This window comes from Pseudomonas sp. S2_H01 (assembly GCF_054668305.1).
This window is the reverse complement of sequence record NZ_CP162756.1, coordinates 5,172,904-5,229,317: the sequence shown is the minus strand read 5'-3', so window position 1 is coordinate 5,229,317 and position 56,414 is coordinate 5,172,904. Positions and strand designations below refer to the sequence as shown.

Annotated in this window: 52 protein-coding genes and 2 pseudogenes (1 of these 54 running past the window's edge); 23 read left to right on the top strand and 31 right to left on the bottom strand. The window is 61.6% G+C overall.

The annotated features are described in order from the left end of the window. Positions 1 to 230 precede the first annotated feature (230 nt). The 4 genes from AB4N84_RS23270 to AB4N84_RS23255 all read right to left on the bottom strand — a co-directional run bounded on the left by AB4N84_RS23270 (position 231) and on the right by AB4N84_RS23255 (position 2,605). A complete protein-coding gene (locus AB4N84_RS23270; protein ID WP_074749936.1) occupies positions 231 to 509 on the bottom strand; it encodes a helix-turn-helix domain-containing protein in 279 nt (92 codons plus the stop codon). A 1-nt stretch (position 510) separates the two neighbouring features. Next, entirely contained in the window at positions 511 to 819 is a 309-nt protein-coding gene (locus AB4N84_RS23265) for an antibiotic biosynthesis monooxygenase (protein WP_460043362.1), read from the bottom strand. A gap of 559 nt (positions 820 to 1,378) precedes the next feature. Beyond that, positions 1,379 to 1,786 (bottom strand): SRPBCC family protein, encoded by a 408-nt coding sequence (locus AB4N84_RS23260; RefSeq protein WP_074749932.1) that lies wholly within the window; start codon positions 1,784 to 1,786, stop codon positions 1,379 to 1,381. Between the two features lie 21 nt (positions 1,787 to 1,807). Beyond that, on the bottom strand, positions 1,808 to 2,605 hold the full coding sequence (locus tag AB4N84_RS23255; protein ID WP_460043361.1) for an SDR family NAD(P)-dependent oxidoreductase: 798 nt from the start codon (positions 2,603 to 2,605) through the stop codon (positions 1,808 to 1,810). Between the two features lie 371 nt (positions 2,606 to 2,976). Here AB4N84_RS23255 and AB4N84_RS23250 point away from each other — a divergent pair, with 371 nt between their 5' ends. After that, on the top strand, positions 2,977 to 3,840 hold the full coding sequence (locus AB4N84_RS23250; RefSeq protein WP_460043360.1) for a hypothetical protein: 864 nt from the start codon (positions 2,977 to 2,979) through the stop codon (positions 3,838 to 3,840). A gap of 150 nt (positions 3,841 to 3,990) precedes the next feature. On the opposite strand, the gene ycaC is transcribed toward AB4N84_RS23250, so the two are convergent. From ycaC to AB4N84_RS23215, 7 genes are all read right to left on the bottom strand, one after another. Continuing rightward, on the bottom strand, positions 3,991 to 4,614 hold the full coding sequence (ycaC, locus tag AB4N84_RS23245) for an isochorismate family cysteine hydrolase YcaC (RefSeq protein WP_460043359.1): 624 nt from the start codon (positions 4,612 to 4,614) through the stop codon (positions 3,991 to 3,993). Positions 4,615 to 4,729: 115 nt separating this feature from the next. Further along, positions 4,730 to 6,568: an amidohydrolase gene (locus AB4N84_RS23240; protein WP_460047109.1), complete on the bottom strand. Its 1,839-nt coding sequence runs from the start codon at positions 6,566 to 6,568 to the stop codon at positions 4,730 to 4,732. A 148-nt stretch (positions 6,569 to 6,716) separates the two neighbouring features. Further along, the gene (locus tag AB4N84_RS23235) at positions 6,717 to 7,349 is read right to left on the bottom strand and encodes an antibiotic biosynthesis monooxygenase (protein WP_074749924.1); all 633 of its coding nucleotides are present in this window, start codon (positions 7,347 to 7,349) and stop codon (positions 6,717 to 6,719) included. Then, positions 7,342 to 7,758, bottom strand: coding sequence for a DoxX family protein (locus AB4N84_RS23230; protein WP_074749922.1), 417 nt, complete (start codon positions 7,756 to 7,758; stop codon positions 7,342 to 7,344). Before AB4N84_RS23230 ends, AB4N84_RS23235 begins: the two co-directional genes overlap by 8 nt. Before the next feature lie 636 nt (positions 7,759 to 8,394). Beyond that, positions 8,395 to 9,057, bottom strand: a complete 663-nt coding sequence (locus AB4N84_RS23225; protein ID WP_460043358.1) for a hypothetical protein — start codon at positions 9,055 to 9,057, stop codon at positions 8,395 to 8,397. 74 nt (positions 9,058 to 9,131) lie between these two features. Continuing rightward, complete coding sequence (locus tag AB4N84_RS23220) at positions 9,132 to 10,406, bottom strand: glucarate dehydratase family protein (protein ID WP_460043357.1); 1,275 nt, start codon at positions 10,404 to 10,406, stop codon at positions 9,132 to 9,134. Positions 10,407 to 10,460: 54 nt separating this feature from the next. After that, entirely contained in the window at positions 10,461 to 11,849 is a 1,389-nt protein-coding gene (locus AB4N84_RS23215; protein ID WP_460043356.1) for an MFS transporter, read from the bottom strand. Between the two features lie 88 nt (positions 11,850 to 11,937). Here AB4N84_RS23215 and AB4N84_RS23210 point away from each other — a divergent pair, with 88 nt between their 5' ends. Further along, on the top strand, positions 11,938 to 12,837 hold the full coding sequence (locus AB4N84_RS23210) for a LysR family transcriptional regulator (protein WP_460043355.1): 900 nt from the start codon (positions 11,938 to 11,940) through the stop codon (positions 12,835 to 12,837). 36 nt (positions 12,838 to 12,873) lie between these two features. Here the strand turns inward: AB4N84_RS23210 and AB4N84_RS23205 are convergent, their stop codons facing one another. Next, on the bottom strand, positions 12,874 to 14,163 hold the full coding sequence (locus tag AB4N84_RS23205; RefSeq protein WP_460043354.1) for an MFS transporter: 1,290 nt from the start codon (positions 14,161 to 14,163) through the stop codon (positions 12,874 to 12,876). Between the two features lie 394 nt (positions 14,164 to 14,557). Here AB4N84_RS23205 and uxuA point away from each other — a divergent pair, with 394 nt between their 5' ends. Continuing rightward, a complete protein-coding gene (uxuA, locus tag AB4N84_RS23200) occupies positions 14,558 to 15,610 on the top strand; it encodes a mannonate dehydratase (protein ID WP_460043353.1) in 1,053 nt (350 codons plus the stop codon). 226 nt (positions 15,611 to 15,836) lie between these two features. Here the strand turns inward: uxuA and AB4N84_RS23195 are convergent, their stop codons facing one another. The 5 genes and pseudogenes from AB4N84_RS23195 to AB4N84_RS23175 form a co-directional block, all read right to left on the bottom strand. Beyond that, the gene (locus AB4N84_RS23195) at positions 15,837 to 16,544 is read right to left on the bottom strand and encodes a FadR/GntR family transcriptional regulator (RefSeq protein ID WP_074749909.1); all 708 of its coding nucleotides are present in this window, start codon (positions 16,542 to 16,544) and stop codon (positions 15,837 to 15,839) included. 535 nt (positions 16,545 to 17,079) lie between these two features. Further along, positions 17,080 to 17,784, bottom strand: coding sequence for a methyl-accepting chemotaxis protein (locus tag AB4N84_RS23190; protein ID WP_460047108.1), 705 nt, complete (start codon positions 17,782 to 17,784; stop codon positions 17,080 to 17,082). Positions 17,785 to 18,012: 228 nt separating this feature from the next. After that, positions 18,013 to 18,123 (bottom strand): annotated as a pseudogene (locus AB4N84_RS23185) (hypothetical protein); the annotation flags it as partial. A gap of 854 nt (positions 18,124 to 18,977) precedes the next feature. Next, a complete protein-coding gene (locus AB4N84_RS23180; protein WP_460043352.1) occupies positions 18,978 to 19,916 on the bottom strand; it encodes a LysR family transcriptional regulator in 939 nt (312 codons plus the stop codon). A 74-nt stretch (positions 19,917 to 19,990) separates the two neighbouring features. Further along, the gene (locus AB4N84_RS23175; RefSeq protein ID WP_074749905.1) at positions 19,991 to 20,848 is read right to left on the bottom strand and encodes an IclR family transcriptional regulator; all 858 of its coding nucleotides are present in this window, start codon (positions 20,846 to 20,848) and stop codon (positions 19,991 to 19,993) included. A 258-nt stretch (positions 20,849 to 21,106) separates the two neighbouring features. On the opposite strand from AB4N84_RS23175, the gene AB4N84_RS23170 reads away from it, so the two are divergent. The 8 genes from AB4N84_RS23170 (at position 21,107) to AB4N84_RS23135 (ending at position 29,583) form a co-directional block, all read left to right on the top strand. Continuing rightward, positions 21,107 to 22,135 (top strand): ABC transporter ATP-binding protein, encoded by a 1,029-nt coding sequence (locus AB4N84_RS23170; RefSeq protein ID WP_074749903.1) that lies wholly within the window; start codon positions 21,107 to 21,109, stop codon positions 22,133 to 22,135. Next, on the top strand, positions 22,132 to 23,004 hold the full coding sequence (locus AB4N84_RS23165) for an ABC transporter permease (RefSeq protein ID WP_074749901.1): 873 nt from the start codon (positions 22,132 to 22,134) through the stop codon (positions 23,002 to 23,004). Before AB4N84_RS23170 ends, AB4N84_RS23165 begins: the two co-directional genes overlap by 4 nt. A gap of 3 nt (positions 23,005 to 23,007) precedes the next feature. Further along, a complete protein-coding gene (locus AB4N84_RS23160) occupies positions 23,008 to 23,802 on the top strand; it encodes an ABC transporter permease (protein ID WP_074749899.1) in 795 nt (264 codons plus the stop codon). A 61-nt stretch (positions 23,803 to 23,863) separates the two neighbouring features. Then, positions 23,864 to 24,154, top strand: a complete 291-nt coding sequence (locus AB4N84_RS23155; RefSeq protein WP_074749897.1) for a (2Fe-2S)-binding protein — start codon at positions 23,864 to 23,866, stop codon at positions 24,152 to 24,154. Continuing rightward, a complete protein-coding gene (locus tag AB4N84_RS23150) occupies positions 24,151 to 25,512 on the top strand; it encodes an FAD/NAD(P)-dependent oxidoreductase (protein ID WP_460043351.1) in 1,362 nt (453 codons plus the stop codon). The genes AB4N84_RS23155 and AB4N84_RS23150 overlap by 4 nt, the downstream gene beginning before the upstream one ends. A gap of 14 nt (positions 25,513 to 25,526) precedes the next feature. Next, positions 25,527 to 26,717, top strand: a complete 1,191-nt coding sequence (locus AB4N84_RS23145; RefSeq protein WP_460047107.1) for an NAD(P)/FAD-dependent oxidoreductase — start codon at positions 25,527 to 25,529, stop codon at positions 26,715 to 26,717. Between the two features lie 5 nt (positions 26,718 to 26,722). After that, on the top strand, positions 26,723 to 27,775 hold the full coding sequence (locus AB4N84_RS23140; RefSeq protein WP_074750250.1) for an ABC transporter substrate-binding protein: 1,053 nt from the start codon (positions 26,723 to 26,725) through the stop codon (positions 27,773 to 27,775). A 458-nt stretch (positions 27,776 to 28,233) separates the two neighbouring features. Continuing rightward, positions 28,234 to 29,583, top strand: coding sequence for a cation:proton antiporter (locus AB4N84_RS23135; protein WP_460043350.1), 1,350 nt, complete (start codon positions 28,234 to 28,236; stop codon positions 29,581 to 29,583). A gap of 3 nt (positions 29,584 to 29,586) precedes the next feature. Here the strand turns inward: AB4N84_RS23135 and AB4N84_RS23130 are convergent, their stop codons facing one another. Then, positions 29,587 to 31,296: a response regulator gene (locus tag AB4N84_RS23130; RefSeq protein ID WP_460043349.1), complete on the bottom strand. Its 1,710-nt coding sequence runs from the start codon at positions 31,294 to 31,296 to the stop codon at positions 29,587 to 29,589. Positions 31,297 to 31,768: 472 nt separating this feature from the next. On the opposite strand from AB4N84_RS23130, the gene AB4N84_RS23125 reads away from it, so the two are divergent. Together AB4N84_RS23125 and moaA are read left to right on the top strand one after the other, a co-directional pair. Next, positions 31,769 to 32,596 (top strand): formate/nitrite transporter family protein, encoded by an 828-nt coding sequence (locus tag AB4N84_RS23125; RefSeq protein WP_074749887.1) that lies wholly within the window; start codon positions 31,769 to 31,771, stop codon positions 32,594 to 32,596. A 76-nt stretch (positions 32,597 to 32,672) separates the two neighbouring features. Beyond that, positions 32,673 to 33,671 carry a GTP 3',8-cyclase MoaA gene (moaA, locus tag AB4N84_RS23120; protein WP_460043348.1) on the top strand — a complete coding sequence of 333 codons (999 nt, stop codon included), beginning with the start codon at positions 32,673 to 32,675 and terminating at the stop codon, positions 33,669 to 33,671. A 48-nt stretch (positions 33,672 to 33,719) separates the two neighbouring features. Here moaA and AB4N84_RS23115 read toward each other — a convergent pair whose 3' ends face one another. The 8 genes from AB4N84_RS23115 to pedF all read right to left on the bottom strand — a co-directional run bounded on the left by AB4N84_RS23115 (position 33,720) and on the right by pedF (position 42,090). Further along, complete coding sequence (locus AB4N84_RS23115) at positions 33,720 to 35,456, bottom strand: PAS domain-containing hybrid sensor histidine kinase/response regulator (protein WP_460043347.1); 1,737 nt, start codon at positions 35,454 to 35,456, stop codon at positions 33,720 to 33,722. After that, the gene (ercA, locus tag AB4N84_RS23110) at positions 35,440 to 36,603 is read right to left on the bottom strand and encodes an alcohol dehydrogenase-like regulatory protein ErcA (protein ID WP_074749881.1); all 1,164 of its coding nucleotides are present in this window, start codon (positions 36,601 to 36,603) and stop codon (positions 35,440 to 35,442) included. Before ercA ends, AB4N84_RS23115 begins: the two co-directional genes overlap by 17 nt. 156 nt (positions 36,604 to 36,759) lie before the next feature. Continuing rightward, the gene (gene pqqA, locus AB4N84_RS23105) at positions 36,760 to 36,831 is read right to left on the bottom strand and encodes a pyrroloquinoline quinone precursor peptide PqqA (protein ID WP_020289857.1); all 72 of its coding nucleotides are present in this window, start codon (positions 36,829 to 36,831) and stop codon (positions 36,760 to 36,762) included. Between the two features lie 254 nt (positions 36,832 to 37,085). Beyond that, complete coding sequence (locus AB4N84_RS23100) at positions 37,086 to 38,861, bottom strand: PQQ-dependent methanol/ethanol family dehydrogenase (protein ID WP_460043346.1); 1,776 nt, start codon at positions 38,859 to 38,861, stop codon at positions 37,086 to 37,088. Between the two features lie 154 nt (positions 38,862 to 39,015). Continuing rightward, positions 39,016 to 39,963 carry a quinoprotein relay system zinc metallohydrolase 1 gene (locus tag AB4N84_RS23095; RefSeq protein WP_460043345.1) on the bottom strand — a complete coding sequence of 316 codons (948 nt, stop codon included), beginning with the start codon at positions 39,961 to 39,963 and terminating at the stop codon, positions 39,016 to 39,018. Continuing rightward, complete coding sequence (locus AB4N84_RS23090) at positions 39,960 to 40,688, bottom strand: quinoprotein dehydrogenase-associated SoxYZ-like carrier (protein ID WP_460047106.1); 729 nt, start codon at positions 40,686 to 40,688, stop codon at positions 39,960 to 39,962. The genes AB4N84_RS23095 and AB4N84_RS23090 overlap by 4 nt, the downstream gene beginning before the upstream one ends. Before the next feature lie 32 nt (positions 40,689 to 40,720). Then, a complete protein-coding gene (locus AB4N84_RS23085) occupies positions 40,721 to 41,608 on the bottom strand; it encodes a substrate-binding periplasmic protein (RefSeq protein WP_460043343.1) in 888 nt (295 codons plus the stop codon). Between the two features lie 5 nt (positions 41,609 to 41,613). After that, a complete protein-coding gene (gene pedF, locus AB4N84_RS23080) occupies positions 41,614 to 42,090 on the bottom strand; it encodes a cytochrome c-550 PedF (RefSeq protein ID WP_074749873.1) in 477 nt (158 codons plus the stop codon). 180 nt (positions 42,091 to 42,270) lie between these two features. Here pedF and AB4N84_RS23075 point away from each other — a divergent pair. From AB4N84_RS23075 to AB4N84_RS23050, 6 genes and pseudogenes are all read left to right on the top strand, one after another. Further along, a pseudogene (locus tag AB4N84_RS23075) lies at positions 42,271 to 43,437 on the top strand (ABC transporter substrate-binding protein); the annotation flags it as partial. Positions 43,438 to 43,499: 62 nt separating this feature from the next. Continuing rightward, on the top strand, positions 43,500 to 44,459 hold the full coding sequence (locus tag AB4N84_RS23070) for a YVTN family beta-propeller repeat protein (protein ID WP_460043342.1): 960 nt from the start codon (positions 43,500 to 43,502) through the stop codon (positions 44,457 to 44,459). After that, positions 44,456 to 45,193, top strand: coding sequence for an ABC transporter ATP-binding protein (locus AB4N84_RS23065; RefSeq protein WP_460043340.1), 738 nt, complete (start codon positions 44,456 to 44,458; stop codon positions 45,191 to 45,193). Before AB4N84_RS23070 ends, AB4N84_RS23065 begins: the two co-directional genes overlap by 4 nt. After that, a complete protein-coding gene (locus tag AB4N84_RS23060) occupies positions 45,190 to 45,981 on the top strand; it encodes an ABC transporter permease (RefSeq protein ID WP_074749865.1) in 792 nt (263 codons plus the stop codon). Before AB4N84_RS23065 ends, AB4N84_RS23060 begins: the two co-directional genes overlap by 4 nt. Positions 45,982 to 46,087: 106 nt before the next feature. After that, positions 46,088 to 46,648, top strand: coding sequence for a PQQ-dependent catabolism-associated CXXCW motif protein (locus AB4N84_RS23055; protein ID WP_460043339.1), 561 nt, complete (start codon positions 46,088 to 46,090; stop codon positions 46,646 to 46,648). A gap of 31 nt (positions 46,649 to 46,679) precedes the next feature. Continuing rightward, positions 46,680 to 47,345 (top strand): response regulator transcription factor, encoded by a 666-nt coding sequence (locus tag AB4N84_RS23050; protein ID WP_074749861.1) that lies wholly within the window; start codon positions 46,680 to 46,682, stop codon positions 47,343 to 47,345. A 159-nt stretch (positions 47,346 to 47,504) separates the two neighbouring features. Here AB4N84_RS23050 and AB4N84_RS23045 read toward each other — a convergent pair whose 3' ends face one another. After that, complete coding sequence (locus AB4N84_RS23045) at positions 47,505 to 47,834, bottom strand: thioredoxin family protein (protein WP_460043338.1); 330 nt, start codon at positions 47,832 to 47,834, stop codon at positions 47,505 to 47,507. A gap of 160 nt (positions 47,835 to 47,994) precedes the next feature. Between AB4N84_RS23045 and AB4N84_RS23040 the strand changes: the two genes are divergently transcribed. From AB4N84_RS23040 to AB4N84_RS23025, 4 genes are read left to right on the top strand one after another with little or no spacing between them, the layout of a single operon-like run. After that, positions 47,995 to 48,537 (top strand): winged helix-turn-helix transcriptional regulator, encoded by a 543-nt coding sequence (locus AB4N84_RS23040; RefSeq protein WP_074749857.1) that lies wholly within the window; start codon positions 47,995 to 47,997, stop codon positions 48,535 to 48,537. A gap of 6 nt (positions 48,538 to 48,543) precedes the next feature. Continuing rightward, positions 48,544 to 49,680 carry an HlyD family secretion protein gene (locus tag AB4N84_RS23035; RefSeq protein ID WP_460043337.1) on the top strand — a complete coding sequence of 379 codons (1,137 nt, stop codon included), beginning with the start codon at positions 48,544 to 48,546 and terminating at the stop codon, positions 49,678 to 49,680. Continuing rightward, on the top strand, positions 49,677 to 51,290 hold the full coding sequence (locus tag AB4N84_RS23030) for a DHA2 family efflux MFS transporter permease subunit (protein WP_460043336.1): 1,614 nt from the start codon (positions 49,677 to 49,679) through the stop codon (positions 51,288 to 51,290). The genes AB4N84_RS23035 and AB4N84_RS23030 overlap by 4 nt, the downstream gene beginning before the upstream one ends. Positions 51,291 to 51,345: 55 nt before the next feature. Next, entirely contained in the window at positions 51,346 to 52,827 is a 1,482-nt protein-coding gene (locus AB4N84_RS23025) for an efflux transporter outer membrane subunit (protein WP_460043335.1), read from the top strand. Positions 52,828 to 52,960: 133 nt separating this feature from the next. On the opposite strand, the gene AB4N84_RS23020 is transcribed toward AB4N84_RS23025, so the two are convergent. From AB4N84_RS23020 to AB4N84_RS23005, 4 genes are all read right to left on the bottom strand, one after another. Continuing rightward, entirely contained in the window at positions 52,961 to 53,782 is an 822-nt protein-coding gene (locus tag AB4N84_RS23020; RefSeq protein ID WP_460043334.1) for an alpha/beta fold hydrolase, read from the bottom strand. A gap of 226 nt (positions 53,783 to 54,008) precedes the next feature. Then, positions 54,009 to 54,758 carry a phosphonate metabolism protein PhnP gene (gene phnP / locus AB4N84_RS23015; RefSeq protein WP_460043333.1) on the bottom strand — a complete coding sequence of 250 codons (750 nt, stop codon included), beginning with the start codon at positions 54,756 to 54,758 and terminating at the stop codon, positions 54,009 to 54,011. After that, positions 54,749 to 55,315, bottom strand: coding sequence for a phosphonate metabolism protein/1,5-bisphosphokinase (PRPP-forming) PhnN (phnN, locus tag AB4N84_RS23010; RefSeq protein ID WP_460043331.1), 567 nt, complete (start codon positions 55,313 to 55,315; stop codon positions 54,749 to 54,751). Before phnN ends, phnP begins: the two co-directional genes overlap by 10 nt. Then, positions 55,315 to 56,414, bottom strand: the 3' portion of a protein-coding gene (locus AB4N84_RS23005; RefSeq protein ID WP_074749845.1) for an alpha-D-ribose 1-methylphosphonate 5-triphosphate diphosphatase. It continues 64 nt past the right edge of the window; only the last 1,100 of its 1,164 coding nucleotides appear in the window; its start codon lies beyond the right edge, outside the window — the gene reads right to left on this strand; the stop codon is at positions 55,315 to 55,317. The genes phnN and AB4N84_RS23005 overlap by 1 nt, the downstream gene beginning before the upstream one ends.

Genomic DNA, 56,414 nt, shown 5'->3' with positions numbered 1-56,414 from the left:
GCATTACCTTTTGAATTTTTGTATCCAATCATCCACGGATACACAAAAGCAAAAGCAGTGCCAGCTCGATGAATCGTGCGGCAACTCGATGAACCTGTTACGAATTTTCAGCATTACGGTGCGCTAAGCCGTCACCGTGGACTGCTACCGATTGGATCAGGCGTGGGAATGAACGCACCACCATCAAGCACAGGTGTGCGTTTGGGAAACGCGGAAATGACAGCGAATCGTTACGGGTGACGGATCACTGATTCGATCTGCAGCATGGCCGGCAGCAATGCGTCGGCTATTGCCTGGGCCTTTGGCGTGGGCTGCATCTTGCGATTACGCCGCAGAAACAAGGGGTCGCCGAAACACTGGCGTAACCGCACAAGCGATCCACTGACCGCAGGCTGAGTCACACGAAGATGACGGGCCGCTTCACTGACGCTGCGTTCGCGAAAGACCACCAGAAAAGTCAGCAGCAGATTCAGGTCAATGCCTAGCAGAATGTCTTCATTCAGGGACATGTCAGGTCACCTCATTCGCATCGACGACGAAGCTGTTGAACTGGATATGACTGATGGCCCCGCTCCACAGCAATTCCATAAAGCCGGTCAGTTCAGGGTGAGAGAAATGCGCTTGCATCTGAGTCTCGGACTGCCAGTAACCGCTGACGATCCATGACGCGTCGTCATGTTTGCTGGCGGTAAAGGTGTAGGCGACACACGGGGTCGTGCTGTTCAAAACGTCAAGCATACGGGGCAAACGCGTACCGACCTCGTTTGAACGACCTTGGTTGGCGTGTATCTCTACGGTATTGATGGCCGAAACAAGCATCATCCTCTCCTGCGATAAACGATCGGGCAAGTCTGACGACCGGAGGCTTGCGGATAAACCACAGGTTTGGAGTTTCAGCGCTGCGGATTAAGTGACAATTAAGCAGAGCTGGCTGAACAGAGGACCCTTATGGCAGGCCGCAGACTTTACCTGTGGGAGTCAGCTTGCTGACGAATGCGGCGTGTCATTCAGCGGTGATGTCACTGACCCACCCCATTCGCCACTGTCGTAACCTCCAGCAGCTCCCACAGGGTGCGCGGCAGGCACGGGGTCTCGGGTTATCCGGGCTCCTGCTATTTTATGCGTAATACGGAGCATGGTTCCTACAAGGAGCGTGCGCGATGGTCGCCGAGAAACCTGACCTTGTGTCCATTTTTTTTTTGCGCCTGCCGCCTCGCCACCAACGACGCGTCATCTGTAGGAGCTGCCGGAGGTTACGACGGTGGCGAATGCGGTGTGCCATTCATCATGGATGCCGCTGATCCACCGCAGTCGTCGAAATGCCGCCCAGACCAAGCTCGCTCCCACAAGTCATATGGCGTTCAACCGGGATGCCCGATCAGAAGTTACCTTTCAAGGCTTCAAGACCGCCGTCGTAGACGCCCTGAAACAACGCTTCGGCCTCGGCGTCGGAAATCCCGTTCGGGGTAAAAATACCGGACCATTCGACCAAGGCCTCGTTGTCGCCCTTGGGACTGACTTTAAGCGTCGCCAGATAGCCCGTTACCGGGAACGGGCCTTCAGTGATCGAGTAGCTGTACGTGCGCGCCTGATTGTCGTAAGACTGAAGACGTTCGCTGATTTTCTCGCCGTCCTGGGTCGTGAGGTCGCGAACGCGGCCACCTTCGGCGGACTCGCTTTTGGCGATGAACGGCAGCCAGTCGGGCAGCGAAAGAAAACCGCCCACGAGTTCCCAGACCTTGTCCGCTGAAACCGGGATGTGAACGGATGCAGATGCTGTAGCCATGATGATTCTCCAGAAAATTGTTCAGATAGCCAGGCTGTCGACGACACCGCCATCGACACGCAAGGCAGCCCCGGTGGTCGCCGAGGACAGTGGCGATGCGAGGTACGCAACCAGATTGGCCACCTCGTCCACTTCCGCAGCGCGCTGGATGATAGACGAAGGCCGTGCACGACGGACAAAATGATCGGCTTCTTCACGGGCGCTGCGCCCGGATTCGGCGATAGCGTCCTTGAGCATTTCCTCGACACCGTCGGTGAACGTCGGCCCCGGCAGAATGGCGTTGACGGTCACGCCGGTCCCCGCCAGGCGCTTGGCCAGCCCGTGGGAAACCGCCAGATTCGCCGCTTTGGTGGTGCCATAGTTGATCATGTTGGCGGGGATCGCGACGCCGGACTCGGACGAGACAAAGATCACCCGGCCCCACTTGTTGGCCACCATGTCATTGACGTAGTGCCGCGACAGGCGAACCCCGGAAATCACGTTCACCTCGTAGAAGCGCGTCCACTCCTCGTCGGGTGTGTCGAAGAAATCCACTTCGTTGAAGATGCCCAGGTTGTTCACCAGAATGTCCGCGCGGGGTTCGGCCTCGAACAGACGTTGTGCACCGTCGGCGGTGCCCAGATCTGCCACCACACCGCGCAGCTGCGCATCCGGCACGTCTCGCTTGATCGCGGCAATGGCTTCGCCGACCTTCGCGGCCGCACGGCCGATGATCACAACGGTTGCACCGGACAGCGCCAGCGCCTTGCCGATACCCAGACCAATGCCCGCCGTTGAGCCGCTGACAATCGCAAGCTTTCCACTTAAATCAATTTTCATCGTACACCTCAGAAATGTGGGTTTGGCCGGGGCCGCTGGAGCGGCACACAGTGGCCGGTCACCTGCGCGATGACGTTAAACCGAAGCGTAAGACGATCAACAAAGACCGTCCAAGACGTGGGTTAGATGAGTTGAGTCTCCGAACGTCTTACCCATCGAGTCTGTGTCCATCCGAACACAAATAACCTCGTCTTTCCCTTCAGTCGCGTAGGACTCTGCCGATAACGTTGTCAGAACTGATACAAATACGGACGAATGCCGTCCAACAAAACAAACAATAGAGACGTCCCGGCCCGACAGAGCGCCGGGTTCAAGCCTTTAGCTTGACTCAGGCGCGTGCCCACGTTGCCGCCGCTGCCAAGGAAGCCGAGATGATCGTCAATACTGCTTCAAGCGCTGCACTTGCAGCCTACTCCAGCGCTGCCACCCGCAAAGCCTCGACTGACACCAGCACGGTGCGCACCGACAGCGACCCGGTCGACAGCAACAGCCAGACGGGCAGCACCGACTCGGTGAGCCTGTCAAAAACGTCCACAAACTATAGCCAGTCAATCGCCAACTACTCAGCCTTCTTCCCGGTACGTTCAGGCATGGCCGCCGATGCGCTGGTGCTGGGTGTGTCTCAGCCTGGCGCGACGTCCAGCTCCAGGGACAAGGCGTTCGCCGACGTCGCGACCGACGCCCGCAAGCGCATGGATGACAAGTACGCGCTGATGAAAGCCAGCGGCAAAGCCTACGACGGCAGTGACACGGACCGAAACTCGCTGATGGGTGATCTGGACCGGCGTTCGCTGTACGCCGTGGCCACCAACCAGGGCGGTCAGTTCAGTGCCGAAGAGCAAACCGCAGCCAAGGGCTTGATGCGCCAGCAAGAGCGTCTGGCCACCGGTTATTACAGTGGGCCGGCGGATCAGGAAAAGAACTTCACCGACCCCTACGCCAACGACCCGGTGGGTCGTGCAAAGGCGGCGCTGGCCTTCCTCGACAACATGGGGCCGGAAGAAAAAGCCGATCCGCAGTGGCTGATCCAGCACCAGACCCTGAGCGATGCGCTGGCACAGACCGGCACCGACGACTCAACCACGAAGAAAGACCCAGGCCATTTCCATAATCTGTCGGAGATTCTGGCAGGCATCGACACCGACGGCTCAGACAGCAAAAAGCCCGGCAGCGATGAGAACTCCGCCAGCTATGTGTTCGAGCAGGTTCAGGCCGCGTTGCGGGCGACGCAGTAATTCAAAAGCGCTGCCATCGACAACCAACACATCAACCTGCGGGAGCGCATTCATTCGCGATGGGGTGACCTAGCCGATAGACGCCTATCGGCTGTACCGCCCTCTCGCGACTGAATCCGCCCCCACAGGCGGGTTGCGGGTGACGGATCCTTACTTGGCCGTAAACGCCGTATAGCTGTTCATCAGGTTACGGTAGTTCGGGATGCGCTGGGACAACAGGTTGGCCAGGCCTTCCATGTCGTTGCGCCAGTCGCGTTGCAGCTCGCACGCCACCGAGAACCAGTTCATCAACTGCGCACCGGCAGCCGTCATGCGCGCCCAGGCGGCTTTCTGTACCACGTCGTTGAAGGTGCCCGACGCATCGGTGACCACGAACACATCAAAACCCTCTTCCAGCGCGCACAGCGTCGGGAACGCCACGCACACATCAGTCACCACGCCCGCAATGATCAGTTGCTTGCGTCCGGTGGCCTTGATCGCCTTGACGAAGTCTTCGTTGTCCCAGGCGTTGATCTGACCTGGACGGGCAATGTAAGGCGCATCCGGGAACATTTCTTTCAGCTCAGGCACCAGCGGGCCGTTCGGGCCGGATTCGAAGCTGGTGGTCAGGATGGTTGGCAGTTTGAAGAACTTGGCGCAATCGGCCAGAGCCAGCACGTTGTTCTTGAATTCGTTCGGCGAGAAGTCCTGCACCAGCGAGATCAGGCCCGTCTGGTGATCGACCAGCAGCACGACGGCATCGTTGATATCCAGACGCTTGTAGGGAACGGTCATGGTTGACTCCAGTTATGTAGGTGACAGGTGTGTGCGAGTGCCAGCGGACTGCGCCGGCGGATAGCCTCGCCGGTGAGTCCCGGCGAGGTGTTTCATGCTCTTTCAGGCCGTGTCGTCAGAACGCGAAGCACGAGCAGCCAAACGCGCCCCAGAACCCCTGGAAGTCGCTGACCGGCACTTTCGATTGACGGGCCTTGTCATGGCTGTGGGCATGCACGGTGCACGGGCCGCTGCACTGGTGAACGGCCGCCGCCATCGGCGCACCCGGACGCCAGTGCCCAGGCACCTTCGCCACCGGCGACCAGTCCGGCAGCACCGGCACGCTTGGCGGGGACAACTGATCAAACTCCTGGGTGCCGTAGACCACCTTGCCGTCGACGACCGTCAGCACCGACTCGATCCACTTGATCGACTCTTCCGGTACGCTGAAGAAATCCTGCGACAGGGCGACGACGTCCGCCAGTTGACCCACTTTGATCTGACCCTTCTTGCCCTGCTCGGACGAGAACCAGGCGCTGCCACGGGTGTACAGCTCGAGCGCGGTGTCCCGCGAAAGCCCTTCGGGGTACAGCTCCAGACCGCCCACGGTACGACCGCTGACCATCCAGTACAGCGAGGTCCATGGGTTGTAGCTGGACACGCGCGTCGCGTCAGTGCCCGCACCGACCGGCACGCCTTCGGCCAGCATCCGCTTGATCGGCGGCGTGTGCTCGCCGGCTTTGGCGCCGTAACGCTCGACGAAGTATTCGCCCTGGAACGCCATGCGGTCCTGAATCGCAATACCGCCGCCCAGCGCTTTCACGCGTTCGATGTTTTTCGGGGTGATGGTTTCGCAGTGATCGAAGAACCAGGGAATGCCGTTGAACGGGATCTCGCGGTTGACCTTCTCGAACACGTCGAGCATGCGCGAGATCGACTCGTCATACGTGGCGTGCAGACGGAACGGCCAGCGGTGCTCGACCAGATGACGCACCACCGGTTCCAGGTCCTGCTCCATGCCGGCCGGCAGGTCCGGACGAGGTTCGAGGAAGTCTTCAAAGTCCGCCGCCGAGAACGTCAACATCTCGCCCGCGCCGTTGTGACGCAGGAAGTCATCGCCCTGATGCAATGTGACCGAGCGGGTCCAGTTCTTGAAGTCGTTGAGCTCTTCTTTCGGCTTCTGGGTAAACAGGTTGTAGGCGATGCGCACGGTCAACTGCTTGGCTTCAGCCAGTTGCGTGATGACGGCGTAGTCATCCGGGTAGTTCTGGAAACCACCGCCGGCGTCGATCGCACTGGTCACGCCCAGGCGGTTCAACTCGCGCATGAACTGGCGGGTCGAGTTGACCTGGTATTCAAGCGGCAGTTTTGGCCCTTTCGCCAGCGTCGAGTACAGAATCATCGCGTTCGGTTTGGCCACCAGCATGCCGGTCGGGTCACCGTTGCTGTCGCGCACGATCTCACCGCCCGGCGGGTTTGGCGTGTCACGGGTATACCCGGCGACGCGCAGCGCAGCACGGTTGAGCAACGCGCGGTCATACAGGTGCAGGACGAACACCGGGGTATCGGGCGCTGCCTGGTTGAGCTCTTCCAGGGTGGGCATGCGCTTTTCGGCGAACTGGAATTCGTTCCAGCCACCCACCACCCTCACCCACTGCGGGGTCGGTGTGCGGTCGGCTTGCGCCTTGAGCATGCGCAAGGCGTCGGCCAGCGACGGCACGCCTTCCCAGCGCAATTCGAGGTTGTAGTTCAGGCCGCCACGAATCAGATGCAAGTGCGAGTCGTTAAGGCCCGGGATCACCGTGCGCTTGTGCATGTCGATGACCTGGGTCGCACTGCCGCGCAACGACATGATTTCAGCGTCGGTGCCGACCGCGACGAACTTGCCGTCGCCGATCGCGACCGCGCTGGCCTTGGGTTTTTCCTGATCAACGGTGTGAAAGTTGCCGTTGTAAAGAATCAGATCGACGTTCATGGGGCCTCCGGCGGCTGAAGAGTGAGAAGCACCGACGGCGAAGCCGGTGACAGGCATTGAAGAGAAAATGGCGGCCGCAGCGCTGAGCAATGAGCCTTTGGCGACGAAGCTGCGACGCTCGCTGCTGGCCGGGGCTTCATCGCCCGGATCATCCTTCATGATCAGCTCCGGGCATGGGTTCAGGCTTGGCGTTGAGCCATGGCGCAAACAACCGGGTCGCCTGAGGCATCAGCAGGTAGACCACCAGCAGCACGATGGTGATGGTCACCAGTGCCGTGCTGATGACGTAATTGCCCAACGGTGGAAAGGCACGGAACACCGGGCCCCATAGGAGCGGGATCAACAGGGTCAGCGGGCAGATCACGAAAAAGGTGACGACCGCCTGCTTCCATCGTGGCGGCGGTGAACTGTCGCTGGCCGGCACAAACCAGAATTCGTTGTGTCGGTTGACCTCGGTGAAATCGCCGTCAGCGAGCATCGGCGCCGCTTCAGCGACCAGTTCCCGGCGTTGCGCCGAGTCCAGCCAGCTTTGCATGACCTCGGTTGAGCAGAACCGCAGCACGCAGGTGAACATGTGCAGACCGTCGGTCTTGCCACGAATCACGTCCACGCCCAGATGTCCCGGATAAGTGGCCGCAATCGCCACGGTGCGCCGCAGCCAGGCTTCGTATTGCGCCTCCATGCCCGCCTTGACACGGTGCTTGATCACCAGCGTGACGATCTCGTCGGGCGACAGTTTCGAGGTCGGCGTGACCTCGGCAGACAAGGCGGAATCAGGCATAGCGAAGCGCTCCGGGCAAACGAATATTGAGCGCCAGACGGCCAGGACCGGCGATCAGCACACTGGTAAAAATGATGATCAGCAACCAGCCGAACTGACCTTGATCAACGCTCCAGTCGCTGTGCACCACGACCAGTGCCACCAGCAGCAGGAAGAGAATAGGCAGGCAAGCGATTCGCGCCAGTACGCCCGTCAGAATCAGCAGCGGGCACAGCACCTCGGCGAAGATCGCCATGCTCAGGGTCAGGGGTGCGCCCAAATGGAAAGGGTCTTCGATCAGGGATAACTGCGCCTTGAAGTTCAGCAGCTTGGGCAGCCCGTGCACGAACAGCAGGAACAACGCGCCACTGGCCCGCAGAAACAAAAGCCCCAGGTCCTGCGCACGGTCGTCGACAGTTGAATAGCTCATCGCACACCCACGAATTCAGCGATACCCGTCTAGCCGAATCAACGTGGACGGGAGGTGAAGCCATAGTGTCGTGGTGGGATATTCGGGTCTTGAACAGACGTGCTGTGAATGGACGGTTTGTGCGTGGGGAAAAGTTACCGCTTGTTTCCGGACCATCCCGAATGACGCAGAGCGTCATTGAATGTGTCAACACGCGGAGCGCGGGAACAATCATCAGCGCAAAGCGCGCTGTGGCTTTTGATCTTCATACCGCAGCAGGCCAGACACCACAAAACGCGACTTGGGTGCAGGCCAAACGCAGACGGCGCGCAGTGGGTCGAGCGGCATGGATGCCGCGAGAGCGCCGTCAGGACATGGATGTCCGTTCGGCGCGGGCCCACGGAGCGTCGTCGGAGTGCGGGTACCCGACGAAGTCGGGCCTAACCGGGCGCCAGGACCCTTGGTGACTTGGGGATGGTCCGGCATTCCGGTTTTCAGGTAACCCGCCGAAGGCGGAACAGTTTGGCCGTTAGGACAAACCAAACCATCAGCGTCACCTCAAATAACGGAAATTCACACCCTACATGTGAGCTTGGTCTGGGCCTGGAGGTGGACCACCGTCAGTGGCCACTACTGATTTCAACGATACTCCCGACTTCAGTTGGCTTCCTGAATCTGCCCCTTGCGCTCCATGATCATCCGCTCGCCGCTCTGCTGACGCTGCTGTTGCAGGGAGTCGGAGGTGCCGCCTGAAGAAGATGAGCCTGAGGTCGCGCCGGGCCGCAATGCAGGGTTGGTCGTGCCGACACCGTTGTTGTTCACGCCGCTGTTGTTCATGCCGTTCTCGTTGCTGGTGTTCTTAACACCGTTGGTGCCCGTCGCAGTGGTGTTATTGCTGTTGCTGCCATTGGTGTGGGTGGCATCGGTCCCGTTGGCGTTCGTGCCATTGGTGCCCGTCGCGTTGGTGTTGCCGCTGTTACTGCCGTTGGTGTGGGTGGCGTCGGTGCCGTTGGCATTAGTGCCGTTCGTCCCCGTCGCATTCGTGTTGCCGCTGTTCGTACCGTTGGTTCCGGTGGCGTTGGTGTTACTGCTGTTGGTGCCGTTAGTCCCGGTGGCGTTGGTGTTACTGCTGTTGGAACCGTTTGTGCCGGTCGCGCCGGTACCCGAGGCGCCGCCGCCCGCTGCACCACCGCCACCAATGCCCGAAGCGGCGAGCATCAACGGCAACGAAGCCGGCGGCTGCGCCATGGCACCACTCGACACGGCGGTTGTGGCTGCAAACAACAAACACATCAAGGTCTTGTGCGAGCTGATCATCATTGTCTCTCCGAAATTCCCGCAAGGGTCTCTTCGTTCGAGGACAGACGATCATCAGCGTTCGCTTTTTTTACGCCTCAATACCTCGGCTTGAGCGCTTTCCAGTCCGGCTTGTACTTCTGCATCTGCTTCACGTCGTCCCGTGAACGGATGCCGCAGGTCAGGTACTGGTCGTTGAGTTTGCCCAACTGGTCATAGTCCAGCTCAAGCCCCAGGCCTGGCTCGCGGGTGATTTTCACGCATCCGTCGACGATCGGCAGCTTGCCGCCCTTGATCACTTCTTCGTCCGGCTCCTGCCATGGGTAGTGGGTGTCGCAGGCGAAATCCAGATTCGGCACCGCCGCGGCCACATGCGTCATCGCCATCAGGCTGATGCCCAGGTGCGAGTTGGAGTGCATCGACACCCCCAGGCCGAACGTCTCGCACATCTTCGCCAGCGCCTGGGTGTCGCGCAGGCCGCCCCAATAGTGGTGATCGGCGAGGACGATCTGCACGCTGTTCTGCGCCACGCTGCGACGGAACTCGTCAAAATCGGTGACCACCATGTTCGTCGCCAGCGGCAAGCCCGTGCGTTTGTGCAACTCGGCCATGCCGTCCAGGCCCGGCGTCGGGTCTTCGTAGTACTGCAAATCGTCGCCCAGCCGTTCGGCCATGCGCAGGGACGTTTCCAGCGACCAGTTGCCGTTCGGGTCGATGCGCAACGGGTAACCGGGGAAAGCTTCCTTCAGGGCCTTGATGCACGACACTTCATGTTCCGGATCGAGGGCGCCGGCCTTGAGTTTGATGCTCTTGAAGCCGTAGGCCTCGATCATCCGCCGCGCCTGGGCGACGATCTGCTCCTCGCTCAGTGCCTCACCCCAACTGTCCGGCGCATAAGGCGCGTCGGCGTGCTGCGCGTATTTGAAAAACAGGTACGCGCTGAACGGCACCTGATCGCGCACAGCACCGCCGAGCAGGTCCACCAGCGGCAGGTTCATCGAACGCGCCTGCAGGTCGAGGAAGGCGACTTCGAACGCCGAATAGGCGTTGCTCACGGCTTTGCTCGCATGCGAGCCCGGTGCCAGTTCGGCGCGAGCAATGCTCGCCGGTTTGTGGGCCGCGACCGTGGCTTTGACCACGGCTTTGAGCTGCGCAAGGTTGAACGGGTCCATGCCGATCAACTGGCTCTGCACCTGTTGCTGGATCGCCAGCGCCGGGGCGTCGCCGTAGCTTTCGCCCAGACCGATATACCCGTTGTCGCTCTCGATTTCGATGATCGAGCGCAGCGCGAAGGGTTCGTGGATTCCGCTGGCGTTGAGCAACGGCGGGTCACGGAACGCAATCGGAGTGACAGTAACGCGTGTGATTTTCAAAAGATGTCTCCCGGTCAATCTGGGTTTGAGGCTCGGCTCGAAACGGGTCTGGGGTCACTTGGCAGCGCGCAGCGCCACCGGCTTCTCAATCGAGGGGGCGAGCGCGACGTCTCGCGGCTTTCCCGGTTGTTCACCGTTGGGCGTGGTGCGGGCAAAGAAGATCACCACCGCAGCCACCAACGAGGTGATCGCCAGGCCGTAAAGGCCGCCCTGAATCGAGCCGGTGGTTTGTTCGAGGAAACCAAAAGCGGTCGGCGCGACGAATCCGCCAAGGTTGCCGATGGAGTTGATCAGCGCAATCACCGCCGCGGCGATGCGAGCGTCCAGATAGCCTTGAGGAATCGGCCAGAACAGGGCCGAAGCCGCCTTGAAACCAATCGCCGCGAAGCAGATGGCGACGAAGGCAAAGACCGGCCCGCCGATGGTCGACATGAACATCCCGCAGGCGGCAATCACCAGCGTCACGGCGACCCACGCCTGTTGGTGCTTGAAGCGCGCGGCCAGTGCAGCAAAGCCATACATCGCGACAATGGAAATGATCCACGGAATCGAGTTGAACAGGCCGACCTCGAAGTCACTCATGCTGCCCATCTTCCTGATCATGCTCGGGAGCCAGAATGTCGCGCCGTAAATCGTCAGCGCCACCGAGAAGTAGATGAAGCAGAACAGCAGGATCTGCCGGTCCGCCAGCAACTTGAAGATCGACGGCTTGATCACCTGTGCCGCTTCACGGGCACGCTGCTCTTCTTCGATCGCACGGATGAGTGCGCCCTTCTCTTCCTCGCTCAGCCACTTGGCTTCGCGGGGATGGGACTGCAACCAGAACCAGACAAAACCGCACAAGGCAATGGAGGCAAAGCCCTCGATGATGAACATCCACTGCCAGCCGTGCAGGCTCAGACCGCTGATGCCCAACAACGCACCGGACACAGGACCGGAAATCACCGATGCAATGGCCGAGCCGCTGAGGAAGATCGCCATTGCCTTGCCACGCTCGGTCGAGGGCAGCCATTGGGTGAAGTAATAAATGATGCCGGGGAAGAAGCCCGCTTCCGCCGCACCGAGGATGAAGCGCAGGACATAAAAGCTGGTTTCACCGCGCACGAACGCCATGGCCATCGCCGCTGCGCCCCAGGTGAACATGATGCGGGTCAGCCAGGCGCGGGCGCCGAATCGTTGCAGCAGCAGGTTGGACGGGACTTCGAAGAGCGCATAGCCCACGAAGAACAGGCCGGCCCCCAAGCCGTACGCCGCTGCGCCGATGCCAAGGTCGGTTTCCATGTGGCTGCGCACGAAGCCGATGTTCACCCGGTCGATGTAGTTGACGATGAACATGATGACGAACAGCGGCAGCACGTGCCGCTTGACCTTGGCAGCAGCGCGGGCAAGTACGGTCGGGTCCGTCGTGGGATTGAGGGTATTCAAAGGGCAACTCCCGTTCATTGTTTTTTTGGGGATGAGCCGATGATGGACGCCGGTATTGTTCCCGTCTAATCTAGATTGACTGTTGATTGATACCTGGAATATATCAATGTTCGAACTCGCTCAACTGCGCTGCTTCACCACGGTTGCCACGGAACTCAACTTCCGCCGGGCCGCCGAACGGCTGAACATGACCCAACCGCCGTTGAGCCGACAGATTCAGTTACTGGAGCATCATCTGGGGGTTGAGCTGTTCACGCGCAGTACCCGCAGCGTGGCCCTTACGGCTGCCGGCCGCGCCTTTTTCATCGAAGCCCAGACGCTGCTGGAGCACGCGCAACAGGCCGCACTCGCCGCCAAACGGATCGCCGAAGGGGATATCGGGTCGGTGACCATCAGTTTTGTCGGCAGCGCGGTGTATGAGTTTCTGCCGAAAGTCATCGCCGAGGCCCGCCTCAATCAGCCCCACGTGAAAATCTCCCTGACCGAAATGAACACCTATTCCCAGCACGAAGCCTTGAGGGCCCGGCGTATTGACCTGGGTATCGTCCGCGCGCCACTGCTGCAGGCGGGGTACGAAACCGAATGCCTGGTGCGTGAACCGTTCGTGCTCGCCGTGCCCGGCAGCCATCCGCTGGCCAGCGCGGCTGCGGTCAGCGTGCAGGATCTGGATGCGCAACCCTTTCTGATGTATTCGCACTCCGCCTACCCGCCGTTCAACGAACTGCTCACCGGCACGCTGCGTTCCGCGCAAGTGGCGCCGGAGTACGTGCAATGGCTGGGCTCTTCACTGACGATTCTGGCGCTGGTGAACGCGGGGATGGGCTTGGCGTTAGTGCCGCGCTGCGCCACCAATGTGGTGTTCAAGAACGTGGTGTTCCGCGACATTGACTTGGGCGAAGGCGTGCAAAGCGAGCTGCACCTGGTCTGGCGTTCGGACAACGATAACCCGGCGTGCATGATGTTGCTGGAGGCGATTCGTGCGGCGGTGAAGGCAGAAACGGCGTAGCGGGTGCGGCCCGGTCAGGCCGCGCCCCTACTCACGTCAGGTGCGATGGGCGACCGTTGCGGCGTCCGTCGCCTCGGGTTGGTCCGGCGTGACCGACAGCGGCTCGATCTTGCCGACGATGAACAGGTAGCTGAACGCTCCCAGCAACGCGAATGCGCCTGCGGTCATCAACGGCGCCGTAAACGAGCCGTTGCCCATCACCAGCATGAAGCCGGTAAACGTGGTGATGAAGATCCCCGCCGTGTTCGACGCGAAATTCTGGATGCCGCCGATGGAAGCGACGTGAGCCGGCGTCGGCGCCACGTCGGCGGGCAGGCACCAGATGCTCGCACCGGCAAACGCCAGACTCGCATATGCCAGGCTGAAGAACGCGAGCATGGCGTAGGTGTTGGCGGTGAATACCGACAACGAGATGCTTGACGACATCAGCATGCCGCCGACGATGCAGGTCTTGCGGGCTGCGGTCAGGCTCCAGCCACGACGGTACAACGCATCTGAGGTCAGGCCGCCGACCCAGCCACCGACAATGGATGCAATGGCCGGAATGGTCCCCAGCGTGCCGAGGGACTTCAGCGAGAAGCCGCGTTCGGTGACCAGATAGGTCGGGAACCAGGTGATGAAGAAGTAGATGACGAAGTTCAGGCAGAAGAAGCCGAGCATCATGCCCCACAGCGTGCGGTGGCGGAACAGCGATGCCCACTTGACCCTGGGGCGGGCGGCGACTGCCGCGACCTTGCCGGCCTCGTGCTGTTCAATGGCGGCAACGGCCTGCGGCTCTTTGTAGATCAGCCACCAGCCGATCACCCAGACCACGCCCACGGCACCGGTGATGACGAACGACGCGCGCCAGCCCCAGAGTTCGATGATCAGCGCCACGACCGGAATCGACAGCGCCGAGCCGACCCGCGAGCCGCTGTCGAAAATGCTGGTGGCAAACCCGCGCTCTTTCACATCGAACCATTGACTGACGATCTTGGCGCAGGACGGATACGCCCCCGCCTCCCCCACGCCCAGCATCAGCCGACAGCCGAACATCGTAGCCAGACTGCTGGCCGCGGCCGTTGCTGCCGTGAACAGCGACCACCAGGCCACCGCCAATGGCAGCGCGATCCTTGCGCCGACCTTATCGACGAACCAGCCAAAGGGCATTTGCATCAGTGCGTAGGTCCAGAAGAAACCGCTGAGCAACAGGCCCATTTGCCCAGAGCCCAAGCCGAGTTCTTTCTGGATATAGGGCGCCGCAACCGCGAGGTTCGCCCTGTCGATGTAGTTGATGGCGACGGCAAGGAAACAGAGAAAAATGACCAACCAACGACCTTTCTGCATAGCGAGTCCTCCTGATTATTTTTATGAGTAAGACTTCGTGCGCGCTTCGGACAGGGCTTTGAACCTGGATTCACGCATGACTTTTCAACGCGTTCACACGGCGTTAAAAATCGCGAATTGGCCTGACCAAATATCCGAATGCAGCCGATACTAGACCCGAAAAGGACGGTATGGAATCACGTGAGCGGCTTTTTTTCACATTTTTTTGCCAGTCGGTAGCGATTTGCATAATTTGGCCTGACCAATCTATGCTCCCCTCAACCGTCTTCCAAGAGGCTCTGCAAGGGCGACAGACTCGGACAGCAACTGTAGGCGCGCTTGCCCGCGATTGCGATTGACCTGCGACCTATTCGTTAACTGGCACAACGTAACCCATAACAAAAAGGACCCCGCGATGAAGATGACTTTCCGTTGGTACGGGGAAAGCGACCCCGTGACCCTGCAGTACATCCGCCAGATCCCCGGCATGACCGGCGTCGTGTCAGCCATCTACGACATCCCCGTCGGCGAGGTCTGGCCGCTGGAAAAAATCGCCGAGCTCAAAGCCACCGTGAATGCCCATGGGCTGGACCTCGACGTCATCGAAAGCGTGCCGGTGCATGAAGACATTAAACGCGGCCTGCCCAGCCGCGATCACCTGATCGACAACTACGGCCAGACCCTGCGCAACCTCGCGGCGTGCGGGATCAAGGTGGTCTGTTACAACTTCATGCCGGTGTTCGACTGGACACGCTCGACGCTGGCCATGGAACTGCCCGATGGCTCCACCACACTGGCCTTCGACGTCGCGGTCATTGAACAGGCGAACCTCGACAACGGCATCAGCCTGCCGGGCTGGGACGTCAGCTATGAACCTGAAACCCTGAAAGCGTTGATCACCGAATACGCTCAGGTCGACGAAGCCACCCTGCGCGAGCGTCTGGCGTATTTCCTGGAACGCATCATCCCGGTGGCCCGCGACGCCGGAATCAAGATGGCCTTGCACCCCGACGACCCACCCCGCTCCATGTTCGGCATGCCACGGGTGGTGAAAAACCGCGAAGACCTCGCGCAGGTCATGGCGATGGTCGACGACCCGGCGAACGGCCTGACGCTGTGCTCGGGCTCATTGGGCGCCGACCTGGGCAATGACATACCGTCGCTGGTCCGGGAATTTGGCAGCCAGGGCCGCATCCACTTCGCGCACCTGCGCAACGTCAAGGTCAACGAAGCCGGTGACTTCCACGAAACCGCCCACCGCTCCGAAGACGGCTCCCTGGACATGGCCGAAATCGTCAAGGCCTACGTGGAAACCGGCTTCGAGGGCTACTACCGCCCCGACCACGGTCGCATGATCTGGGGCGAAACCGGCAAACCGGGCTACGGCCTGTACGACCGGGCGTTGGGCGCGGTGTATTTGAACGGCTTGTGGGAAGGGATTCGCAAGGGGATGCCAACAGCGCACTGAGCGATGCGTGGATGGGCGGTCAGCTCTAACCGAGGAAATCAATCGGGTTATGTACCTGAATCAGACCTGAGGCCAGCATGCAGAATCAACAGCAGCGATGAGCAACTGTGTGCGGATTCATTCGCGACTGGCCAGTGCATCAAACACACCGCTGTTGTCTGAGCCTGTTTCGCGAATGAATTCGCTCCCACAGCGTACGGGCCCAGGGCAGTCATCCCGTGTTGGCTCAACCCTGTTCGGTGTTCATCCCGTCCAGCCAGCGCGCTTCGGACCGGCGCAGGTGCTCGCGCATGGCGGTCTGGGCGCCGATCAGGTCGCGGGCTTGCACCGCTTGCAGGATGGCTTCGTGTTCAGCGACGGCAATCGCCCAGGTCTCGCGGGTTTCAGAGTGTTCGCTGACGTGAGCCGTGAGCGGGCTGTAACGCTCTTCGAACAACGAGGTGATGATGCGCACCAGCGTCGAGTTGCCGCTCATCTTCGCCAGGCGCTGGTGAAACTTGCGGTCATCGTCCAGCGCGGGCACGCCCTTGATCGCGCCTTCGCGCATCTTGTCGATGCAGGTCTGCAAATAGCGATAGTCCGCCTTGGTGCCGTGCAGGCAGGCCAGCATGACGCTCTCGCCCTCGATCAACGCACGCGCCTGCATCAATTCGGACGGGCTCTCACCCAGCGTCCGCGTCTTGCCCTTGACGCCCAGCAGGTGCTCACAAACGTAAATCCCCGAGCCCATGCGAATCTCGACACTGCCTTCAATCTCCAGCGCGATCAACGCTTCACGCAGCGAAGGCCGTGAGACCCCCAGCAACTGCGCCAGATCCCGTTCAGGGGGCAAACGGGAACCGGCCTTGATGCCATTCTTGCGAATATGCTCACGCAGGCGGTCAGCGGTAATCTGGTAAAGGCGTCGTTCGGCGGGAAGGCTTGGCGCGGTCATCTATCACGTTCCATCAGTCTGCGCCGGAGCATATCACAGGCCTTCCAACGAACCGTGCACGCGCCTAGCGATCCCGTTTCGATTTTTGCTCCGCCCAACCGGCCCCTCCCCGCAGCCCTCGCCCCCCGATCATCCCCACGCTGCGCGTTGAGATGCATTACCTGACGCTCTGCGTCAATCGAAGCGGGACGCAAAGCGTCCGAGGCGGCATTACCACGCGGAGCGTGGGAACGATCATTTTTCGCTTCGCCGGCCGTCGTTCCCCCTTGCCCTTGCCCTTGCCCTTGCCCTTGCCCTTGTCCTTGTCCTTGTCCTTGTCCTTGTCCTTGTCCTTGTCCTTGTCCTTTAGCTTTTGATCTTCCTACCGAGAACGCCCAGACACCACAAAGCGCGACTTGGGTGCAGGCTGAACGCAGGTGGCGCGGAGTGACGGAACGACGACTAAGGAGTCGCCAAACCGGGAGCAAACCCTTGGTTACTTGGGGTTATCAAGTCACTCGCCAAAGGCGAAACAGTTAGGCCGCAGGCCAAACCGCTAAGCACTCAACCGAGAAATCACATCATTCAACCCCACCGACAACCCATGCAAATCCTCACTGGCCGTCTGCGTACGCAACACATTGCTCTGATTCGTCGTCGCAATCGCCGTAATCTCCGTCAGATTGCGCGAAATATCCTCCGCGACCGACGTCTGCTCCTCCGCCGCCGTCGCGATCTGACGGTTCATATCACGGATCGCCTCCACCGCAACCGTGATCCGCTGCAACGACGAACCGGCCAACGCCACCTGATCCACACTTTCCTGACTGCGCGCCTGCCCGCTCTCGATCGCCTGAGCCGCATCAATGGCGCCAGTCTGCACCGAACTGATGATCTGATTGATCTCCGCCGTCGACGCCGCGGTCCGCTGCGCCAACGTCCGCACCTCATCGGCGACCACCGCAAAACCGCGCCCGGCATCGCCCGCACGCGCTGCTTCGATCGCCGCGTTGAGCGCCAGCAGATTGGTCTGCTCGGCAATTCCCCGAATCACCTCCAGCACCTTGCCGATCCGCCCGCTGTCACTTTCCAGACGGCGAATGACGTCGGCGGTATTGCTGATCTCGGTGCGCATCTGAGTGATCGCCGTGATGGTCGCGCTCATCACCTTGCCGCCGTCCTGCGAACTGCGATCGGCTTCGTCAGCCGCCTGGGCGGCCTGTGCCGCATGACGCGCCACTTCCTGCGCGGTCGCCGACATCTCGGTCATCGCCGTGGCCACCTGATCGGTGCGTTCGAACTGCTCGTGCGTGCCTTGCGCCATCAAGGCGGCAATCGCCTTCAATTCACCACCGGCGCTGTCCAGGTCAGTGGTGCTGCGTTTGAGGCGGGTGAAGGTATCCGCGAGAAAATCACGCAGCGTATTGGCAGCCACCGCCAGACGCCCCAGTTCGTCCTGGCGGGTCACGCTGACACGGTCGCTGAAACGCCCCTGACTCAACTGCGCGACGTATTCGATCAGCAGCGTGATCGGGCCAACGATATTGCGATTGACCACCCACAGCGTCAGCACACCCACCAGCAGCGCCGACGCCAGCATCACCAGCGTGCCGATCAGAATGGTCTGATCCGCCGCGTTGCTGATCGACAACGACTGCTGGTCACTCTGCTTGCGCAGGCTGACCACCAGCTCGCTCATCTGCTCGCTGGCCGCGCGATCCACACCTTTAACGGCCTGGTCGCCGGCGACCGGATCGCCCCCCGCCGCGACGAACGCATCACGCCCCTTGCGGTAAGCAACACCCAGCGCACGGTGCTCGTCACGCAGCGTTTCCACCTGCACTCGGGTTGCGGCATCCAGAACGGGCATGGCACTCAGGCGCCCCAACGTGTCCTGCACCTGGCGCTCCTGCTCTTCGAACTGAGCCCAGAACTTGTCGCGATCCGCCGGCTGTTTGCCGCGCAACAGCACGTTCTTCCACTCCTGAACCTGGATCTTGAATTGAAGATTGGCCTGGTCGACCCACTGCGAAGCGTGCAACGGACCATCGAGCAAACCTCGATAATCCTTTACGTTGCTGGAGAGGAACTGGAAACACGCCAGGGCAATGAGCAGCACCAGCAACAGGCTGCCGCTGAGCAGGGCCAGAATCTGCAATCTCAGGGATTTGGACATACGGGAAAATCTCGTCAGGGGAACTGCCGTCTTCAGCGCTGGCCTCGTGAGCGCGCCGAAGGCTTGCTTGCTGGCCACGTCCCTGTGCCGCCGTGTTGATCACGTTCGAAAACGTTTAAAAAACAACAGGGTTACCTAACCTGATTCGACCCCGCGAGACCGTTCTTTAAGCGGCTGAACAGGCCTCCGACAGACGGTAAGAAACCGTCAACGAAGCGTCTGAAACCCAGGTCAAAAACTTGGCAGCCACCACCAGCGCCACCGACTCATGGACGAGATCACGGTGCGACAGAGGAGTGTCTCAACCAGCCCTCACGGCACTCCATCAGGTAGTCGATGAAGGCACGCAACCGCAGGGGCACGTGACGGTTACTTGGGTAAAGCAGCGTAAACGGCCGAGAGCGTCCGGCGTAATCAGCCAGCACTTCCACCAGCGAGCCTTCTCGCAGCTCTTTTTCCACCGAAAAACGGTAGGCCTGAAACAGCCCTGCACCGTTCCTGGCCAGCGTCACCCCACCCAGAACGTCGTCGGAGCAGCAGTACCCGCTTTCGGCGAGCAACTCGCGCGGCTGGCCGTTCTCCTGAAACAACCAGGGAATCCGTCGGCCGTTGCTCGGCAGTTCGTACTGAATGCACTCATGGTGGGCAAGGTCGTCAAGGGTCTGCGGCGTGCCCGCCCGCTGCAGATAGTCCGGCGTTGCGATCATGACCAGCGCCCCGTCCTCCAGCTTGCGCGCAATGAGCGTCGAGTCCGGCTGCGTGCGCACGCGAATGGCCATGTCGTAGCCCTCGGCGACGAAATCGATGTTGCGATTGCTCAAGTTGATGTCGACAGTCACGTCCGGGTAGCGACGCCGGAACTCGGGGAGCAGCGGCAGGATCCGGTGATGCCCGTAGGTCGTCGGAATGCTCATGCGCAACGTACCGGAGGGCTTCAATTGCTGGCCCGAGACCTGACGTTCGGCTTCCACCAGTTGCGTCAGGGCCTGGCTGCACTGCTCAAAATACACCCGGCCGCTTTCGGTCAGACGAATACTGCGGGTGGTGCGCACGAACATGCGTGCACCGAGCCGCTCTTCCAGCCGGGAGATGGAGCGGCTCACGGCAGCCGGGGTCACCCCCGCCGTCAGCGCAGCCGCTGTGAAGCTTCCCGCCTCCGCGGCCAGACAGAACAGCTCGATGCTGCCCAGTTGAATGTCGTCGAAATGGCGTTTCACGATTCGTTGCACCGCTATCAAGTGGGGTTTTCGGCACGCGGTTTATCACTTTGATCAGCGTAAATATAGCCCTGTCAGACATCGCCGCCGGGCTTTAGGTGTTGCCCAAACACCTGGGATGGTCTGCGCAGCACAGGATCGAACGGGTTGATCTTCTGGCTGATGGCCGCCGCCTCACGTTTGAGCATGTCGACCACGGTCGGCATGCGTTCGGCGTTCAGACGGTCGCTGATGGTTGCCACGCTCAAGGCAGCGACAGCGCGGCCTTCCCGGTCGAGGATCGGTACCGCAAGCCCGGCCATGCCTTCGAGCACGCCGGTGTTGCGTGAGGCATAGCCCAGGCGACGTACGTTGTCGATTTCCGAGCGCAGCATCACTTCGTCGTACAGGTGAAAATCCCGCAGGCGTGGCAGGTTGTAGCGAATCACGGTGTCGCGTTCTTCTTCAGGCAGGAACGCCAGAATCGCCAGGCTGCCCTGTCCGACGCCCAAGGCCACGCGACCGCCAATGTCACCGGTAAAGGTGCGGATCGGGTACGGCCCTTCGCTGCGATCCAGGCAGACAGCATCGAAGCCGCTGCGCGCCAGCAGGAACAACGAGTCGCCCAACGAGGCCGATAATCGCAGAAGGCTGGGTCTGACCACGTCACGCAGATTGCCGGTCTGTCCCGCCCTCGCGGCCAGTGCAAAAAACGCCAGGCTCAGGCGATACCGTTTGCTGCGTGCATCCTGCTCGACCATCCCTTCGTCCACCAGACTGCGCAGCAGACGATGCGTCGTGGGTTGGGACAGCCCCACCTGTTGCGCAAGTTGCGTGACCCGTTCACCGCCCTCGGGGCATTCACCCAGAGAACGCAAAACGGCGAACAGGCGCGAAACCGCCCCGACACCCGTTTCCTTAGACTCATCTTTATTCCGTTCAGTGGAATTCATTTGCACAGGTTCCTTTGTTAAATCCACCCAATGAATAAACTTGAAAAAATCACTCATTCAGTGAAATTCAGCGTTGAGCCCATCCTATTCCCGGGCATAGGATCAGTCCACAGGGCGATTTGAATAACAGCGGCAGCCGACCCAGATCGAGCGCCAGCGTCCAAAGGTTTGCCAGCATCCCGGCACGCCTTCTCTCTTCGCATCTGCCCATAAAAAACGCATGCCACAGGCGTGCACGAATACGAGGTGGAAGCAGCCATGGCCTTTCTTCAACTCCAGGCACTCTGTAAACGCTACGGCCCTGTCGATGCGGTGGTTGCCACTGATCTGTCGGTGGAAAAAGGCGAGTTCGTTTCCCTGCTAGGCCCTTCGGGTTGCGGCAAGACCACCACACTGCAAATGATCGCCGGTTTCGTGGACGTCAGCGCCGGACGCATCCTGCTCGACGGACGCGACATCACCCACGCAAAGCCGGCGAGTCGCGGTCTGGGCGTGGTCTTCCAGTCCTATGCGTTGTTCCCGCACATGACCGTGCGTGACAACGTCGCTTTCGGCCTGAAAATGCGCAAGGTGGCCGCCGCGGATGTGCAACGCCGCGTGTCGCGGGTGCTTGAACTGGTGCGTCTGGATCAACACGCTGAACGCTACCCCCGTGAACTGTCCGGCGGTCAGCGTCAGCGCGTGGCGCTGGCGCGCGCGTTGGTGATCGAGCCCCCGGTCCTGTTACTCGACGAGCCGCTGTCCAACCTCGACGCCAACCTGCGCGAAGAGATGCAATTCGAGATTCGGCGCATTCAGCGCGAGGTCGGGATCACCACGCTGATGGTGACCCACGACCAGGCCGAAGCCCTGTCGATCAGCGATCGCGTGGTGGTCATGCAGGCCGGTCGTATCACGCAGATCGACGAGCCCTACAAGCTGTACGAGCACCCCCGCACACGTTTTATTTCCGGCTTCGTCGGCAAGGCCAATCTGCTGCACGGCGACCGGGATCACAGCGGCACGGCCCAGGTGCGCGAGCAACAGGGCGAAGGCGAACTGACCCTCAGCCTGCGTCCGGAAAAGATCGATCTGGTGGAGGCTGGCGCGGGTCGCCTTCAGGGCCGTATCGTCACCCGCTATTTCCTGGGCAGTCAGTGGTTGTATCGCGTCGAAACGTCCATCGGAGAAATGACCGTCGTGCGCCGCAACAACGGCGACGCGCCGCTCAACGAAGGCACCGCCGTCGGCCTCGACTGGCCCGCTGAATTGCTGCGCGTGCTGACTGCCGACGAGGTGTCGGCATGAGTGGGGCAAGCGTGCTGCGCGACACCGGTCGCGGCTACCTGCTGTCGGCGCCTGCGCTGGCGCTGTTCGTGGGTTTGTTGGTGTTGCCGTTGCTGCTGACCCTGGTGCTGTCGTTCAACGTGTTCGATTACGAAGTCGGGGTCAAAGGTGATGCCTGGACCTTTGCGCAGTACCTGAACCTGATCACCGATTCATACTTCTATGAAATCTTCTTTCGCACCTTCTGGATCAGCGCGCTGGTGACACTGCTGTGCGTGGTGATCGGTGTTCCGGAGGCGTACATCCTCAGTCGCATGGGCACACCGTGGCGCTCGATCTTTCTGATTCTGATCCTCACCCCGCTGCTCATTTCGGTCGTGGTGCGGGCGTTCGGCTGGAGCCTGTTGCTGGGGGCCGACGGATTGGTCAACCAGGCGATCCAGGCGCTGGGCGGTCGCCCGATCAGGATGCTGTACACCCCGTTCGCGGTGATCCTGGCACTGGTCCACGTGATGCTGCCGTTCATGATCATTCCCGTGTGGACCTCACTGCAGAAGCTCGACGCCTCGGCCGAGCAAGCGGCGCTGTCGCTGGGCGCGACGCAAGCCAAGGTCATGCGCCTGGTGGTGTTACCGCAGGTCATGCCGGGCGTGTTGTCCGGCACGTTGATCGTGTTCGGGCTGTCGGCCAGCTCCTTCGCGATTCCGGGGCTGCTGGGCGGACGCCGTCTGAAAATGGTCGCGACCGTCGTCTACGACCAGTACCTCTCTGAGCTCAACTGGCCCATGGGCGCGACCATCGCTGTGGCGCTGTTGCTGATCAACCTGCTGGTCATGTTGTCGTGGAACCGGCTGGTCGAAGGTCGCTATAAAAAATCCCTGGGGGAATGATTGATGTCCAAGAACGGTCCTCTGGCCCTGTCCTTCCACGCCCTGGTCGTGGTGTTCATGCTGGCGCCGCTGGTGATGGTCTGCCTGGTGGCGTTCACCCCGGAAAACACCCTGAGCCTGCCGTGGCACGGTTTCTCCCTGCGCTGGTTTGCTGCGGTGTTCGAACGCGCCGACTTCATTCAGTCCTTCTATAACAGCCTGATTCTGGCGGTGGTTGCCGCGACGCTGGCGACGCTGATCGCAGTGCCCGCCGCCCTGGCGATCACCCGCTATCAGTTTCCGGGACGCAACTTCCTCAATGGCCTGTTTCTGTCGCCGATCATCATCCCGCACCTGGTGCTGGGCGTGGCGATGCTGCGCCTGTTCGCGCTGATGGGCGTCAACGGCAGTTTCGTCTGGCTGATGTTCGCCCATGTCGTGGTGATCACGCCCTATGTGTTGCGTCTGGTGATCGCCGCGGCCATCGGCGTGGATCGCAGCGCCGAACAGGCCGCCGAATCACTGGGCGCCAGCCGCTTTACGCTGTTCCGCCAGATCACCTTGCCGATGATCCTGCCCGGTGTTGCCGGGGGCTGGCTGTTGGCGTTCATCAACAGCTTCGACGAAGTGACGCTGTCGATCTTCGTCACCTCGCCATCGACCCAGACACTGCCGGTGCGCATGTACGTCTACGCCACCGAATCCATCGACCCAATGATGGCGGCGGTGTCGGCGCTGGTGATCGCACTGACCGCCGCCACCATGATCATCCTCGACCGGGTTTACGGCCTGGACCGCGTACTCGTGGGTCGTCACTGATGCCCACGACCTGGATGGACCCAACCTGCCCCTTCTGCTGTTACCGGATAGAGAACGCACCATGGCTTTGCTGAAACGTCTGGCAGAACACGACCGCGACGTCCTGCCGTTTACCCTCGACGGCCAACCCGCCACCGGCTTGCAAGGCGACACCCTGCTGACCGCCGTGCTGACCCGTGTCGATTCGCTGCGCGGCAGCGACTTCAGCGCCGAGCCCCGTGCGGGTTTCTGCCTGATGGGCGCCTGTCAGGATTGCTGGGTCAAACTGGGCGACGGTCGCCGGGTGCGTGCCTGCGCCACGCTGCTGGAGGCAGGACAGTGCGTCAGCCGCGAACCGGGGCGGACGCTATGAAACATTCAGGCATTGTCATCATTGGTGCGGGGCCGGCCGGTATACGTGCTGCCCAGACCCTCGTCGCTTACGGCCTGCAACCTTGCCTGATCGACGAAAGCCTGCGCGGTGGCGGGCAGGTCTATCGGCGCCAACCCGAAAATTTCACGCGTTCAGCCAAGGCGCTTTATGGCTTTGAAGCCTCGAAAGCGCAGGCAGTGCACTCGGCATTGGACCGGCTTCAGGCCGACATCGATTACCGCCCGCAAACCCTGGTGTGGAACGCCGAAGCGCAGACTCTGGACACACTGCACGACGGCGTCGCCGCGCAACTGCCCTACACGCAGCTGATCGTGGCGACCGGCGCGACCGACCGCATCCTGCCGGTGCCAGGCTGGACGCTGCCGGGCGTCTACAGCCTGGGCGCTGCGCAAATCGCCTTGAAATTCCAGGGCTGCGCCATCGGCGAACGTGTGGTGTTCGCCGGCAGCGGGCCTTTGCTGTACCTGGTGGCGTATCAGTACGCCAAGGCGGGCGCGAACGTGGCGGCGGTGCTCGACAGCTCGCCGCTGTCCGCGCAGACCCGCGCCCTGCCCGCGCTGCTCGGTCAACCGGCGACCCTCGCCAAAGGCCTGTATTACCGGGGCTGGCTCACCGCCCATGGTGTGCCGGTGCATCAAGGGGTTCACCTGCAAAGCATCCAGGGCAATCAGCGTGTGCAGAGCGTGCGGTGGCGTCAGGGCGATAAGGACAAGACGCTCGATTGCGATGCCGTGGCCTTTGCCCACGCCTTGCGCAGCGAGACCCAACTTGCCGATCTGCTGGGCTGCGCTTTCAGCTGGAGCGACCTCAACCGCGCCTGGTTGCCGACTCGGGATGCGTTCGGCCGCAGCAGCGTTGAAGGCGTTTATCTGGCGGGCGACGGCGCGGGCATCATGGGCGCTGACGCTGCCGAGATGGCCGGCGAGCTCGCCGCCTTGACGCTCCTCAGCGACACCGGCCATCAGGTCGATGCAGCACGCAGCACGGCACTGCAACACCAGCTCGACGCCATCCAGCGCTTCCGTCATGGACTGGAAACGGCGTTCCCTTTTCCCGAGAACTGGGCCGCCAATGCCCCCGACAGCCTGACCGTTTGCCGCTGTGAAGAGGTCAGCGCAGGCGAGATCCGGCAAACCGTCGAGCAAGGCCATTGGGAGATCAACCGCGTAAAAGCCATGTGCCGCGTGGGCATGGGCCGCTGCCAGGGGCGGATGTGCGCCATGGCGGCCACCGAGATCGTCGCTCAGGCCTCGGGCCGGGACGTGGCCAGTGTGGGCCGACTGCGCGGCCAGGCGCCGATCAAGCCGATTCCGTTCGGCGTGGAGGTGGCGCCGTGAGCCTGCCGATCGACATGGATGCCGTGGTGATTGGCGGCGGCATCGTTGGCGCCTCCGCTGCGTTGTTTCTGGCGAAAAGCGGCCAGCGTGTGGCGCTGCTGGAGCGTGATTTTTTCGGTGCTCACTCCAGTGGTGTCAACTACGGCGGCGTGCGACGCCAAGGCCGCCCTCTGTCGCAGTTGCCGCTGTCCCAAAGAGCCCACGCCATCTGGGGCGACCTGACCAACCTGATCGGGATCGATGGCGAGTACCTGCGCTCCGGTCATCTGAAACTGGCGCGCAGCGACAAGGACATGGCCGCGCTGGCGGCCTACGAGCAGGCGTCTCGAGGGTTTGGCCTGGACCTGCAATTGCTTGACCGCGACCAGTTGCGCGCCCGCTTTCCGTGGGCCGGTGATGTGGCCGTCGGCGCTTCGTTATGCGCCGACGACGGTCACGCCAACCCGCGCATTGTGTCACCGGCGTTTGCCCATGCCGCACGTCGAGCCGGTGCCGACGTCTACGAGCAGACAGAGGTCTCTGAGGTCAGCCATGACGGTCATGCTTTCACCGTCCGCACTGCCAGCGGCCAGACGTTTCGCGCCCCCTGGCTGCTGAACTGCGCCGGCGCGTGGGCGGCGTCGCTGGCAGAACAGTTTGGCGAACCCGTGCCGATGCGCTCGGGGCACCCTGCGATGCTGGTCACTGAACCGTTGCCGATGTTCATGGACGTCAGCACCGGCGTCGAAGGCGGCGGCATTTATGCCCGCCAGGTCGCCCGCGGCAACTGTGTGCTGGGTGGCGGTCAGGGCTTCGCACTGGATCCTGCCACGGCGCGTCCCGGCCAGGCGGCGATCCTCGACATCCTGCGCAATGCCGTCGAACTCTACCCGCCATTGGCCGGTGCTCAGGCCATTCGCACCTGGAGCGGCACCGAAGGGTACCTGCCGGACCGCGAGCCGGTGCTGGGTGCCAGTTCCACTCAGGCGGGCCTGCTGCACGGCTTTGGTTTCGCCGGCTCTGGTTTTCAGATCGGCCCGGCGGCGGGCGAGGCCCTGGCACAGATTGTCTGCACCGGCACGCCGTCGATTCGACTCGACGCCTTTTCGATCCAGCGTTTTCAACCCGTTTCCCAGCCCACCTTGCCTACCGCACCGCCCGCCACCGCCGCCCCGGCTCACGCGGAAAACGTCATTCCATTGTTCAGAGGAAGATCGCAGCCATGAAAAACATGAACCTCGTTAAACGTTTTGCCCTGACCGGCTTGTCGTGCCTGCCGTTCGCCGCCTTGCTCACCTCGCTGCCGGCGCAGGCCGAGCCGACGCTGTATCTGGGCATGAACGGCGGCACCATGGAACGGCTGTACGCCGATCAGGTGCTGCCAGCCTTCGAAAAGGCTAATCACGTCAAAGTGGTGATCGTACCGGGCACCTCGTCAGACATCCTCGCCAAGGTCCAGGCCAGCAAGGACAACCCGCAGATGCACGTGATGTTCCTCGACGACGGCATCATGTACCGCGCCATTTCCATGGGCCTGTGCGGCAAGCTGCAACCGAGCGCGACGCTGGCGGACATTCCGGCCAAGGGCAAGATCAAGGATGAAGCCGTGGCGGTCAGCCTCGGGGTGACGGGCCTGGCGTACAACACCAAGATGTTCGAGGAAAACGGCTGGAAGGCGCCGACATCGTGGGGTGACATGGCCGACAAGCGCTACAAGGACAAACTGGTGTTTCAGTCGCTCGCCTCCTCGACGTTCGGCCTGCATGGTTTCCTGATGTTCAACCGGTTGCAGGGCGGCAGTGAAACCAACGTCGAGCCCGGCTTCAAGGCCTGGCCGAAGACCGTGGGGCCGAACGTGCTGGAGTACATCGCCAGCTCCGCGAAGATTTCCGAGATGGTTCAGACCGGCGAAGCGGCGTTGTTCCCGTTGACCCCCACCCAGGTGACCGCGCTGAAACTCAAGGGCGTACCCGTCGAATACGCGCCGCCCAAGGAAGGCGCCGTGGTGTTGAACGTCGCTGAATGCACCATCGCCAATAACGACCAGCCAGAGCTGGCGCAGAAACTGGCGGAATTCCTGCTGACGCCCGAAGCTCAGGCCCCTGCGCTGGAACTGGGCGACCAGATCCCGTCCAACCCGAAAACGCCGACCACCGAGCGCACACGTGGTCAGGTAGATGCGATGAACAAATACCTGGAAACAGCCGTGACCATCGACTGGGATCAGGTCAACCAAATCCGCCCTGAATGGAACGCGCGCTGGAGCAAGACCATCGAGCGGTAATCGCGCTGCAGCAACCGTCCACCGTGGGAGTGAGCTTGCTCGCGAAGAGGTCTGTGCATCCGCAGGATCGCGGGTGATGACCCACAGGCTTCGCGAGCAAGCTCGCTCCCACAGGTCTTGCCGCAGCCATGAGCTCTAGACCTGCCCTGTCCAAAGGCCATGGGGTAGCCGCAGGTTCTGGGGCTGCCCTCTCCAAAGGCCTCGAGGTAGCCACAGGCTCTGCGGTCTACTTGGGACCTGTAGGAGACGTCGGAGGTTACGACGGCAGCGAATGCGGTGTATCAGTCGCCGCAGATGTCGCTGTCATACCGCGATTCGCGAGCACGCTCGCTAACAGGTCTTGCAGCGGTGTGTCATTCGCGGCGGATGTCGATGCGCGCTCACCGAACATTGCGTCCAACTATCCTCCCTCGCGTCGGTCACACCCTGGGTAACCCACTGATTGATGACGAGGCCGGATGAGTTTCATTCTTTGCATGACCGTGCTCGGCGTCCTGTTGATGCTGCTCGCACTCACCTCCTCTTCCCTGCGCTGGCTTCCGGTCACGACCTCGGCGGTGTGCCTGGGCTTCGGCGCCGGTATCGGCCCCTGGGGCCTGGACCTGGTGCAACTGGACATCCGCGACGCACGCCACTGGCTGGAGCGTCTGACCGAAGTCGCCGTGCTGTTCTCACTGTTCAACACCGGCATCAAACTGCGCCTGTCATTGCATCGTAAAGCCTGGCATTCGGCGTACCTGCTGGCGGGGCCGGTGATGCTCGCCAGCATCCTGGGCGTGTGCCTGGTCGCCCATTACCTGCTGGAAGTGCCGTGGGCCATCGCGCTGTTGCTCGGTGCAATGTTGTCCCCCACCGACCCCGTTCTGGCGGGACTGGTGCAGGTCAACAACGCGCAGGATTTCGACCGGGTTCGTTTTGGCCTTTCGGGAGAAGCCGGGCTGAACGACGGCACCGCCTTTCCGTTCGTGATCTTCGCCCTGCTGTTCCTCGGTCATGGCCCCTCGGACTTCACCTGGGTGCAGGGCTGGTTGCTGAAGAACCTGATCTGGGGCGTCCCCGTCGGCCTGCTGATCGGCTACGGATTAGGCCGCGGCGTCGGGCACTTGATGATCTACCTGCGGATCAAGAACGCCGACAGCACCAGTTCGCCCAATGATTTCCTGGCCCTCGCCCTGATCGCGGTGGCCTACGTCGTCGCCGAGGGCCTGGGAGCCTATGGCTTCCTCTCGGTGTTTGCCGCAGGCCTGGGCCTGCGACGCGCCGAAGTTCGCACCACGCAATCGGATCTTCCGTCCGAGCACGTGGCCAAACCGGTTTTGGGACACATGGACAGCGACCCCAGGGCCGCCACGGTGACCCGGCACGAAGAACTCAGCGAGTCGCAGTTGGCGGCGGGTGTGATGATGGGGGACATGCTCGCGTTTGGCAGTCTGGTGGAACGGGCGATGGAAGTGCTGCTGATCACCCTGCTCGGCGCGGCCATTGCCCTTTACTGGGACTGGCGGGCGGTGGGCCTGGGCCTCGCGTTGTTCTGTGTGATCCGCCCCCTGAGCGTCTGGCTGCTGATCAGCGGCCAGCTACTCTCTCGTCCGCAGAAAGCGCTGGTGGGATGGTTTGGCATTCGCGGCATCGGCACGCTGTATTACCTGTGCTACGCGCTGTCTCACGGTTTACCCGCCGACGCGGTGCAAACCACCATCGGCCTGACACTGTCCGTGGTCGCGCTGAGCATTCTGCTACACGGCATCAGCATCCAGCCGTTACTCGAACGTTATGAGCGCAGCATGACGAACGACCAGGAGAAGTGATCGCTATACCGAAACAGGCGACAGCTGGCTTTCGATACCCGCGATCAAGTGCTCCAGGCTGACCGGTTTATGCAGGATCACGGCGCCGTGCTCACACGACGCCCGCACCGCGTCCAGATCGGCATGCCCGGTGAGCAACAGAATGGGCAGTCCCGGCCGGATATCGCGCAGCACGCGCGCCAGTGCCACGCCACTGAAATCACGCATGGCGCAGTCGCTGACGACAATGTCAGGCGGGCGATGCCGGATCGCCTCGATGGCTGCATATCCGCTGCAAACCGCCTCCACCTCGTAACCGGCATCGGCCAGGAGACGGGCCATGACGTCACGTAGACGGTCATCATCATCGACCAACAGCACGCTCACGGCACTGACAGCCTGAGGGGCAGACTCGGGCGGCGCGGCATGCGCCCGTTCCTCGATAGCGCGGTCGCGCACCTTCAGCAATAACGTCACCGTTGTCCCGGAGGTCATCCCGCACTGAATGGTCGCCGAGCCGCCCGCCTGTGCAGCGAATGCATACACCTGAGACAACCCCAGACCAGTGCCCTGGCCTTCCTTCTTGGTGGTGAAAAACGGCTCGAACACCTGGCTGGCGATGGCCGGGGGAATGCCTGGGCCGTCATCTTCCACCGTCAGTTCTACGTAAGCGCCGTCCGCCAGAAGCTCATGCCCGCCCAGTGTCAGCAAGCGCGTGGCCACCCGAATATTCCCTGTGCCCTGCATCGCATCGCGGGCGTTGACCAGCATGTTGAGCACAGCGGCCTCGAGCTGCGTGGCGTCGCACAGTATTCGGGCGGGTGTGGTGTCCAGCTCGAACTGCAGGTTGATGTCCGGGCTCAGCACCCGGTTGAACAGCTCTTCGAGGCTGCGCACCTGGGCGCTGACGTCCAGCAGCGTCAGGGCGGAAGGATCTTCGCGAGTGAATGCCAACAGTTGCGCGATCAGCGATGCGCCTTTGTTCACCGCTTGCAAGCCGACTGACGCCCAGCGCCGGACATCCTGCGGTTTCTCCGCCTTTCGTTCGACGAACTGCAAGCTGGCGCTGATGGCTTGAAGCAGATTATTGAAGTCGTGAGCGATGCCGCTGGTGAGCTGCCCGATTGCAGAGACGCGCTGGTGTTGACGCAAGCGCGCGTGCTCATGCTGATCATCGGCCAATGCCGAGATGACTTTACGACTCAGGCTGCGGGCCTGTTCGTCTTTCTCGGCGCTCAATTCACGCAACTGCAACAGCGCAGCCGTCTGACGTGCCAACGCGGTCAGCGCGCCGACCTGACGCGCGTCCAGGGTTCGCGGCACAGTATCGATCACACACACCGTACCCAGCGCATGGCCTTGGTCCGTGACGATCGGCGCGCCTGCGTAAAACCGAATGAACGGCTCGCTCAGGACCAACGGATTGTTGGCAAAACGCTCGTCCAGTGCCGCATCTTCAACGATCAGCAATTGATCCGGTTCAAGAATGGCATACGCGCAAAACGCCTGGTCACGATGGGTTTCACGTACCGACAGGCCTATGCAGGCCTTGAACCATTGCCGCTGATCGTCGATCAGCGACACCAGCGCAATGGGCGTGCCGCAAACGACCGACGCCAACTCGACGATGTCATCAAACGCCTGTTCTGGAAGGCTGTCGAGGATCTGAAGGTGATCCAGTGCCTGGATACGTCGAGCTTCATCAAGTGGCAGCGGCGCGGGTCGATGGGTCATGGGTTACGCAGGTCCACTCAAGGGGCGGTTTACCGGTTCTGTGATCGGAGCACCTTTCCATGCGCTTTGTTCCGCTCTGTATTGCACATGATGCCCGCCCCTCGACAAGGCTGGCAAATGACCATGGCGTTTTAATGGCTCCACCGGTCTGATTGTCAATCGCTCGTCAGAATCTTCTCGGCTGAACGAAATCGTCAGGGCCGCGTTGATAGACGACATCGATCATTTCATCGGAATAAGCGATTGGACGCTCTACGTACAGGTCGGTAGCTTGCTTATCAACTGATCACGTCTTTTTCGCCGCTTCTGCAATGTGGCCAAAAGTCGCACATCGTTGCCCTCACAAGGACCTGCCGTCGTGTCTTGCGACACGCTCGCGCATCGAGACCGGATGCTTTGAACCACTCCTATATCTGCGTGGCGCGCGGCCTTGTGTCGTGGTGCCGGCCATTGCGTGCGAGTCCAGAAAAACATGTCCATCAATACGCCTCAACAGATCGCTGAAATCACCATCGAAGCCGGGGTGAAGAAGTCGCATTTGCCCACCCTCTCGATCCTCGTCCTGGGATTTCTGGCCGGCGCGTTCATCGCCCTGGGTTTTCTGCTGGACATCCATGTCAGCACCATGATTCCAGCGCAGTGGGCCTCGCTGGGTAACCTGCTGGGCGCTGCGGTGTTTCCGATCGGTCTGATTCTGGTGATCCTGGCCGGCGGCGAACTGTTGACCGGCAATATGATGAGCCTGCCGACCGCGCTGTTCGCTGGACGCATTTCGCTGGCTGCCGTCGCGCGCAACTGGGTGCTGGTGACCTTCGCCAATCTGCTCGGCGCCCTGTTCATCGCCTACTTCTTCGGCCATGTGCTGGGCCTGACCGAAGGCGCCTATCTGGCCAAGACGCTGGCGATTGCCAAAGCCAAGGCCAGTGCCGATTTCGCTCAGGCCTTCATCTCGGGCATCGGCTGCAACTGGCTGGTATGCCTTGCCGTTTGGTTGTCGTATGCGAGCAAGGACGTCACCGGCAAGATCCTCGGCATGTGGTTCCCGATCATGGCGTTCGTCGCCATCGGCTTTCAGCACGTGGTCGCGAACATGTTCGTGATTCCGGCCGCGATCTTCGCCGATGCGCTGAGCTGGGGTCAGTTTGTCGAAAACTTCTTCGCTGTGTTCCTGGGCAATGCGGTAGGGGGTGCAATTTTTGTCGGGCTGGCGTATTACGTATCGTATTCAAAGGCTTTGCCTGCCTCGGCAGTCGGCGAACACGCCGCGATGATCGAACAACCGGGAAGCCAAAAGATTTAAACGATTCAATCGCGGAACGTTCACAATGACGTTCCGCGGTTTGCTTCTGCCATGCAGCACGTTGTCGAGAAAAGCTATGTCGGATCGGGTTTTGATAGACGGGTATTCACGCAAAGTCGATTACGTTCGGATGTCCGTGACCGATCGTTGCGATTTCCGCTGCGTGTATTGCATGGCGGAGGACATGACGTTCCTGCCCCGCCAGCAGATCCTCTCCCTCGAAGAAATCCAGCAGATTGCCGAGCGCTTCGTCGCGCTGGGCACCAAAAAGATCCGCCTGACCGGTGGCGAGCCCCTGGTACGCGCCGGCATCGTCGGCCTGTGCAAAAACATCGCGGCCCTGCCCGGCCTGCGCGAGCTGTGCATGACCACCAACGGGTCGCAACTGGAGAAGCTTGCGGCACCGCTGTTCGACGCCGGCCTCAAACGCTTGAACATCAGCCTGGACAGCCTGGACCCTGCCCGTTTCAAGGAGCTGACACGCACCGGTGACCTGGCCAAGGTCATCGCGGGCATCGACGCCGCCAATGCGGCCGGCTTCACCCACACCAAGCTCAACTGCGTGGTGATGCAAGGCCGCAACGATCACGAGATCAACGACCTGGTGGCATTTGCCATCGACCGGGGCCTGGACATCACGTTCATTGAAGAGATGCCGCTGGGTGTCATCAGCGAACACAGCCGGGCCGAGTCGTTCTTTTCCAGCGATCAGGTGCGTGAACGCATCGCCGAACGCTACACCCTGATCAACTCCACCGAGTCGACCCAAGGTCCCTCCCGCTACTGGCGCCTGGCCGAGGCCCCAGGCATCCGCGTAGGCTTTATCTCGCCTCACAGCCACAACTTCTGTGCGACCTGCAACCGGGTTCGTGTCACCGTCGAGGGCCGGCTGTTGCTGTGCCTGGGCAACGAGCATTCGGCCGACCTCAAAGCCGTGCTTCGGGCCAATCCCGGGCAACCGGAAAAGCTGGAAAATGCGCTGATCGAAGCCATGAAGCTCAAGCCCTACAAGCACAACTTCGAGATCAACGACGACGTGCAGGTGGTGCGATTCATGAACATGACGGGCGGCTGATACACCCTGCACCCTGCACCCTGTTCGTGACTGCTCCCTGGCCAGAGGTCAAGCCTGACCCAGCAACTGACTCACCACTGCCCGCAACTTGCCCGGTTTCACCGGCTTGTTCAGCAACGGCGCGCCCAGCTTCTGCAAGGACCTGCGACACAGGTCCGTACGATCGGCGGTGATCATCACGCATGGGATCTCCAGGCCGAAGTGCACACGAATGTTCGCCACCACCTCGCACCCCAACACGCCGTGATCCAGGTGAAAATCAAACAGAATCAGCTCCGGCGCGCGGTCCTGCAGAACGCTGTAGCACCCCGCCTGATCCGTTGCAGTGAGCACTTCACACCCCCACTGCTCCAACAACGCCGCCATGCTCTCAAGAATGTTGGTCTCGTTATCCAGCACCAACAAACGCCGCCCCGGCAGCGGGTTGCCTGCGCCCGGCAACTGCTGCGCAACCACTTTGATCGGCACCGGCATGTCGGCCGACAGCGGCACATCGATCGAGAACACTGAACCGCGTCCTGGTTGCGAACGCACGTGAATGGCACAACCAAGAATCCCGCCGATGCGCTCCACAATCGCCAGCCCCAGCCCGACGCCTTTACGGTCCGCCGCGCGGCCGACGTCCAACTGGTTGAACTCCAGAAAAATCGAATCCAGCCGGTCCTCGGCGATGCCGCGTCCCGTGTCCCACACCTCAATGCGCAATGACTCGCCACGCTTGCGGGCCGCCAGCAAAATGCCGCCGTGCTCCGTGTACCGGCAGGCGTTGCTGAGGAAGTTGCGCAGGATGCGGGTCAACAAACGCAGGTCCGTTCGCACGGCCAAATGAGCGATGTGCGCCCGCAGGGTCAGCCCCGCTGCCGCGGCCACCGGCTCGAACTCGGACACCAGTGGCGCCAGTATTTCTTCCAGCCGATACAGCTCTATGTCCGGTTCAATGGACGCCCGGTCGAGCTTGGCAATGTCCAGCAGGTCGGTGAGCAGGTCTTCTGCCCCCTCCAGCGCCTGATGCGTACGCTCCACCAAGGTCTGTTCGGCGGTTGGCAACGTGCGCTCACGCAAGGTGGAGATCAACAGCCGCGCGGCGTTCAAGGGCTGTAACAGGTCATGACTGGCCGCAGCGAGGTATTTGTCTTTGCTGCGGTTGGCGGATTCGGCAGCATCCCTGGCCTCGCGCAGGTCATGCTCGATCTGCTCCCGCTGAGTGATCTGCTGTTGCAGGTTACGGTTGGCCTCCAGCAGCTCGTCGGTGCGGGCGGCCACGCGCAATTCCAGTTGATCGTTGAGTTCCTGCAACCGTTGCTGGGCCAGTTTGCGCTCGGTAATGTCGGCCACGAAGCCTTCGAACAAGCCGTCCTCGTCCGGTTTGAGCAACAGGTTCATCAACACGTCAACGTAACTGCCGTCCTGGCGCCGCAACCGGGTTTCATAACCTTGCAGGCTGTGCTCGCGTTGCAGCACCTGAGCAATGGCGTCCATTTCCACCTCGCCGCCAATGAACAGCGTGCTGGCGAGGTCGTCCAGCAACGACAGCACCTCGCGCTCATCGCGATAACCGAGCATGCGCGCCAACGCCGGATTAGCCGCGCGCAGTCCCTTGTGCAGGCTGGCCTGGAAGATGCCGTGCACGGCATTTTCAAATAACCATTTGTAGCGGTTGCGCTCGGTTTCCAGTTCGCCAAGCCGCAGGGTCAGTTCCGGGTAATGGCTTTTTCGGGTCGAGTGATTGCCCAACCCAAGCAGCGCCGTGAGCGCGCCTTGCTGGACGTCAGAGGGCTTCGCCATACACCACTTCGACGTCCCGCTGACTGGACGCACGCGGGTTGGTCAGGATGCAGGGGTCGCCCATCGCATGCTGAGACAGAAACGGGATGTCGGCCATGCTCACGCCTTGCAGGCCGAGGGTTTCGTGAAATCCGACCTGATGCTTGAGGGCGATCAGGTGTTCCACCAGGCGTTTGCTGATGGCGACATGATTCAGGCCCCGGCAATCGATACCCAGGGTTTCGGCGATCACTTTGAAGCGGTCCGGTGCCGAACTGTAGTTGAACGCGACCACATGCTCGACCAACACCGCATTGCACAGCCCGTGCGGCAAGTCCAGAAAGCCACCCAGGCTGTGGGACATGGCGTGCACGGCCCCGAGAATGGCGTTGGAGAACGCCAGACCGGCCTGCATGCTCCCGAGCATGATTTTCTCGCGCAAGGCGATGTCGGCAGGGTTGGCAATCATCTGCACCAGATTGCCGTTTATCAGGCGCATGGCTTCCAGAGCATGAGGGTCGGTCAGCGGGCCATGACCGGTCGAAACGAACGCCTCAATGGCGTGAACCAGCGCATCGATGCCGGTACAGGCAGACAGAAACGGGTCCATGCTCAGGGTGGTTTCCGGGTCGATCAGCGACACGTCGGGGACGACTGCCTTGCTGACGATGGAGAATTTCATGCGTTCCTGCTGATCGGAGATGATCACGAACTGCGATACGTCAGCAGACGTGCCCGCAGTGGTCGGAATCAAGATCAGCGGGGGGCTCGGCACGCGAATGGTGTCGACGCCTTCGAACTCAAGGATGTTGCGTCCATGGGCCACGGCGATGCCAATGCCTTTGCCGCAATCCATCGGACTGCCGCCGCCCACCGCGACGATCACATCGCAATGGTGCTCGCGATACAGTTCGGCGCCGAGCATGACTTCTTCGACCCGGGGGTTGGGCGACACGTCGCTGTAAATGAAGTATTCCAGGCCCTGGGCCTGCAAGCTGGCTTCGACGTCGGCCACCCAGCCGGCAGCGATGACACCAGGGTCACTGACCACCAGCACCTTACGTGCACCGAAGGTTTTGGCGTAGTTGCCCACGCTGTGACGACTGCCCGCACCGAAGATGATTTCCGGGGACACGAATTTACGCAGCTGGTTGAGGCTTTGGCTCATATCAAGCGCATTCTTATTGTTATTAGAGAATGAACGCCAGCCTAGAGCATCTGCGGGGTAATGCAATAAGACCAACGACTGACGGTGTCGGCTCATGGCGAGGGTCTTCGTGCAGGAGAGAAGACCCGGTCAACGTTCATTGACCGGGCATGCCGATCAACGGCTGGCGAAGTACATGGTCACTTCAAAACCGATACGCAAATCGGTGAACGCTGGTTTTTTCCACATGGGCCTTTCCTCGTGTCGTTCAGGGTAGTGCCGGATGGTCCGGCCCTTCATTAGGGCACGGAGCCGTTGCCTGGCGAATAGTACTTTGGGACTGATCTGATCGTCCCCACGCTCTGCGTGGGGATGCCGCCCCGGACGCTCTGCGTCCACGCGAAAGCCGACGCGGAGCGTCGAGGGATGCATTCCCACGCGGAGCGTGGGAAGGATCATCACTCTGGTTCGCTCCAGCGGGTTTGTGCATAAACGCTTGTGCATCAGCGCTTGGTCACCAGATCTTTGGGCAGCTTGAAGGTCCAGAGCATGCCGCCCTGGTTGAAGTCCTTCACCCGCTTGGCCACCTCGCCACCCCACAGCGGCACCGCGCCGCCCCAGCCGGACAGCACGGACACGTACTGTTCGCCGTCCATCTCCCAAGTGATCGGCGAGCCCAGTACGCCTGAACCGGTCTGGAACTCCCAGACCTTGTCGCCGGTTTTGGCGTTGAACGCCTGCAGGAAGCCTTCCGGCGTGCCGGTGAACACCAAATTGCCTTTGGTTGCCAGCACCCCGCCCCACAGCGGCGCATAGTTCTTGTGACGCCAGACTTCCTTGCCGGTTTTCGGGTCGATAGCGCGCAGCACGCCGATGTAATCCTCGTTCAGAGGCTTGATGGTGAAGCCCGCGCCCAGGAACGCGGCGCCTTTCTTGTAGGCGATACCCTCGTTCCAGATGTCCATGCCCCACTCGTTGCCCGGCACGTAGAACAGGCCGGTGTCAGGGCTGTAGGCCATGGGCATCCAGTTTTTCGCGCCGAGGAAGGCCGGCGCCACGAACGCCGACGAACCCTTGGCTTCGCCGTCTGGCGCGCCGGGGCGGCTGGCGTCGATATAGATTGGCCGACCGTCCCTGTCCAGGCCGCTGGCCCAGGTGATCTTGTCGGCGAACGGGAAACCGCGAATGAATTTGCCGTCCTTGCGATTGAGCACGTAAAAAAAGCCGTTGCGGTCGGCCGTCGCCGCAGCCTGAACGGTCTTGCCGTTTTCCTGATAGTCGAAGGAGATCAGTTCGTTCACGCCGTCGTAATCCCAGCCATCGTGGGGCGTGCTCTGGAAATGCCATTTGATGGTGCCGTCATCAGGGTTCAACGACAGCCGAGAAGAGGAATACAGGTTATCGCCCGGCCGCATGTGCGAGTTCCACGGCGACGGGTTGCCGGTGCCAATCAGGATCTGGTTGTTGCTCGGGTCGTAATAGCCGCCAAGCCACGGCGCAGCCCCGCCGGTCTTCCACAGGTCGCCCGGCCAGGTCTTGTTCGCCTCGCCACCGGAGATACCGTTTTCAATGGCCTGACCGTCTTTGTAGACGTAACCCATATTGCCCTCGACGGTTGGACGCGACCACAGCAACGTACCGTTTTTCGGATCGTAGGCCTCGACCTTGCCGACAACGCCAAACTCGCCGCCCGCAACGCCTGTGATCAACTTGCCGTTGACGATCATGGGCGCGGCGCTGATGGAGTAACCGGCCTTGTGGTCAGCCACCTGCTTGCTCCACACCACTTTACCGGTGTCTTTGTTGAGCGCGACCAACTTGGCGTCGAGGGTGCCGAAGTACACCAGGTCGCCGTACAGCGCCACGCCCCGGTTGATCACGTCGCAGCACGGACGGATGTCGTCAGGCAGGCGCGCGTCGTATTGCCAGAGCTTCTTGCCGGTGTGCGCGTCCACCGCGAACACCCGAGAATAGGAGCCGGTGAGGTACATGACCCCGTCCTTGACCATGGGTTGCGCCTGCTGTCCGCGCTGTTTTTCACCACCAAACGAGAAGGCCCAGACGGGTCGAAGGTCCTTGACGTTGTCGGTGTTGATGATGTCCAGCGGGCTGAAGCGCTGGCCCTGCACGCCCAGGCCGTTGGTGACGATCTGATTGGGGTTCTTGGGGTCCTGGAGGATTTCTTCGTCGGTCACGGCGGCCAGAAGGCTGCCGGACGACAGCATGGCGCTGACCAGCAGGCCCAGTGCGAAAGAATGGCGACGTGCGGGTTGAATCATGACGGCTGCCTCTACGGTTTATTGTTGTTTTCTTCCTTTCGGGACAGTTTCCCGAACAAGTCGATTGTTGGCGGTGAGGCCCCTGCCAGCAATTGACCGCAGTGTGGAGGTTTCTAGTTCTTTGGTAGGTGGGCCAGCACCCGGCGAACGCGCGTCAGCGAGTATCGACCCTGACCATCTGCGCCCGCTCGTACGTCGGATACAGATGGCTGACGCTGCGAATCAGTTCGTACCGGGTCAGGCTGATGGCCGCGAAACGCTCAGGAACAGGCGTTCTGATCAGCTCTGCCATGTCGGCGCCCTGGGCCGCCCCGTCCCTCAACAGCCCGTCAAGCCAACCCAGGTAGTCACGCATCTGCTGCAGAGGCCGGGCGTCCGTCGCCACGGGCCCATGGCCGGGGACCAACCGTTTCCACGGCAGCGCCTGCAGGGTATCCAGGTCGTTCAGCCACACCTGTAGACCCGGGCTGTTCGGGGTCGTCAAGGCGCGCTGGTAAAAGACGATATCGCCCGCGAACAACACGCCCGTGTTTTCATCAAAGATGGCGAGGTCGGCGCCCGTATGCCCGGAGAGCGCCAACAGGCGCAAGCGGTGGCCGCCGAACGCCAGTGTGCCCGGCACCAACACCTGCGTCGGCAAACGCGTTTCAGTGCCGCGCATCCAGTCACCGACCATCCGGTACATGTTTTCCGTCAGGGCATCGCCCTGCGTGCGCATCAATTCGGTGGTACCGGCCAACGCACCGATCGGCACATCGGCGAATGCCTGGTTGCCCAGCACGTGATCGGGATGATGATGCGTCAGCAGCACCTGAATCACCGGCTTGTCCGTCACCGAGCCTATGGCCTTGCGCAGGGCCTCGCCATAGCGACGTGACGGTCCGGTGTCGATGACCACCACACCGCCGCCGGTGACAATGAAGCCAGTGTTAACGATGTTGCCGCCGTTACGTTTATCGAAGTTTTCGGTCGTGCCTTCGAGCAAGTAGGTATCTTCAGCGATCTGCCGGGGTTGCAGGCGATACTCCAGCTCAGCGTGTGCCAGCGCACTGACGCAGAACAGCAAGCACCCAATAAGGCGCGTGGCGGCACTCCGGTTCATTTCACAACCGCGCTGAACAGGTTGCCGCTGATATCGCGCAACGACAATTGCGTCTCGCCGTCACCCTCAATGTCGAACCCCAGCGTCGGGTTCTCACTCACGGCGGGAAACAGTTCCAGCGTCGCCAGCAGCTTGCCGTGGGTGTCTTTGAGTTGCGCCTGATTCAGATAGAACTCAGGGATGCCGCTGACCATGCCGTTGTCCATCGGATGGGAGATTGTCACCCGCAAACGGCTGAAGCCTGAGCGTGGATAACGCCCTCCCATCACCTCGCCGATATGCTCCTCCCAACCAGGCTGTGTGCGCACGACGCTGGGCGCGGTGCAGCCTCCGCCCGCTGCGTCGATGATGGTCGAGCCGATGTGCCAGACGCCGTCGCGGGTCAGCACGGCGGCACGCAACGGTGTGGCCTGCTCGATCCGGATGCGGATCGACAGCCACGGGAGCACTCGCTCGACCGGTTGAAAGTCGACGATCTGCGGCAAGGGGTTGAGTTCGGCCCACGCCAGAATTCGTACCACCTCCCCCGTGTACGCCCGCGCATCGATCTCGATCGGAACTTGCCGGGCGTCTTCGGCAAACGGCGGTGCGCGCAACAGCACCTTGTCGTCGAAGACGTAGGGCTGATCCTTGAGGAACTTCTGCTGATAGTAGCCCCACATCACCGACGTAACCGGGTCTTTGCCAGGATCGGCGTGGGCCACACCTTGCAGACAAAGCAGCAAGGCAAACCCGACCGCCCTGCCCCGGACACGGTTCACGGGTACATCTCCGGCACGTCGTAACGCATGCCGTAAGCGGCGTAGATGCGCTGCACCTCGCCTTCACGAATCAACGTCTCCAGCGCCTCTTCGATGGCGTAGGCCAACTGGCGGTTGCTCTCATGCACCGCCATGCCGATCTCCCAGGTTTGCCGTCCCATGCTCGGGTAAGCGTTTTCGGCCAGCGACCATTGCGGGTCATGGGCCTGATGCAGTTGCCAGTCCACCTCGCCGCGCATGGCCATGACCGCGTCGACTTTGCCGTCGTGCATGGCAACGAAAGCCTCCTGCACCGACGGGAAATGGTGGGTGCTGCCTGCAAACTGGGCATTGAAGATCGACGTCAGGTAGAACGACGGCACACTGTCGATCTCGACCCCGATCGGATGCTCGGCAAACACCGCAACGCTGGGCACCGCGTCCATCCGCTTGCGGTCGAATGCGACCTGCCAGCGCTCTGTCTGATAGGGCGCGAACATCACGACGTGGTCGTTTTCCAGTTCGCCGACATCGTTGCGCTTCTGCGAGTAACCCTTGTCGTAGGGCACGCGCATCATCAGGTCGGCCAGTTGCTGACCGCGCAACGGGCTGCCGCGCCAGATCATGTCGCGCAGGTCGTCGTCGAGCTTTTCGCCGGGCGGCGCCCACATCAACTCCAGCCGCACGCCCAACGCTTTAGCCAGCGCCGTCGCCAGGTCGGCATCGACGCCACGGGGCTGCCCGTCCACCTGAAAGCTGTAGGGTGGAAAATCCTGGTACACCGCCACCTTGATCACCCCGGCCGCGATGATGCTGTCGTAGGTGCGAATCTGCGCGTGGACGGGCTGGAACATCAATGCCAGGCAACAGAAGACGGGGCTCAGCAGTACGGCGAAGGCGCGCATACCGATCATTCCTCGTTATGAACACTGTCCAGATAGGTGCGAACAGCCCACAGGGCCTCCTGACTCAGGTAGTCGGCCATCTTGGGCATGTACACACGACCGTCGCGCACCGCGCCGTTACGAACCCGCTCGACAAACCACTCATCACCCGCACTGCCGACGTCCAGGTGCCGCAGGTCCGGCGCAATGCCTCCGGAAATGGCTTCCAGCCCATGGCAGGCGGCACAGTTCTGGGTGTAGGCCGACTTGCCGATTTCCAGCGCCTTGTCGTGATCTTTGGATTCACGATACGGGTTTTCAGCACGCCATTCAGGCCCCAGCTGTTCCAGGCCATCAGTGGCAACGGCATGGGGCACTACATCACCGTGGGCTTGGGCCAGGTTGCTGGCGAGCAGACCACAGAGCATCAATGCGCCCACCAGCAACGTGCATTTTTGGATTCGGGACTCGGTCTCAGCCGGGATCAGGTTTTTTGTTGTCATTGTTATGTCCTCAGAAGTGCATGCAAAGGCCTGTCGTCATCTTAGGAACGGCGTCTGCGCGCCCGAATGCTGCTTTGGTGGCCGCGCCTTACTACCTTGGTACTGGCAGACCCGTACCATCTGCATATTTCCCCACCGGACAGGCATTTCTATGCTGGCCCTGTCTGTAGGGAGTGCTCTATGCGCCAACTGGTGTTTCACCCATTGCTTTGCCTTGCCCTCGTCGCATGGTCGTTGCTGGCGATAGCGGCCGAAGACCCTGTGCAGGTGCGCATCGGCTATCTGGCGTATATCCCGGACACCGGCCCGATTCTGTCCAACGTCATTCCCGAACCCACAGACGCAGGGCTTCGCGGCGCAGAACTGGCCATCGTCGACAGCAACAGCACCGGGCGTTTTCTCAACCACCGCTACAGCCTGACGAATGCCAGTGCGAACAGCACTCACGCGCTGCTTGAGCAAGCCAGTGCGCAACATGAACAGGGTTTGCGCCTGTTCGTGGTCAACGCGCCGGTTGAAACGTTGCGTCAGCTCAGCGCCGCGATGCCGGACAGCCTGCTGTTCAACGCGGGCAGTCCCGACGACAGCCTGCGCAGCACCGCCTGCCTGCACAACGTGCTGCACACACTGCCCAGCCGCGCGATGCTGGCCGATGCACTCGCGCAATTTCTCACTGTTCGGCGCTGGACACGCTGGCTGTTGATCGTCGGCCAGACCCCCGACGATAAGGCCTATGCCAATGCCTTGCGCCGCGCGGCCAAACGCTTCGGTCACACCATCGTCGCCGAGAAGGCCTTCACCTTCGATAACGATCAGCGACGCAGCGCTCAGGCCGACATGCCGCTGTTTACCCAGACCGCCGAGTACGACGTGGTGCTGGTGGCGGACGAGCGCGGGGACTTTGGCGAATACGTGCCTTACCAGACCTGGTACCCGCGCCCGGTGGCGGGCACGCAGGGCCTGACCCCGATCGGCTGGCACAAGACCGTGGAAACCTACGGGGCCGCGCAACTGCAAAAACGCTTCGAAGCCACTGCCGGGCGCTGGATGAACGACCGGGATTTTGCCGCATGGATGGCGGTGCGCAGCATCGCCAGCGCCGTCACCCGGCTGCGAGGCACCGATGCAATGCAGATTCGTGAACTGGAACTGGGCGACAACCTGCCGCTGGACGGCTTCAAGGGCAGCAAGCTCAGCTATCGGTCATGGAACGGCCAGCTCCGCCAACCGATTCCGGTTGTCCAGCCCCGCGCGTTGGTCACCACCTCGCCGCAGGACGGCTTTCTGCACCCCGGCACCGAACTCGACAGCCTCGGCTATGACAAGCCCGAGGTGACCTGCACCTTTGAGCGCCTGACGTTTTTAAGCAACGACCCACGCCAGACAATTCCAACAACAAGGACCGCACCATGCGCCGCACCCTGATAGCCACTGCCCTGTTGATCGCTGCGGGGCCAAGCCTGGCCGCCACCGCGTTCGTCTCCAACGAGAAGGACAATACCCTCAGCCTGATCGACATGGACACCTTGCAGGTGACCCAGACCTTGCCCGTCGGGATGCGACCGCGCGGCCTGCTGCTGTCCCACGACAACAAGCTGCTGTACATCTGCGCAAGCGACTCGGACCGCGTGCAGGTGATGGACGTCGCCACGCACATGATCATCAAGGAACTGCCCTCCGGCAAGGACCCCGAGCAATTCGCCCTGCACCCCAACAACCGTTGGCTGTACGTCTCCAACGAAGACGACTCGCTGGTGACGGTCATCGACACCGAAACCTCGAAGGTGCTGGCACAGGTGGACGTCGGCGTCGAACCCGAAGGCATGGCGGTGAGCCCCGATGGCAAGTGGGCGGTCAACACCAGTGAAACCACCAACATGCTGCACTGGATCGACACGTCGACCCAGACACTGGCGGATAACACGCTGGTCGACCAACGCCCGCGCTTCGTCGAGTTCAACAAGGACGGCTCGCAGCTGTGGTCGTCGGCAGAGATTGGAGGCACGGTGAGCGTGATCGACGTTGCCAGCCGCAAGATCCTCAAGACCCTGAAATTCGAGATCAAGGGCGTGCACCCGGACAAGGTGCAGCCGGTAGGTATCAAGATCAGCGATGACGGCAAATACGCATTTGTCGCCCTCGGGCCGGCGAACCATGTCGCGGTGATCGATGCAAAAACCCTGGACGTCATCGACTACCTGCTGGTGGGGCGACGGGTGTGGCAGTTGTCCTTCACCCCGGATCAGAAACAGCTGTTGGCAACCAACGGTGTCAGCGGCGACGTTTCGGTGATCGACGTGGCCAGCCTCAAGGTGCTCAAGTCGGTCAAGGTCGGGCGTTATCCGTGGGGTGTGGTGGTGGCGCCATGAGCGCGTTGCACGTCGATCAATTGAGCTTTTCCTACGGCCCGCGCGAGGCATTGCGGCAGGTCTCGTTCAGCCTGGCGCCCGGCCGCTTCGCCGCCTTGCTGGGCCCGAACGGCGCGGGAAAATCCACCTTGATCGCGCTGTTGACCCGTCTCTACGACGTGCAAAAAGGCGAGATCCGTATAGGCGAGTTTTCGCTGCGTCAGTCACCTCGCCCGGCCCTTAAGCAACTGGGCGTGGTGTTTCAGCAAAGCACGCTGGATCTGGACTTGAGCGTTGAACAGAACCTGCGGTATCACGCCGCGCTGCATGGCCTTGCCCGGCGTGAGGTCAACGACCGGGTTGAACAGGAGCTGGCACGTCAGGGGTTGAGCGAGCGCCGTCGCGAGCGGGTCCGCGAGCTCAATGGCGGCCACCGTCGCCGGGTGGAAATCGCGAGAGCGTTGCTGCATCAACCCCGCCTTCTGCTGCTGGACGAAGCCAGCGTGGGCCTGGACCCGGGGAGTCGTCTGGCGCTCAACCAGCATGTGCGCAGCCTGTGCCGCGAACAGGGTATCAGCGTGCTCTGGACCACCCATTTGCTCGACGAAGTCCACAGCGACGACGACCTTCTGATTCTGCATCAGGGCCGCCTGGTTGCCAGCGGCCAGGCCCGTGAGGTCAGCGCCGCCCACGGGGGCGGTCTGGACACGGCCTTCAATCGCTTGACCACCTCCGCGGGAGCGTCCCCACGATGAGCGCTTATTGGCATTGTTTCAGCGGGATCGTCCTGCGTGAATGGCTGCGATTCGTACTGCAACGCACACGGTTCCTCAGCGCACTGGTGCGGCCGTTGCTGTGGCTGCTGGTGTTCGCCGCCGGTTTTCGCGCGGCACTGGGCATCGCGATCATCGAACCGTATGACACCTACATTCCGTATGAGGTGTACATCATCCCGGGCCTGGCCTGCATGATCCTGCTGTTCAACGGCATGCAGGGTTCCCTGTCGATGGTCTATGACCGTGAGATGGGCAGCATGCGCGTGCTGCTGACCAGCCCCCTGCCCCGCACATTCCTGCTGGTGAGCAAACTGCTGGCGACGTCGCTGATCTCGCTGTTGCAGGTGTATGCGTTTCTGGCCGTGGCGTGGGTGTATGGCGTGCAGCCACCCGCGGCGGGGCTGCTCGTTGCATTGCCGGCCTTGCTGTTGGTCGCGTTGATGCTCAGCGCCCTGGGTTTGCTGCTGTCCAACGCCATTCGCCAACTGGAGAACTTCGCCGGGGTGATGAACTTCGTGATCTTCCCGCTGTTTTTCATGTCTTCGGCGTTGTACCCACTGTGGAAGATGCGCGAGGCCAGCGAGTGGCTGTACGGGCTGTGCGCGGTCAATCCGTTCAGCCATGCGGTGGAGCTGGTGCGTTATGCACTCTACGAACGGCTGAACCCGCTGGCATTGGCGGTCTGCCTGGTATTGACCGTGCTGTTTGCCTGGCTCGCCGTACTGACCTTCAACCCGCAGCATGCGGCGGTGCGCAAACCGGGCTGAACGACGAAATTACGACTTTAGTACTGGTTTTCCTTTCTATGGTCGCATTCACAAAGCAGCGGGAGTGGCTTGTAATGCAGTCCATAAGAAGAAAGGAATTCTCGCCATGCCCCGTGCCTTGTCATTCGCCTGCCTGCTTGCGCTGGCCTTGGGTTCAAGCCCGACGGTTCAGGCGGCAACCGCTGATGCGGCCGCGCCGCTGTTCAACGCCGACGGTTACCGCATCACGCTGTATCGTAGCCCGACGCCTGAACAGGTAGACGGTGCGCAGATCGTCGACACAGCACAACTTCAGGCGCTGCTCAGCCAACGCCCCAAACCTGTCCTGATCGACGTTTACCGCCGGCAATGGCTGCAAGGGCGTTTCATTGAAGACGAACCCCACGCCAACCTCCCCGGCAGTCACTGGCTGGCCAACACCGGCGACGGCGAACTGGCCCCGCGCTGGATGGAATACCTGACCCTCAACCTGCGCGCGCTGACCGATGGTCATCAGGACACGCCCTTGGTGTTCTACTGCCGCGCCGATTGCTGGCTGAGCTGGAACGCGATAAAACGCGCCAGCGCCCTGGGCTACAGTCATCTGTATTGGTATCGCGATGGCCTGGACGCCTGGCAGGCTGCCGGACTGCCCGTGGAACCGGCACAACCCGAACCTTTGCGCTAAACGGCATCGACAATAAAAAAGGTGAAACACCATGTACAAGATCCTGATTGCCGACGATCACCCGCTGTTTCGGGAAGCCATTCACAACGTCATCAGCGATGGTTTTCCCGGCAGTGAAGTCATGGAAACCGAAGACCTGGACAGCGCGCTGGCCCTGACCCGGGAGCATGACGATCTGGATTTGATTCTGCTGGACCTGAACATGCCGGGCATGCACGGCCTCAATGGCCTGATCAACCTGCGCAACGAAGCGCCGACCATTCCCGTGGTGATCGTGTCTGCCGAACAGGACAAACAGGTGGTGCTGCAGGCAATCACCTATGGCGCGGTGGGCTTTATCACCAAGTCTTCGCCCCGCAAGCAGATGACCGACGCCATCGAGCAGATTCTCAATGGCAATGTGTACCTGCCGTCAGACATCATCCGCAGCCAGAAAAGCACGACACGGCGCAGCGGCAATGAAGCGCCCCACTTCCCGCCCGAACTGCTTCAGGCGCTTACCCGCAAGCAATTGCTGGTGCTGGAGCGCATGACCAAGGGCGACTCCAACAAACAAATCGCCTACAGCCTGACCATTGCGGAAACCACGGTGAAGGCGCACGTCTCGGCGATCTTGCGCAAACTCAACGTGCATAACCGGGTGCAGGCGATCCTGAGTGCGGGCGACATCGATTTTGCGGCGTATTTGCGCAGGTAGCGGATCGCTTCAACGCCTGCGGTGCGAGGGTTGCTGCGGGAGCGAAGTCATTCGCGATTCAGCACAGCCGACAGACACCGCTCTGTCGGCCGTGCGAGCCTCTCGCGAATGAATTCGCTGCCACAAGGTTCTCACCCACACCGAAAATACCCAGGGCGATTACCCCTGCTGCACCAACACCTCGAATGCCTCCTCGATATAACTGACCTTGGTCGGTCGCACCAACCGGGCCACCTCTTCGCCGTCACGCATAAACACCAGCGTCGGCCATAACTTCACCCCGAAAGAACGCCCCAGCCGGCGTCCGCTGCCGTCCTCGATTTTGAGGCGGCGCACCTGCGGGTACTCGGCGATCACTTCCTCTATCAACGGCTGCGCGGCATTGCAGTGACCGCACCAGTTGGTGCCGAACTCGATGACGCTGACGCCGCGCAGTGCATCAACGTCCGCTCGGCTCAATGTTTCGGCCACGTAAGGCTCGGTAGTCATGTGTTCACTCCCATCACGATCCCGCCAGTGTAGCGGCCTGCAGAAACCGGACGCAAAACACCGGCCGTCACTCCCATAGAAATAGTGACTTGCATAATGAAAGCCACAAGATTAGATTACACCCATCATTTTCACGCAACGATGCGTTGGAGGCTTGGTCATGCAAAAGAAAAGCTTCGCCGACATGCCTTGTCCGATCGCCCATAGCCTCGAACACGTGGGCGACTGGTGGAACATCCTGATCCTGCGCGACATGTCCTACGGACTGAGCCGTTTCGACGAATTCGAGAAGAGCCTGGGGATCGCGGCCAGCACCCTGACCCGTCGCCTCAACGGGCTGATCGAGTCTGGCCTGGTCGAACGCCGCGCCTACACCGACAAGCCGCCGCGCTACGACTACGTGCTCACCGACAGCGGTCGTGATTTTCGCCCTGTCGTGCTGACCCTTATGAAATGGGGCGCGCGGCACTTCTCGCCCAACGGCTCGAACATCGAACTGGTGGACGAGACCAGCGGCCAGCCCGTCGATCTGGTGCTGACCGATGGCAACACCGGCAAGCGCATCAACATGCAGGACCACAGCCTTCGCTACAAAGGCCCGTCCGACAGCCTTTCCGCCTGGCGCCTGGAGGCCGGTCGCGCCCGCCGCACCGCCTACCGCGACTCGCTCCCTCCTTCCACCCCACTGCAGACCCACAGGTAAACCGCGATGAACAACCCACACATCGTCACCGAGCCGGCCGTCGCCGACGCGCCGCCCAAACCCGCTCGGGGCAAGCGTCTTATCCTGTTGTTACTCGCGGCTGCCATCGTGGTCGGCGCGGTCCTGTTCGGTATTCACTGGTGGACCGTCGGGCGCTTCCTCGAATCCACCGACGACGCCTACGTCGGCGGCGACGTGACGGTGATTGGTCCGAAGGTCCCTGGTTACATCACTGAACTCAAAGTGGTCGACAATCAGTTCGTACACGCTGGCGACCTGCTGGTGAAAATTGACGACCGTGATTACGTAGCGGCCCTCAACAAGGCCGAAGGCGCAGTTGCTGCGCAACAAGCCTTGCTGGCCAACCTCGACGCCACCGAACAGTTACAACACGCCGTCGTCAGCCAGGCGAAGGCCGGCATCGATGCCGCCAATGCCGAAACCGTGCGTTCGCGGGACGATCAGGTTCGGTATCAGGTCTTGTCCGGTCGTTCGGCCGTGTCGGTGGAAAGCTTTCAGCGCGCCGACGCCACCTATAAGACAGCTCAGGCAAACGGCGCAAAAGCGCAGGCGTCGATGCTTGCCTCGCAACGCCAACTGGACGTGATTGCCACTCAGAAACAACAAGCCCGCGCAGCCCTTGAGCAGGCCAGGGCCGAACGTGACATGGCACGCCTGAACGTCGGTTACACCGAGCTGCGCGCTCCGGTCGACGGCGTGATCGGCAACCGCCGGGCACGGGTCGGCGCGTATGCCGCCGCCGGCACTCAGCTGCTCGCTGTCGTACCGGCCACCGGTTTGTGGGTCGACGCCAACTTCAAGGAAGACCAACTGACCCACATGCACCCCGGCCAGGCGGTCACCATTGAAGCCGATGTGTTGCCCGGTCAGGTGTTCCACGGTCATCTGGACAGCCTCGCCCCCGCCACCGGTTCGCAATTCAGCGTGCTGCCGCCGGAGAACGCCACCGGCAACTTCACCAAAATCGTTCAGCGGGTTCCTGTAAGGGTTTATCTGGATGGCGAAGACGGCAAACTCGGCAAACTGCGCCCTGGGCTGTCGGTGATCGCCGAAGTCGACACCCAGGCCGATGCTCAAAACGAACACGTCGCCAGCGCCGCTGACGGGAACAAAGCCCCATGAGCGCCGCAACCGCCAATGCCAGTGCACCGGCTGCAAAACCTAAAGGCCCGGTAGACGCCGCGTCGATGGCCACTACGGCCAAGGTCTTCGCGTTCGCCAGCATGTGCCTGGGGATGTTCATTGCGTTGCTGGACATCCAGATCGTCTCCGCTTCGCTGCGTGACATTGGCGGTGGCTTGTCGGCCGGTTCCGACGAGACCGCGTGGGTGCAGACCAGCTACCTGATCGCCGAAATCGTCGTCATCCCGCTCTCTGGCTGGCTTGCCCGGGTGTTCTCCACTCGCTGGCTGTTCTGCGCCTCGGCCGTCGGCTTTACCCTCGCCAGCCTGTTGTGCGGTCTGGCCTGGAATATCCAGAGCATGATTGCGTTTCGTGCGCTGCAGGGCTTCCTCGGCGGTTCGATGATCCCGATGGTGTTCACCTCGGCGTTCATGTTCTTCACCGGCAAGCAGCGCGTCATCGCGGCGTCCACCATTGGCGCCATTGCATCGTTGGCGCCGACCCTTGGTCCGGTCATCGGCGGCTGGATCACGGACGTTTCATCCTGGCACTGGTTGTTCTACATCAATCTGGTGCCCGGCATCTTCGTTGCCATCGCGGTGCCGATTCTGGTCAACATCGATTCGGCGGATCTCAAGCTGCTCAAAGGCGCCGACTACATCAGCATGGTCTTTCTAGCGCTGTTTCTGGGCTGCCTGGAATACACCCTTGAAGAAGGCCCGCGCTGGAACTGGTTCAGCGATCAGACCATCCTCACCACTGCCTGGATTTCCGGTCTGTCGGCCATTGCGTTCATCAGCCGCACGTTGATGGTGAATAATCCGGTCGTCGACCTTCGGGCCCTGAAGGACCGCAACTTCGCCCTCGGTTGTTTCTTCTCGTTTGTCACCGGTATCGGCCTGTTCGCCACGATTTACCTGACGCCGCTGTTTCTTGGCCGCGTGCGTGGCTACAGCGCGCTGGACATTGGCGAAGCCATCTTCTCCACCGGCGTGTTCCAGTTGGCGGCCATTCCGGTCTACGGCTTCCTCGCCAACCGCGTCGACCTGCGCTGGATCATGATGTTCGGCCTGTCACTGTTTGCGCTCTCGATGTGGGACTTCTCGCCCATCACCCACGACTGGGGTGGACACGAACTGCTCCTCCCTCAAGCCATTCGTGGATTTGCCCAGCAGATGGCCGTGCCGCCAACCGTGACCTTGACCCTGGGCGGTCTGCACCCCTCGCGCCTGAAGCAGGCGTCCGGGCTGTTTAATCTGATGCGAAACCTGGGCGGCGCTATCGGCATCGCGGCCTGTGCCACGATCCTCAACGACCGCACCAACCTGCATTTCACCCATTTGGCCGAGCACCTGAACACCACCAACGAGGCCATGAACAACTGGCTGTCCACCGTCGCCGGCAACTTCGCAACTTTGGGGCAGAACACCGCCGACGCCAGTAACTCCGCGCTGCATCAGCTCTGGCTGCTGACGTACCGCGAGGCCCAGACACAGACCTACGCCGATGCGTTTCTGGCGATCATGGTCTGTTTCATCATCGCCGTGGCCATGGTGCCGCTGATGCGCAAAGTCGCTCCACCGGCCGCGCCCTCCGCCGATGCTCATTGAGACCGCCATGAACAGCCCCTTCCCACTTTTCGCATCACGTTTCGAGGACAGCCCCATGAACACTCTGGCGTCTCGTTTCAAACGCACCGGCCTTTTTGCCCTGAGCGCCCTGTTTATCGCCGTCGCCGGCTGCACCGTGGGTCCGGATTACACACAACCGGAAAACACCCTGACCGCTTCATACCAGAACCAGACCCTGTTGCAGCAGCGGGTCGGCGAAACCCCCGCCCCGGCGCTGGACACCTGGTGGACCGGCTTCAATGACCCGGAACTGACGCGCATCATCCAGCGCGTGCTGGATCAGAACCTCGACCTGGCAAAATCCTTCGCCCGGGTCGAGCAGGCGCGCGCCGTCGCTCAACAGGCAGGCGCGATCCGGCTGCCGCAAGGTGCACTGGACGCCAAGGCAGTCCGTCAGCGTCAGTCCACAGAGAGCTCGCAGGGTCAGGTGGGCAGCACCTTTCCCGGTTATGACCGTAACCAGACCCTGGAAACCATTGGCGTGGGCGCGAGCTGGGAAGCTGACCTCGCAGGCGGTTTGAAACGTGGCGAAGAAGCCGCGTTAGACGAAGCCCAGGCCGCCGAGGCAAACCATGTGGGTGTGCGGATTTCGGTTGCTTCAGAAGCGGCCGACGCCTACTTCCGTATTCGTGGTGCCCAGCAGCGGTTGGCCGTGGCCGAAGATCAGGTCAAGACTCAGAATGGCCTGCTTGATCTGATCAAAGACCGCATGGGCAGTGGCTTGTCCACCAACCGGGAACAGGCCCAGGCCCAGGCGCTGGTGTTGCAGGCCCGGGCGACGATCCCGCCGCTGCGCACCGAGCTGGCGACTCAGCTCAATCGTCTGGATGTGTTGATGGGTGCGCAGCCCGGCACTTACGCTCAGGCACTCAAAAACAGCCCGCAGCAGTACAGCGTGCCCACCATCAGCGACTCCGAAGGCCCGGCCGAGCTGCTGCGCCGTCGCCCCGACGTGATCGCCGCCGAACGTAAGCTCGCAGCCTCCAACGCACGGATCGGTGCGGCCATTTCCGAGTACTACCCGAAGGTGTCGTTGTCCGGGTTGCTGGGGTTCGACACCGCTCACAGCGGCCAATTGTTCACGTCGTCAGCGTTCCAGCCACAAGCGATCCTCGGCCTGCACTGGCGGCTGTTCGATTTCGGTCGCGTGGACGCCGAGGTCGCACAGGCCAAGGGCGCCAACGCCGAAGCCTTGGCCGAATACCGTCAAGTGATGCTCAAAGCCACCGAGGACGTCGAGAACGCCATCGTCACGCTGGTAGAGCTGGAACAGCAGCGGGTCGACGTCGATCAGGAAGTCACTGCCCACCAAACCGCCCGCGACGCGGCGCAGGATGCCTACAAAGGGGGTGCGATCAGCCTCGTGGAAGTGCTGGATGAAGATCGCCAGCTATTGGTCTCACGGGATCAATTGGCGCAACTGCACGCCAACGATGCGCGCGCGGCTGTTTCCACCTTCCGCGCACTGGGAGGCGGCTGGCCGCAGGCGAGCAAAGAGAACGTGGCAAAACGGTAAGGTCGGTAAACCGAGCGCGCAGACGTGTGACGGCTGCGCAGCCCCTCGTCGACAAGGTTCGGGAGTGCGCTTGCCCGCGATTTGCCAAAGACCGGCAGCGCCTGCAACGCTGCCGGCCGAGGGCTGGAGCGCATTAACCCTTGATGAATTCCAACAGGATCTTGTTGATCTCCTCTGGCTGCACATTGCACATGCCATGAGACCCGCCTTTCACCACATGCAGGGTCGAGCCCTTCACCAGTTCGTGGCTCTTGTAGCCAGACGCGACGATCGGCACGATCTGGTCGTCGTCGCCGTGCAGGATCAGGGTCGGGACGTCGATCTTTTTCAGGTCTTCGGTAAAGTCGGTTTCGGAGAACGCCTTGATGCAGTCGAACTCGCCTTTGACGCTGCCCAGCATGCCGATCGACCAGAACGAATCGATCGCGCCCTGGGAGGTTTTCGCGCCGTCGCGGTTAAAGCCGAAGAACGGCACGGCGAGGTCTTTGAAGAATTGCGAGCGGTCGGCGGTGAAGCCGGCGCGGATGCCGTCGAACACGTCCATCGGCAAGCCTTCAGGGTTGGCCGCGGTTTTCAGCATGATCGGTGGAACAGCGCCGATCAGGACGGCTTTGGCCACACGCGAGGTGCCGTGGCGACCGATGTAGCGTGCGACTTCGCCGCCACCGGTGGAGTGGCCGATCATGATTGCGTCTTTCAGGTCCAGCGCTTCGAACAGTTGCGCCAGGTCATCGGCGTAGGTGTCCATGTCGTTGCCGTCCCAGGTCTGCCCCGAACGACCATGGCCGCGACGGTCATGGGCAATGACCCGGTAACCGTTCTGACCGAGGAACAGCATCTGTGCGTCCCAGGCGTCGCCGTCCAGTGGCCAGCCGTGGGAGAACACGATTGGCTGGCCGGTGCCCCAGTCCTTGTAAAAAAACTCGGTACCGTCTTTCAGGGTCAAGATAGACATGGGACGCAATCCTCGGGAACTGTGTAGGGAAGATTGAGCGTAGTCCGGGATTGTGAACGTGACTTGAAGTTATGTGCTTGTTTCAAGCCTGGTGCGGATGACCTGGGGGAGCGAATTCATTCGCGATGGGGGTGCAGGCGCCTACTATGTCTCGGCTGTTCTGGCCTCTCGCGAATGAATTCGCACACAGGGAATTGCTTGCGGTCAGATGCGGCCGCGATGGACGCTAGACCTCCATACCGTCTCGAGCCACGTGCACACCGTCCGGAAGCTCCCCGGCATGCTGGATCAGCCATGCATCCAGCGTGTGTCCGACGTGGGTCAGGACTGTTCGCTCAGGCTTCAATGCCTCGATGATCTGCAACGCCAGGTTCAAATCATTGTGATTGCGCGGCGCCTGCGGTTGCGGCGGCATCGAGCAGTCCAGGACCAGTGCGTCCAGTGCCTGGCGCTGCAGATACGCCGTGGTGTCGGCGGGCAACCCCACCGTGTCGGTCAAGTACGCCAACCGCCGCCCACCGCCTTCCAGCAGATAGCCCAAGGTCGGTTTCGAATGCAACAACGGCAAGGCCGTGACGCTGAGCTCGCCAAACAGGCGCGTTTCAAACGCCGAGAACGGCTGGCTGAAATCCAGAATCCCCGGGTGTTTATAGAGGTCCGACAGCCCCTCCGGATCGGCCGGGCCATGCACGGGAATCACCAGCCCCTGCCCCCAGCGCAAATGCAACAAGCCCTGGGCGTGGTCGGCGTGGTAATGGGTCTGGAGGATGCCGTTGAAGCTGCGCGGCGGGAACCGCTCGGCGAGGTCTGGCAGGCCGCTGTCGATCAACCAGCGTTGATCACCCACCTCCACCAGCGCCGAGCAGGGTCGTCGACGCAGACGTGTATCGGCATGGGCCGCCTGACAGGCCGGGCACTGACATCCGTATGCCGGCACCTGCCGCGCATCCCCCGTCCCCAACAAGGTCAAACGCATGCGTGCTCCCGATCGATTCGTTGCAGCAAGCGGGTGACGGTGTGTTCCAGCGCACCGGAGTTGTCCAGCACAATCACTGACGGAACATCGGCGAGCAGGTCGTCGGCGAATTGCGCATTGCGCGTCAATCGCTCTTCGACCTCGTCCGCCGACTCCCGACCTCGCGCCAGCAGCCGTTGACGAAGCACCGCCTGATCAACCGACAGCAGCACCACCAGCAGATCCGGATAGCGCTCCCGGGCCTGTGGCAGATGCCCGCGCGAGCCGTTGATCAACACGTCGTGACCGTCCGCCAACCATTGATCGATCTCTTTCGGTATCCCGTAGTGCAGGCCGTTGGCGAACCAGTCCAGGGCAAAAGCGCCTTCAGCCTGCAACTGGTTGAACTGCTCGACGCTGACCGCCTGCGCCGCTTCGCCCTTGGCTTCCGCCGAACGGGTGATGACCCGGCGCACGATCCGGCAGCCGCGTGCGGCCATCGGTTCGCGCGCGGCATCCAGCAGGCTGTCCTTGCCCGAACCGGACGGTCCGATGAGATAGATCAACCTGCCTGCCATCAAAAAACCCTCTTCGCTTGTCGCCAGACCTGCCGGATCACCGGCAGCGTGCCCACGGCGCGGGCATGGATCAGGTCGGCACGCAGCCCGACGCGGATTTCGCCGCGATCCTGCAAACCGGCCGAACGTGCCGGGGCCAGACTGACCGTGGTCACGGCTTTGGCCAGCCCTGCTCCGGATGCCTGCTGTTCGTGGTCCAGTTGCGCACCCAGCGCAAAGGCCGCCTGCAGCAGGCTGGCCGGATAGTAATCGCTGGAGAGAATATCCAGTAGCCCTTCTTTAGCAAGGGTGGCCGCTGCAATATTGCCCGAGTGCGAACCGCCCCGGACGATGTTCGGCGCGCCCATCAGCACGCTCATGCCCAGACGACGACACGCTTGCGCGGCGTCCAGCGTGGTCGGGAACTCGGCGATGCTCATGCCGTAACCGGCTGACTCCTCGACGTGCTCGACCGTCGCGTCGTCGTGGCTGGCGACCGACAGCCCGCGCTCCAGGCAAATGTCGACGATCGCGCGGCGGTACCGATCACTGTAGATCTTCGAGTTGGCGACTTGCTCGACGATGAATTCATCCATCTGTTCGCTGCTCAGGTGGTACTTACCCATGTAGTACTCACGGTACTTGGATTCAAGGGCAAACTGACGCTGACCCGGCGAATGGTCCATGGTCGAAACCAGTTGCACCAGGGGCTGCTCCACCAGATCGCGGAACACGCTCAAGGTGTCCGGGTGGCAAACCTCGCAACGCAGGTGCAAGCGGTGTTCGGCACGGGTCATGTCGGCGGCATTGGCCTGGGCGATGGCCTCGACCATGCCGGGCAGTTGCTGCATGCGCTTGCCCTTGGGGTTGACGTCGCCGATGGACAGCGCGTCGAACACCGTGGTGATGCCCGCTGCGATGATCTGCGCGTCATGGCTCATCACCGCCGAGGCTGACGGCCAGTCCACACCCGGACGCGGGCTCAGGTGTTTTTCCAGGTTATCGGTGTGCAGTTCAACCAGCCCCGGCAGCAGGTAATCGCCGTCCAGGTCCTGTGCCTGAGGCAGATGGCTCACGCCGGTCTGAACATCGCTGATCAGGCCGTCGCGAAGGACCACGG

Bases quoted from the DNA above. Each gene is read 5' to 3' on its own strand.
- AB4N84_RS23160 (WP_074749899.1), top strand. From the start codon at position 23,008: ATGTCCAAGAACGGTCCTCTGGCCCTGTCCTTCCACGCCCTGGTCGTG.
- AB4N84_RS23255 (WP_460043361.1), bottom strand. From the start codon at position 2,605: ATGAAAATTGATTTAAGTGGAAAGCTTGCGATTGTCAGCGGCTCAACG.
- AB4N84_RS23270 (WP_074749936.1), bottom strand. From the start codon at position 509: ATGTCCCTGAATGAAGACATTCTGCTAGGCATTGACCTGAATCTGCTG.
- AB4N84_RS23195 (WP_074749909.1), bottom strand. From the start codon at position 16,544: ATGACCGCGCCAAGCCTTCCCGCCGAACGACGCCTTTACCAGATTACC.
- phnP (WP_460043333.1), bottom strand. From the start codon at position 54,758: ATGCGTTTGACCTTGTTGGGGACGGGGGATGCGCGGCAGGTGCCGGCA.
- AB4N84_RS23165 (WP_074749901.1), top strand. From the start codon at position 22,132: ATGAGTGGGGCAAGCGTGCTGCGCGACACCGGTCGCGGCTACCTGCTG.
- AB4N84_RS23190 (WP_460047108.1), bottom strand. From the start codon at position 17,784: ATGTCGGCGACCGCGCAGGAAGTGGCGCGTCATGCGGCACAGGCCGCC.
- AB4N84_RS23235 (WP_074749924.1), bottom strand. From the start codon at position 7,349: ATGCCTGATTCCGCCTTGTCTGCCGAGGTCACGCCGACCTCGAAACTG.
- AB4N84_RS23050 (WP_074749861.1), top strand. From the start codon at position 46,680: ATGTACAAGATCCTGATTGCCGACGATCACCCGCTGTTTCGGGAAGCC.
- AB4N84_RS23020 (WP_460043334.1), bottom strand. From the start codon at position 53,782: ATGTCTATCTTGACCCTGAAAGACGGTACCGAGTTTTTTTACAAGGAC.
- AB4N84_RS23265 (WP_460043362.1), bottom strand. From the start codon at position 819: ATGCTTGTTTCGGCCATCAATACCGTAGAGATACACGCCAACCAAGGT.
- AB4N84_RS23250 (WP_460043360.1), top strand. From the start codon at position 2,977: ATGATCGTCAATACTGCTTCAAGCGCTGCACTTGCAGCCTACTCCAGC.
- AB4N84_RS23155 (WP_074749897.1), top strand. From the start codon at position 23,864: ATGGCTTTGCTGAAACGTCTGGCAGAACACGACCGCGACGTCCTGCCG.
- phnN (WP_460043331.1), bottom strand. From the start codon at position 55,315: ATGGCAGGCAGGTTGATCTATCTCATCGGACCGTCCGGTTCGGGCAAG.
- AB4N84_RS23025 (WP_460043335.1), top strand. From the start codon at position 51,346: ATGAACACTCTGGCGTCTCGTTTCAAACGCACCGGCCTTTTTGCCCTG.
- AB4N84_RS23150 (WP_460043351.1), top strand. From the start codon at position 24,151: ATGAAACATTCAGGCATTGTCATCATTGGTGCGGGGCCGGCCGGTATA.
- AB4N84_RS23045 (WP_460043338.1), bottom strand. From the start codon at position 47,834: ATGACTACCGAGCCTTACGTGGCCGAAACATTGAGCCGAGCGGACGTT.
- AB4N84_RS23240 (WP_460047109.1), bottom strand. From the start codon at position 6,568: ATGAACGTCGATCTGATTCTTTACAACGGCAACTTTCACACCGTTGAT.
- AB4N84_RS23085 (WP_460043343.1), bottom strand. From the start codon at position 41,608: ATGCGCGCCTTCGCCGTACTGCTGAGCCCCGTCTTCTGTTGCCTGGCA.
- AB4N84_RS23210 (WP_460043355.1), top strand. From the start codon at position 11,938: ATGTTCGAACTCGCTCAACTGCGCTGCTTCACCACGGTTGCCACGGAA.
- AB4N84_RS23140 (WP_074750250.1), top strand. From the start codon at position 26,723: ATGAACCTCGTTAAACGTTTTGCCCTGACCGGCTTGTCGTGCCTGCCG.
- AB4N84_RS23130 (WP_460043349.1), bottom strand. From the start codon at position 31,296: ATGACCCATCGACCCGCGCCGCTGCCACTTGATGAAGCTCGACGTATC.
- AB4N84_RS23070 (WP_460043342.1), top strand. From the start codon at position 43,500: ATGCGCCGCACCCTGATAGCCACTGCCCTGTTGATCGCTGCGGGGCCA.
- AB4N84_RS23170 (WP_074749903.1), top strand. From the start codon at position 21,107: ATGGCCTTTCTTCAACTCCAGGCACTCTGTAAACGCTACGGCCCTGTC.
- AB4N84_RS23125 (WP_074749887.1), top strand. From the start codon at position 31,769: ATGTCCATCAATACGCCTCAACAGATCGCTGAAATCACCATCGAAGCC.
- AB4N84_RS23030 (WP_460043336.1), top strand. From the start codon at position 49,677: ATGAGCGCCGCAACCGCCAATGCCAGTGCACCGGCTGCAAAACCTAAA.
- ycaC (WP_460043359.1), bottom strand. From the start codon at position 4,614: ATGACCGTTCCCTACAAGCGTCTGGATATCAACGATGCCGTCGTGCTG.
- AB4N84_RS23205 (WP_460043354.1), bottom strand. From the start codon at position 14,163: ATGCAGAAAGGTCGTTGGTTGGTCATTTTTCTCTGTTTCCTTGCCGTC.
- pedF (WP_074749873.1), bottom strand. From the start codon at position 42,090: ATGACAACAAAAAACCTGATCCCGGCTGAGACCGAGTCCCGAATCCAA.
- AB4N84_RS23055 (WP_460043339.1), top strand. From the start codon at position 46,088: ATGCCCCGTGCCTTGTCATTCGCCTGCCTGCTTGCGCTGGCCTTGGGT.
- AB4N84_RS23145 (WP_460047107.1), top strand. From the start codon at position 25,527: ATGGATGCCGTGGTGATTGGCGGCGGCATCGTTGGCGCCTCCGCTGCG.
- AB4N84_RS23065 (WP_460043340.1), top strand. From the start codon at position 44,456: ATGAGCGCGTTGCACGTCGATCAATTGAGCTTTTCCTACGGCCCGCGC.
- AB4N84_RS23215 (WP_460043356.1), bottom strand. From the start codon at position 11,849: ATGAACGGGAGTTGCCCTTTGAATACCCTCAATCCCACGACGGACCCG.
- moaA (WP_460043348.1), top strand. From the start codon at position 32,673: ATGTCGGATCGGGTTTTGATAGACGGGTATTCACGCAAAGTCGATTAC.
- AB4N84_RS23115 (WP_460043347.1), bottom strand. From the start codon at position 35,456: ATGGCGAAGCCCTCTGACGTCCAGCAAGGCGCGCTCACGGCGCTGCTT.
- ercA (WP_074749881.1), bottom strand. From the start codon at position 36,603: ATGAGCCAAAGCCTCAACCAGCTGCGTAAATTCGTGTCCCCGGAAATC.
- AB4N84_RS23230 (WP_074749922.1), bottom strand. From the start codon at position 7,758: ATGAGCTATTCAACTGTCGACGACCGTGCGCAGGACCTGGGGCTTTTG.
- AB4N84_RS23135 (WP_460043350.1), top strand. From the start codon at position 28,234: ATGAGTTTCATTCTTTGCATGACCGTGCTCGGCGTCCTGTTGATGCTG.
- AB4N84_RS23040 (WP_074749857.1), top strand. From the start codon at position 47,995: ATGCAAAAGAAAAGCTTCGCCGACATGCCTTGTCCGATCGCCCATAGC.
- AB4N84_RS23095 (WP_460043345.1), bottom strand. From the start codon at position 39,963: ATGAACCGGAGTGCCGCCACGCGCCTTATTGGGTGCTTGCTGTTCTGC.
- AB4N84_RS23260 (WP_074749932.1), bottom strand. From the start codon at position 1,786: ATGGCTACAGCATCTGCATCCGTTCACATCCCGGTTTCAGCGGACAAG.
- AB4N84_RS23175 (WP_074749905.1), bottom strand. From the start codon at position 20,848: ATGAATTCCACTGAACGGAATAAAGATGAGTCTAAGGAAACGGGTGTC.
- AB4N84_RS23035 (WP_460043337.1), top strand. From the start codon at position 48,544: ATGAACAACCCACACATCGTCACCGAGCCGGCCGTCGCCGACGCGCCG.
- AB4N84_RS23100 (WP_460043346.1), bottom strand. From the start codon at position 38,861: ATGATTCAACCCGCACGTCGCCATTCTTTCGCACTGGGCCTGCTGGTC.
- AB4N84_RS23225 (WP_460043358.1), bottom strand. From the start codon at position 9,057: ATGATGATCAGCTCGCACAAGACCTTGATGTGTTTGTTGTTTGCAGCC.
- uxuA (WP_460043353.1), top strand. From the start codon at position 14,558: ATGAAGATGACTTTCCGTTGGTACGGGGAAAGCGACCCCGTGACCCTG.
- AB4N84_RS23060 (WP_074749865.1), top strand. From the start codon at position 45,190: ATGAGCGCTTATTGGCATTGTTTCAGCGGGATCGTCCTGCGTGAATGG.